General features: G+C 59.3%; 52 protein-coding genes and 1 tRNA gene (2 of these 53 only partly in view). 30 read left to right on the plus strand and 23 right to left on the minus strand.

The features are described from left to right. Positions 1 to 401: the 3' portion of a rhodanese-like domain-containing protein gene (locus KUV51_RS12995; protein ID WP_315898830.1), read on the plus strand. Its footprint begins 67 nt before the window's first position; the window shows 401 of its 468 coding nt (coding positions 68-468); its start codon lies beyond the left edge, outside the window; the stop codon is at positions 399 to 401. Positions 402 to 472: 71 nt separating this feature from the next. Here the strand turns inward: KUV51_RS12995 and mdoH are convergent, their stop codons facing one another. From mdoH to KUV51_RS13025, 6 genes are all read right to left on the minus strand, one after another. Next, a complete protein-coding gene (gene mdoH, locus KUV51_RS13000; RefSeq protein WP_222522074.1) occupies positions 473 to 2320 on the minus strand; it encodes a glucans biosynthesis glucosyltransferase MdoH in 1848 nt (615 codons plus the stop codon). Continuing rightward, positions 2317 to 3843 (minus strand): glucan biosynthesis protein, encoded by a 1527-nt coding sequence (locus tag KUV51_RS13005; protein ID WP_222522075.1) that lies wholly within the window; start codon positions 3841 to 3843, stop codon positions 2317 to 2319. The genes mdoH and KUV51_RS13005 overlap by 4 nt, the downstream gene beginning before the upstream one ends. Beyond that, entirely contained in the window at positions 3843 to 5111 is a 1269-nt protein-coding gene (locus tag KUV51_RS13010) for an OpgC family protein (RefSeq protein ID WP_222522076.1), read from the minus strand. Before KUV51_RS13010 ends, KUV51_RS13005 begins: the two co-directional genes overlap by 1 nt. Before the next feature lie 45 nt (positions 5112 to 5156). Beyond that, positions 5157 to 6503: a tetratricopeptide repeat protein gene (locus KUV51_RS13015; RefSeq protein WP_222522077.1), complete on the minus strand. Its 1347-nt coding sequence runs from the start codon at positions 6501 to 6503 to the stop codon at positions 5157 to 5159. Positions 6504 to 6676: 173 nt separating this feature from the next. Then, positions 6677 to 7894, minus strand: coding sequence for a CaiB/BaiF CoA transferase family protein (locus KUV51_RS13020; protein WP_222522078.1), 1218 nt, complete (start codon positions 7892 to 7894; stop codon positions 6677 to 6679). Then, complete coding sequence (locus tag KUV51_RS13025) at positions 7878 to 9527, minus strand: thiamine pyrophosphate-binding protein (protein ID WP_222522079.1); 1650 nt, start codon at positions 9525 to 9527, stop codon at positions 7878 to 7880. The genes KUV51_RS13020 and KUV51_RS13025 overlap by 17 nt, the downstream gene beginning before the upstream one ends. Positions 9528 to 9659: 132 nt before the next feature. Here KUV51_RS13025 and KUV51_RS13030 point away from each other — a divergent pair, with 132 nt between their 5' ends. Continuing rightward, a complete protein-coding gene (locus KUV51_RS13030) occupies positions 9660 to 12053 on the plus strand; it encodes a heavy metal translocating P-type ATPase (RefSeq protein ID WP_222522080.1) in 2394 nt (797 codons plus the stop codon). Positions 12054 to 12209: 156 nt separating this feature from the next. Here the strand turns inward: KUV51_RS13030 and KUV51_RS13035 are convergent, their stop codons facing one another. Further along, positions 12210 to 12785, minus strand: coding sequence for a GcrA family cell cycle regulator (locus KUV51_RS13035; protein WP_222522081.1), 576 nt, complete (start codon positions 12783 to 12785; stop codon positions 12210 to 12212). A gap of 94 nt (positions 12786 to 12879) precedes the next feature. Further along, on the minus strand, positions 12880 to 13785 hold the full coding sequence (locus tag KUV51_RS13040; protein ID WP_222522082.1) for a DMT family transporter: 906 nt from the start codon (positions 13783 to 13785) through the stop codon (positions 12880 to 12882). Positions 13786 to 14034: 249 nt separating this feature from the next. On the opposite strand from KUV51_RS13040, the gene KUV51_RS13045 reads away from it, so the two are divergent. The 3 genes from KUV51_RS13045 to KUV51_RS13055 all read left to right on the plus strand — a co-directional run bounded on the left by KUV51_RS13045 (position 14035) and on the right by KUV51_RS13055 (position 17177). After that, positions 14035 to 15207 (plus strand): aspartate aminotransferase family protein, encoded by a 1173-nt coding sequence (locus tag KUV51_RS13045; RefSeq protein WP_222522083.1) that lies wholly within the window; start codon positions 14035 to 14037, stop codon positions 15205 to 15207. A gap of 76 nt (positions 15208 to 15283) precedes the next feature. After that, positions 15284 to 16189, plus strand: a complete 906-nt coding sequence (gene argF / locus KUV51_RS13050) for an ornithine carbamoyltransferase (protein WP_222522084.1) — start codon at positions 15284 to 15286, stop codon at positions 16187 to 16189. A 4-nt stretch (positions 16190 to 16193) separates the two neighbouring features. After that, positions 16194 to 17177 carry a 2-dehydropantoate 2-reductase gene (locus tag KUV51_RS13055; RefSeq protein ID WP_261385842.1) on the plus strand — a complete coding sequence of 328 codons (984 nt, stop codon included), beginning with the start codon at positions 16194 to 16196 and terminating at the stop codon, positions 17175 to 17177. Positions 17178 to 17180: 3 nt separating this feature from the next. Here KUV51_RS13055 and hrpB read toward each other — a convergent pair whose 3' ends face one another. Beyond that, entirely contained in the window at positions 17181 to 19580 is a 2400-nt protein-coding gene (hrpB, locus tag KUV51_RS13060; protein WP_222522086.1) for an ATP-dependent helicase HrpB, read from the minus strand. Between the two features lie 73 nt (positions 19581 to 19653). On the opposite strand from hrpB, the gene meaB reads away from it, so the two are divergent. The 3 genes from meaB to KUV51_RS13075 all read left to right on the plus strand — a co-directional run bounded on the left by meaB (position 19654) and on the right by KUV51_RS13075 (position 22063). Continuing rightward, positions 19654 to 20667, plus strand: a complete 1014-nt coding sequence (meaB, locus tag KUV51_RS13065; RefSeq protein ID WP_222522409.1) for a methylmalonyl Co-A mutase-associated GTPase MeaB — start codon at positions 19654 to 19656, stop codon at positions 20665 to 20667. 106 nt (positions 20668 to 20773) lie between these two features. Further along, positions 20774 to 21064, plus strand: coding sequence for a 50S ribosomal protein L28 (gene rpmB / locus KUV51_RS13070; protein ID WP_222522087.1), 291 nt, complete (start codon positions 20774 to 20776; stop codon positions 21062 to 21064). A 525-nt stretch (positions 21065 to 21589) separates the two neighbouring features. Continuing rightward, the gene (locus KUV51_RS13075) at positions 21590 to 22063 is read left to right on the plus strand and encodes a copper chaperone PCu(A)C (protein WP_222522088.1); all 474 of its coding nucleotides are present in this window, start codon (positions 21590 to 21592) and stop codon (positions 22061 to 22063) included. 37 nt (positions 22064 to 22100) lie between these two features. On the opposite strand, the gene KUV51_RS13080 is transcribed toward KUV51_RS13075, so the two are convergent. Together KUV51_RS13080 and KUV51_RS13085 are read right to left on the minus strand one after the other, a co-directional pair. After that, positions 22101 to 22799, minus strand: a complete 699-nt coding sequence (locus KUV51_RS13080; protein WP_222522089.1) for an NAD-dependent deacylase — start codon at positions 22797 to 22799, stop codon at positions 22101 to 22103. A 24-nt stretch (positions 22800 to 22823) separates the two neighbouring features. Then, the gene (locus tag KUV51_RS13085) at positions 22824 to 23786 is read right to left on the minus strand and encodes a LysR family transcriptional regulator (protein WP_222522410.1); all 963 of its coding nucleotides are present in this window, start codon (positions 23784 to 23786) and stop codon (positions 22824 to 22826) included. A 149-nt stretch (positions 23787 to 23935) separates the two neighbouring features. On the opposite strand from KUV51_RS13085, the gene KUV51_RS13090 reads away from it, so the two are divergent. From KUV51_RS13090 to KUV51_RS13140, 11 genes are all read left to right on the plus strand, one after another. After that, entirely contained in the window at positions 23936 to 24826 is an 891-nt protein-coding gene (locus KUV51_RS13090; RefSeq protein WP_222522090.1) for a carbon-nitrogen hydrolase family protein, read from the plus strand. Positions 24827 to 24907: 81 nt separating this feature from the next. Beyond that, the gene (gene infA, locus KUV51_RS13095) at positions 24908 to 25126 is read left to right on the plus strand and encodes a translation initiation factor IF-1 (RefSeq protein ID WP_005978431.1); all 219 of its coding nucleotides are present in this window, start codon (positions 24908 to 24910) and stop codon (positions 25124 to 25126) included. A 9-nt stretch (positions 25127 to 25135) separates the two neighbouring features. Further along, positions 25136 to 25705 carry a Maf family protein gene (locus KUV51_RS13100; protein WP_222522091.1) on the plus strand — a complete coding sequence of 190 codons (570 nt, stop codon included), beginning with the start codon at positions 25136 to 25138 and terminating at the stop codon, positions 25703 to 25705. Next, positions 25702 to 26724 carry a ribonuclease E/G gene (locus KUV51_RS13105; RefSeq protein ID WP_222522092.1) on the plus strand — a complete coding sequence of 341 codons (1023 nt, stop codon included), beginning with the start codon at positions 25702 to 25704 and terminating at the stop codon, positions 26722 to 26724. Before KUV51_RS13100 ends, KUV51_RS13105 begins: the two co-directional genes overlap by 4 nt. After that, entirely contained in the window at positions 26721 to 26891 is a 171-nt protein-coding gene (locus KUV51_RS13110; protein ID WP_222522093.1) for a DNA gyrase inhibitor YacG, read from the plus strand. The genes KUV51_RS13105 and KUV51_RS13110 overlap by 4 nt, the downstream gene beginning before the upstream one ends. 81 nt (positions 26892 to 26972) lie before the next feature. Next, positions 26973 to 27047: transfer RNA gene (locus KUV51_RS13115), tRNA-Phe, on the plus strand. 934 nt (positions 27048 to 27981) lie between these two features. Beyond that, entirely contained in the window at positions 27982 to 30504 is a 2523-nt protein-coding gene (locus tag KUV51_RS13120) for an HWE histidine kinase domain-containing protein (protein WP_222522094.1), read from the plus strand. After that, on the plus strand, positions 30501 to 31070 hold the full coding sequence (locus KUV51_RS13125) for a biliverdin-producing heme oxygenase (protein WP_222522095.1): 570 nt from the start codon (positions 30501 to 30503) through the stop codon (positions 31068 to 31070). The genes KUV51_RS13120 and KUV51_RS13125 overlap by 4 nt, the downstream gene beginning before the upstream one ends. A 330-nt stretch (positions 31071 to 31400) precedes the next feature. Continuing rightward, entirely contained in the window at positions 31401 to 32399 is a 999-nt protein-coding gene (locus tag KUV51_RS13130; protein WP_222522096.1) for a YHYH protein, read from the plus strand. Positions 32400 to 32401: 2 nt separating this feature from the next. Beyond that, positions 32402 to 33691 (plus strand): sulfatase-like hydrolase/transferase, encoded by a 1290-nt coding sequence (locus tag KUV51_RS13135; RefSeq protein WP_222522097.1) that lies wholly within the window; start codon positions 32402 to 32404, stop codon positions 33689 to 33691. A gap of 204 nt (positions 33692 to 33895) precedes the next feature. After that, positions 33896 to 34087 carry a hypothetical protein gene (locus KUV51_RS13140; RefSeq protein WP_222522098.1) on the plus strand — a complete coding sequence of 64 codons (192 nt, stop codon included), beginning with the start codon at positions 33896 to 33898 and terminating at the stop codon, positions 34085 to 34087. Between the two features lie 141 nt (positions 34088 to 34228). Here KUV51_RS13140 and yghX read toward each other — a convergent pair whose 3' ends face one another. The 4 genes from yghX to KUV51_RS13160 all read right to left on the minus strand — a co-directional run bounded on the left by yghX (position 34229) and on the right by KUV51_RS13160 (position 37336). After that, positions 34229 to 35140, minus strand: a complete 912-nt coding sequence (yghX, locus tag KUV51_RS13145; protein WP_222522099.1) for a YghX family hydrolase — start codon at positions 35138 to 35140, stop codon at positions 34229 to 34231. Between the two features lie 74 nt (positions 35141 to 35214). Then, the gene (locus tag KUV51_RS13150; protein WP_222522100.1) at positions 35215 to 35736 is read right to left on the minus strand and encodes a ricin-type beta-trefoil lectin domain protein; all 522 of its coding nucleotides are present in this window, start codon (positions 35734 to 35736) and stop codon (positions 35215 to 35217) included. A gap of 50 nt (positions 35737 to 35786) precedes the next feature. Next, entirely contained in the window at positions 35787 to 36323 is a 537-nt protein-coding gene (locus KUV51_RS13155; protein WP_222522101.1) for a cytochrome b, read from the minus strand. Positions 36324 to 36337: 14 nt separating this feature from the next. Beyond that, complete coding sequence (locus KUV51_RS13160) at positions 36338 to 37336, minus strand: YHYH protein (RefSeq protein WP_222522102.1); 999 nt, start codon at positions 37334 to 37336, stop codon at positions 36338 to 36340. A gap of 64 nt (positions 37337 to 37400) precedes the next feature. On the opposite strand from KUV51_RS13160, the gene KUV51_RS13165 reads away from it, so the two are divergent. The 3 genes from KUV51_RS13165 to KUV51_RS13175 all read left to right on the plus strand — a co-directional run bounded on the left by KUV51_RS13165 (position 37401) and on the right by KUV51_RS13175 (position 42421). After that, complete coding sequence (locus tag KUV51_RS13165; RefSeq protein ID WP_261385843.1) at positions 37401 to 37889, plus strand: MarR family winged helix-turn-helix transcriptional regulator; 489 nt, start codon at positions 37401 to 37403, stop codon at positions 37887 to 37889. A gap of 102 nt (positions 37890 to 37991) precedes the next feature. Next, positions 37992 to 39296, plus strand: a complete 1305-nt coding sequence (locus KUV51_RS13170) for an efflux RND transporter periplasmic adaptor subunit (RefSeq protein ID WP_222522104.1) — start codon at positions 37992 to 37994, stop codon at positions 39294 to 39296. Continuing rightward, positions 39293 to 42421 carry an efflux RND transporter permease subunit gene (locus KUV51_RS13175; RefSeq protein WP_222522105.1) on the plus strand — a complete coding sequence of 1043 codons (3129 nt, stop codon included), beginning with the start codon at positions 39293 to 39295 and terminating at the stop codon, positions 42419 to 42421. The genes KUV51_RS13170 and KUV51_RS13175 overlap by 4 nt, the downstream gene beginning before the upstream one ends. A 261-nt stretch (positions 42422 to 42682) precedes the next feature. On the opposite strand, the gene KUV51_RS13180 is transcribed toward KUV51_RS13175, so the two are convergent. The 7 genes from KUV51_RS13180 to KUV51_RS13210 all read right to left on the minus strand — a co-directional run bounded on the left by KUV51_RS13180 (position 42683) and on the right by KUV51_RS13210 (position 49304). Beyond that, on the minus strand, positions 42683 to 44419 hold the full coding sequence (locus tag KUV51_RS13180; protein ID WP_222522411.1) for a SulP family inorganic anion transporter: 1737 nt from the start codon (positions 44417 to 44419) through the stop codon (positions 42683 to 42685). Between the two features lie 103 nt (positions 44420 to 44522). Next, entirely contained in the window at positions 44523 to 46202 is a 1680-nt protein-coding gene (locus tag KUV51_RS13185) for a bifunctional protein tyrosine phosphatase family protein/NAD(P)/FAD-dependent oxidoreductase (RefSeq protein WP_222522106.1), read from the minus strand. Between the two features lie 10 nt (positions 46203 to 46212). Beyond that, positions 46213 to 47094, minus strand: coding sequence for an MBL fold metallo-hydrolase (locus tag KUV51_RS13190; protein ID WP_222522107.1), 882 nt, complete (start codon positions 47092 to 47094; stop codon positions 46213 to 46215). 26 nt (positions 47095 to 47120) lie between these two features. Then, positions 47121 to 47549, minus strand: coding sequence for a DUF6691 family protein (locus KUV51_RS13195; protein WP_222522108.1), 429 nt, complete (start codon positions 47547 to 47549; stop codon positions 47121 to 47123). 1 nt (position 47550) lies between these two features. Then, a complete protein-coding gene (locus KUV51_RS13200) occupies positions 47551 to 47982 on the minus strand; it encodes a YeeE/YedE family protein (RefSeq protein ID WP_222522109.1) in 432 nt (143 codons plus the stop codon). Positions 47983 to 48174: 192 nt separating this feature from the next. Next, positions 48175 to 48837 (minus strand): Crp/Fnr family transcriptional regulator, encoded by a 663-nt coding sequence (locus tag KUV51_RS13205; protein WP_222522110.1) that lies wholly within the window; start codon positions 48835 to 48837, stop codon positions 48175 to 48177. Further along, a complete protein-coding gene (locus tag KUV51_RS13210; RefSeq protein ID WP_222522111.1) occupies positions 48834 to 49304 on the minus strand; it encodes an Rrf2 family transcriptional regulator in 471 nt (156 codons plus the stop codon). Before KUV51_RS13210 ends, KUV51_RS13205 begins: the two co-directional genes overlap by 4 nt. A gap of 120 nt (positions 49305 to 49424) precedes the next feature. Between KUV51_RS13210 and KUV51_RS13215 the strand changes: the two genes are divergently transcribed. Together KUV51_RS13215 and KUV51_RS13220 are read left to right on the plus strand one after the other, a co-directional pair. Further along, entirely contained in the window at positions 49425 to 50063 is a 639-nt protein-coding gene (locus KUV51_RS13215) for a peroxiredoxin (RefSeq protein WP_222522112.1), read from the plus strand. A gap of 50 nt (positions 50064 to 50113) precedes the next feature. Beyond that, positions 50114 to 50545 (plus strand): hypothetical protein, encoded by a 432-nt coding sequence (locus tag KUV51_RS13220; RefSeq protein WP_222522412.1) that lies wholly within the window; start codon positions 50114 to 50116, stop codon positions 50543 to 50545. 3 nt (positions 50546 to 50548) lie between these two features. Here KUV51_RS13220 and KUV51_RS13225 read toward each other — a convergent pair whose 3' ends face one another. Next, entirely contained in the window at positions 50549 to 51457 is a 909-nt protein-coding gene (locus KUV51_RS13225; RefSeq protein ID WP_222522113.1) for a LysR family transcriptional regulator, read from the minus strand. A 115-nt stretch (positions 51458 to 51572) separates the two neighbouring features. Here KUV51_RS13225 and KUV51_RS13230 point away from each other — a divergent pair, with 115 nt between their 5' ends. The 6 genes in view from KUV51_RS13230 to KUV51_RS13255 are tightly spaced (at most 48 nt apart) and all read left to right on the plus strand, a layout consistent with a single transcriptional unit that may run on beyond the window. Then, positions 51573 to 52634, plus strand: coding sequence for a dipeptidase (locus KUV51_RS13230; RefSeq protein WP_222522413.1), 1062 nt, complete (start codon positions 51573 to 51575; stop codon positions 52632 to 52634). Positions 52635 to 52682: 48 nt separating this feature from the next. Further along, complete coding sequence (locus KUV51_RS13235; protein ID WP_222522114.1) at positions 52683 to 54278, plus strand: ABC transporter substrate-binding protein; 1596 nt, start codon at positions 52683 to 52685, stop codon at positions 54276 to 54278. Then, the gene (locus KUV51_RS13240) at positions 54279 to 55337 is read left to right on the plus strand and encodes an ABC transporter permease (RefSeq protein WP_222522115.1); all 1059 of its coding nucleotides are present in this window, start codon (positions 54279 to 54281) and stop codon (positions 55335 to 55337) included. After that, complete coding sequence (nikC, locus tag KUV51_RS13245; protein WP_222522116.1) at positions 55337 to 56245, plus strand: nickel transporter permease; 909 nt, start codon at positions 55337 to 55339, stop codon at positions 56243 to 56245. The genes KUV51_RS13240 and nikC overlap by 1 nt, the downstream gene beginning before the upstream one ends. Beyond that, positions 56245 to 57102: an ABC transporter ATP-binding protein gene (locus KUV51_RS13250; protein ID WP_222522117.1), complete on the plus strand. Its 858-nt coding sequence runs from the start codon at positions 56245 to 56247 to the stop codon at positions 57100 to 57102. Before nikC ends, KUV51_RS13250 begins: the two co-directional genes overlap by 1 nt. Continuing rightward, on the plus strand, positions 57099 to 57671 hold the 5' portion of the coding sequence (locus KUV51_RS13255; RefSeq protein ID WP_222522118.1) for an ABC transporter ATP-binding protein. Its footprint extends 168 nt past the window's final position; the window shows 573 of its 741 coding nt (coding positions 1-573); it begins with the start codon at positions 57099 to 57101; its stop codon lies beyond the right edge, outside the window. Before KUV51_RS13250 ends, KUV51_RS13255 begins: the two co-directional genes overlap by 4 nt.

A 57671-nucleotide genomic window follows, 5' to 3' on the forward strand; every position in this document is an offset into this window, starting at 1 on the left:
CGTCGCGTTGGTTCAACATCTCTGCAAAAGCCGGGCTGGACGGGACGCTGAGCACGCCGGAGGCGCATGCGGCGGCGTTGCGTGGCGATGTATTGCTGATCGACATTCGCCGCCCCGACGAATGGCAGCGTACTGGCGTAGGCGAGGGGGCCATACCTATCGACATGCGCCGCGAAGATTTTACAGAGCTGTTGCTCCAACGCACTGGTGGACGCTCCGACACGCCGGTTGCATTGATCTGCGCGCGCGGTGTGCGGTCGCGCGGATTGACCCGGCGCCTGATGGGCGCGGGGTTCAAGGCTATCATTGACGTCCCGGAGGGCATGCTCGGATCCGGTGCCGGGCCTGGTTGGCTAAAGCGTGGCCTTCCAATTGTCGCCTGGGCTTCGGATCAGACGTGACCTGATCAGAAAGCGACGCTCTGATATGATCTCCGCTGGTGATGGGGGTGGGTCGGCAGAATATCCAAGACTTACTCGGCCGCGATTTTTTGTGCTTCGATCCGGGCACGCATCTCCGCGCGTTCCGTGCGTGCGTTGATCACGATGGCCGGTTCGCGCAAGGTCAGCGGGTTGTCGAGGCGCAGACCGGACAGCCCGATCCGGGCCAATGGATAAGCACTGAGACCGGACAGCGGGACGGCGAATGCCAAACTGACGGCGATCGGGATGAGCCACCACGACACCAGTCCCATGCCAAGGCCAATGAAGAGCAGGCCGCCGATCATGGATTCGATCCAGTGGAACTTGATCAGTGTCATCATCGGGTATGCTTGCGCCGTGCGGCTTTGCGGGGTCCAGCCGCCGCGGCCCATCAAGCCGCCGATCACTGCCTTTGTCTGTTGGATCATCATGATCGGGGCATAGGCGACAGACAGAGCCAGTTCAGTCAGAACCGCGCCTGCAAAGACACGCCGACCGCCAAACAACCGCACGGCCTTGCCATTTGCCGCGATGATCAGGGCAGATGTGATCTTGGGCAAAAGCAGCATCGCGTACATCACAACCAGGAAAATTGCACTGTCGATATGGGTCATGGCGGGGGGCCAATTGGGGAACAGCGGGTTCGCCTCATTGAAGTACGAAATCACGTTCGTCTCTGCGTCGCGACCCAACAGGGCCCAAAACACGAGCAGAACGAACCAGGCAGGCGACATCAGATAAGCGGCAGCCCCTTGGAAAAGGTGGAAACGGCTGACGGGATGTAGACCGCGCGTCGTCAGCAGGCGCAAGTGTTGCAGGTTGCCGCGGCACCAGCGCCGGTCGCGGATCACGTAGTCGATGAGCGTGCCAGGGGTTTCTTCGAAACTGCCCGAAATGCGGGGCAGGAAACGCACCCGCCAGCCCGCACGTCGGAGCAAGGATGCTTCGACAAAGTCGTGCGACAGGATAAGATCACTGCGTCCGGACAGGCCACGCAGATAGGGAAGCCCGGCAGATGAAGCAAACGCATGTGTGCGGATGATCGCATTGTGGCCCCAATAATTGCCCTCTGTCCGTGCCCAGTGGGCAAGCCCTTCGGCCAGAAGCCAACCATACGCGATATTCGAGAACTGCTGCATACGTGCAAAGAGCGTGTTCGCACCGATCAGTTGCGGAAAGCTCTGGATCAGCCCTGCCTTTGGATCGGCGGCAAGTTCCGTTGACAGCCTGTCAATGGCGCGCCCTGTCATGAGGCTGTCGGCGTCAAGCACGAGCATGGCTTCGTAGGACGCACCCCAACCAGTGATCCAGTCAACGAGGTTGCCCACCTTCTTGTCCGTATTCTGGGCACGACGGCGATAGTAAACAGGCAGTGGCGCGCGCGCCTTGAGCGCTTGAAACGCATCCCATTCCTGCGCAGCGATCGCCTCATCCGTCGTGTCGCTCAGAATGAAAAGGCTGTATCGGTGTCCACCCTTTTGCCGCATCAGATCGTTCAGCATCGCGGTCGCGTTGCCGAATACGTCCCAAGGGGTCTCATTGTAGATCGGAACAAGCAGCGCCACGTCCAGCGGATCGGCGGCCGGTGGTCTGCGGCCTGCATCAAGCCGACCTGCGAGCCCCACGCCCACCGTCGATACCGCGATGGTCACCCAGATGAACGTCAGGCCAATGAGGGTCAGCAGCACATATTCGAAGCCGGTCATGCCCGACATCGCAAAAAACCCATAAAGGCCCCACAGAACACCACCCGTTATGGCGAGCGCGGGCAGGAACACGGCCAGACGCCAGATCGGGTCCTGCCGATCGGTGCCAGCGTCCGCTCCGGCGGGGGCACGGGCGAAGTCCTGTGCCGGCATGGCAAGCGGTGCGCGGGGGGGCATAGCAGCGTGAATCATGTCGTCCACCTATATAGCCAGACTTCACTGAGCGCCTCTCCGTCCAGCCGCAATTGTGCGCGGAATTCGGCCCAAGGGGCGTCGCCTGGCATGAAGGTAAAGGCGAGGCGCGGGCCGCCTGTTTCGGGATTGCGCTGAATTACGCCTTCGGTGACGTCGCCGGCCGTAGATCGGACAAGTCGGTCGATCCTGGAAAGGTCCTTGGGCACGTGCGGCGCGTCCTCGAAATCGATGGTGAAAATGCGTCCGCCTTCGGGTCTGCCACCGGCCGCCGTGTTGAGAACGCGCAGCGGCACTTCTATCGCGGGCGCAGGATCAGCGCCCCAATCGAGACGATAGGTCATGCGGTGCGAACTGCCTGCCGCGATGTCGCCATAGGGGCGCCAGTAGGCCACGATGTTATCGAAGATTTCGCTGTCCGTCGGGATCTCGACCAGCGCGACGGAACCACGTCCCCACCCTTCGCCCGGTGTGACCCAGAGGCCCGGGCGACGATGATAGAGCGCTTCCAGGTCATTGAAATCACTGAATTTCCGGGCCCGCTGCATCAAGCCGAAGCCACGGGGATTGTTGTCGCTGAATGCACTTATTTGCAGGGTGCGCGGGTTGGCCAGCGGGCGCCAGATCACCTCGCCTGCGCCGTTGTGGATCATTAACCCGTCATTGTCGTGAACGGCGGGGCGGAAGTCGTCGAACCGCTGTGTGTCCATGTCGTCGAACATGAACATCGACGTCAGTGGTGCGATGCCCAAATGCGTCAGGGTCTGACGGGCAAAAATCTCTGCCTCGACCTCCATGACAAGGGGCTGTCCCGGCATGATTGCGAAGCGATACGCACCGGTACAGGATGGGCTGTCGAGCAAGGCGTGGACGATGATCTGAGCGGCGCCTGTATCGGGGCGCTCTATCCAAAAATGGGTGAAGTCAGGAAATTCTTCGCCCATGGGATCGCCGGTTTTGAGCGCGAGTCCGCGCGCCGACAATCCGTAGATGTCTCCGGTACCGATTCCCCGGAAGTAGCTGGCGCCCTGAAAGACCGCGTATTCCTGAAAAATGCCCGGCTCGCGCAGCTCGGCACGCAGGCGCAGGCCGGAATAGCCCAACGTGTCATCCACGGGCATATCAGCGGGGAACTTGTCGGTTGTGTCAAAGACATTCAGATCGAATTTGATCGGTCGCGCCTGATCCCCTTCGACCACATAGGTGCGAATGGATTGCGGATAGTAGAGGCCCGGAGCCAGTACGTCGATCCGCTGGGGGCCATCTGTGCCCTCCCAAAGCGCATTGCGTCCATCGAACCAGATCTTGCGATACTGGTCATAGGTCAGGTTTTGCCACGCTTCCGGGACAAAGGGGCGGGGTTCGTAGGCGTGGGTCGCCTTTTGCCGTGCCAGTTCAACCACGTCTTGAGGATTGAACGCGGTCGCATCGCCCAATTGCAAACCGGGCTCCTCCTGCGACCAGGAGGCGCTGGGGGCGGCGGCCAGTGCGGCCAGGGATGCGAGAAACTCGCGTCGGAGCATCAGCGGGTCACCTTTGGTTTCCATGGGGTCGATTTGAACCATCCCGCAAGATAGGCGGTCAGGATCAGAACCCCGCAGCCAAACGCATTGACGGCAAGCACAGTTCCCGTGTCGCGACCCAGCACATCCATGGCAAAGCCGTTGAAACGGGCGACAAAGATCGAGACGACAAACACCGCAAGCGATTGTTGGCCGACCTTCAAAATCAAAGTGAGGATCTTCTCCCATGCGCGGGCAAATGCATGGGTTGCAGTGACCCGAAGACGGTTGCCTTTGTCCCCGGCCAAAACCCAAGCCAAGTAGGCCAGGGCAAGGAATTGAATATAACGCAAAATACCAAAGTCGGATTTCGAGATCCATTGCCGGTTCTCGCTCCGCCACTCGCGTGCCCAGTCGAGCCCGAGGCCGCCATTTTCGCGCACGCCGATGCTGGAGAAGGGGATATTGGCCAGCACGATGAAGGTCGCGATGCCAATCAGCAGCGCATTTACAGGCGGTTTCGGCAACCAACCGCGCATGAAGGCAAAGCCCGTGAAAAAGACCAGTTGCCACGCGAAGGGGTTCAAGAACCAGCGGCGTTGCCAGTCGTCATTGCCAACCCAAGGTTCCGCGGTGAAGTTCAGGTAAGGCAGGCCTGCCGCCTCCATGAACCGGCGCTGGCCGAGCACCCACATGGCAATGCAAAGTGCCGCTACCAACCCGAGGTGGACGCGCGCGAGTGCGATGACCAGAGGCATCATGGCCAGGATCACCATGTACATTGGCAGAATGTCGAACAGGTTTGGCACCCATTGCAGGGTCATGAAGCTGAACAGGATATTGGGGTTTTCCCAATGCTCGCTTTCGACGAACAGCATCCAGAGGTTCATCTGGCCCCAGTAATTGCGATCCGTGATTCCAAGGTCAGTGACGTAAACAAGCAGGGCGGCGGTGGCAAAGAAGAGGCCGACATGCGCCCAGTAGACTTGCCAGATGCGGTAACCGACCCGCGCGGTGCCAAGTGCAAAGCCAGCACGGTCGAATGTGGCGCCGAATGCGATGGCAGAGGCCATGCCAGAGCAGAACACAAACATCTCGGTCGCGTCCGAAAATCCCCAGCGGGCCGGGATCCAGCGCGTCAGGAAGTTGCCCGGCGTGTGGGCAAACAGGATGATGAACATCGCGATGCCGCGGAAGAAATCCAAGCGGATGTCGCGCACCCGGACCGGGTTGGCGCTGGCCGATACGGACGGAGCCGCGGCAGTGTTCGTGGGGTCGGCAAAAGTCATGGCCGCTGTCTACTTAACCTTACAAATCCGCGCCATACCCGCGTGCTATTGCGCGGGGATACGCCGGGCATCCTGAATCGACGCGAGCCGTGTGGCAGAGAACCGGTCGATCGCGCCTGCGCGCCGGGCAATCCGGTCTTCCAGCAGAGCCTCGGTCGCGTCGTACATTCCCGAGCGCAATCCCGCGTCGATCGTCATCCGCTCAAACACGTCGCGCTGGGCGTGGCTGCCACCGATGGTCTGCATCGTGGGCCGTGCTGCAGCAAGACCGCGGAACGCGGCGTCATAGCGTCCTTCGGCAAAGGCGTTGAGCCCGGCCAGTGCGGCTTTGCCCGGATCGGCGACGCGGGCGGGCATTTCGCCCTGGCGTGCGGCATCGATCGCAAAGCGGGCCGTCATCGCGGCCTGTGCGTCGTCGCGGCCTGCAGCCCCTAGTGCCAGCTGGTAGTGCAGGTCGGCAAACACGAGGCAGCCGTCATCGGTACGGTTTTGCGCAAAGTCGGCCAGTTCGTCCCAGCGGCTGCCCACTTGCGTGCCCTCAAGCTCAAGCCGCATCAGCAGCGAAGTCGCGTTGGCGATGTCGCGGTAGTCGTCGGTCTTGTCCGCTCGGATCTGCTGGTCATAGAGCGCCAGAACAATGTCATTTTCACCGCGGTCGAGGTGCAGAAGCGCCTTGTGCCACCAGACGTGGTAACGGAAGTTGTTGCAGTGATCCCAAGCTGAGACGTTGTTTTCGATCAGGGAGATACCGACATCAGGTCTGGCCGTCATGTCATAGACGTGGGCAACGGCGTGCAAGCCCCATGCGTCATCGGTGGCCAATTCCAGCCCTTTGAGCCCCGCCGCTTCGGCTGCTGCGTAGTCGCCGGTTTCCTCAAGCGTGAAGGCGTGACAGCCGTGTACATACCCCTCGAGGGCGTGCCCCCGGTGCGCATCCAGCACATTTTCGATCGATGTGCGCATACCCACGCCATCCCCGAGGATGAAACGGATGGCGTGGCTGACCTTGGCGGACAGCGTGTCGGTCGGGTATTCGGTCAGCACGCGCTCCATCGCAGCGATGGCGCCCGAGGGGCGGCCATCCAGCCATTCGCCAAGCGCGCGGACCCAAAGGCGTTCGCGTGCGCTTCCGCCGGAGACGGCCAGTGCAGCGACCGCATCCTTGCCCGCCTGATGTGCGACGTCCCACAATTCCTTGCGGCCCATCATGAGCGAGAACAGCCCCTTGGCTGCAAATCCCATGGCGAAGTGGGGCGCACCGGACAGCACGGTACTCAGATGCGTTGGGGTGGCTGTGCCATGTGCCATAAAGGCGCGGATCATGCCGTTCCACTCTTCAACGAGAGCGGGGTCGTCCAGGCTGACCGGCGCTTGGCAAATATCGTGCATCATTGGGGCGCTACCTCTTACCGAATGCGTTGTTGTTTTTGGTGTAGACCATCTATGGGCCTTTGACATGTCATGAGGTCTAGACACACGTAACCGTGAAACTCCGTAGGCGGTTCCGTGAGCAAAATGTCAGCACATTCGTGAAAAGCAGGCGAAAACCGGCCAAAGCGCAGGGCTCAGTCAGGATTTTCTTGCGTGTTTTGAGGGCCTAATGTTGCAAGAACCGCTTCCGTATCCTGCCCAAATCGCGGCGGCGCGTGCCGGTATGTTACGGGCGTTGCAGAGAACTTGAGCGGATTCGCCAAGAGCCGGACGTATCCGTCCGCCACGTCATCCCGTTCGACCGCAACAACCGTGCCCCGGGCCTGCGCTTGATCGGAGGTCAGCGCCTCTGCAACATCGTGGATTGGCCCGCCCGGCACCTTCACCGCATGCATTTTCTCAAGCAGTTGATCCTTCGTCATTTTCGCCAGGATTGGCGTCAGCGAGGCGGTCAGTGTCACGCGATTTTCAATGCGGTTTAGATTGGTCGTATAGCGTGGATCGGAGCCGAGTTCCGGGGCGCCGATGGCGTCGCAGAAGCGGGCGAACTGGCTATCGTTGCCCACGGCCACCAATACGTGGCCGTCCGATGTCGCAAAGGCATCGTATGGCACGATGTTCGGGTGCGCATTGCCGCGCCGTTCAGGCACGTTGCCGGAAACGAGGTAGTTGCACCCTTCATTGATCAGCCACGCCATCTGCGCATCCACGAGACTGAGGTCGATATGTTGCCCTTCACCCGTCTGGTCGCGGTGGCGCAGTGCCGCCAGAATGCCGATGGTTGCATACATCCCGCACATGACATCTGCGATGCCTACGCCGACCTTGGTCGGTGTGCCATTCGGGTCGCCGGTGAGCGACATGATCCCGCCATAACCCTGCGCCATCAGGTCGTAGCCCGGCTTGTCCCGGTTTGGTCCGGTCTGACCGAAGCCTGAAATGGAGCAATAGACCAGACCCGGATGCGCCTTGAGCAGCGTATCGTGGTCCAGGCCATATTTGACCAGTCCGCCGGGTTTGTAATTTTCGATCACCACGTCGGCGCGGGCGGCCAATTGGCGGACGATGGCCTGCCCATCCTCGGTCGACAGGTCGACGGCCACCGACTGCTTGTTGCGGTTTGCGGCCATGAAATAGGCCGACAGATCTGTCGGACTACCGTCGCGGTCGCGGGCGTAGTTCGGACCCCAGCTGCGTGTGTCATCACCGCCGGTTTTGGGGTTTTCGATCTTGATGACTGTGGCACCCATATCGCCCATAAGCTGCGTGGCGGTAGGCCCAGCAAGGATACGCGACAGGTCGAGAACAAACAGACCGTCGAGCGCGCCCGGTGTCTCAGATGCGGCCATCATAGGCTCCTCTGTCGATGACGGCGGCAATGACTGTAAAGGTGTCGGCGGACTGTGCGACGGCCAGCGCGTCCTGCAGTTCAACGCGCGAGGTCACGGTGTGACCCGCGCCACCAAAGGCGCGGCCCATGGCGGCGAAGTCATGCTTCGCAAAGTCGACGCCCGCGTTGCGCAACTGCCGCTGCCGCTGTTTCAACTCGATCAGGGCGAGGGATGCATCGACAAAGACGACGAAGATGGATTTCAGTCCCAGTTCGGCGGCTGTCGACAACTCGCCTGCAACCATCAAGAAACCGGCATCACCCGAAAAACTGACGACGGTCCGGTCTGGGTCCGCAACCTGCGCGCCCATGGCCAGTGGAATGGCGCAACCCATCGTGCAGAGGGCCGACGATTGCATGAGCCCGCGCGGCTCGTAGCATTCCCACATCTGGCTGAGCAGGATGCGGTGTGCGCCGCTGTCGGCGGTTGCAAGTGCGTTGCGCGGAAGGGCATGGCGGCAGGTGTCGATGACGGCGGCTGGCCCCCAATCGTCGTCGGTCGGAAACGCCTTTGCCAGATCGGCCTTGGCTGTCGCGATCTCGTCTGCGGCCCAGGTCGCGCGGGGTGTCACGCCATCGGCCATCGCAGCAAGGGTTGCGCCGCAATCACCCACCACGTTCATCGTGGCCTGATGCATGTAGTGATGGTTCGGCTCGGCCGTGATGTCGATCATGGTCTGGATGCCGGGGTAGTAGAAGTCGCGCCAGCCGGTCCGCATCTCGATCGGGTCATAGCCCAATCCAATGATCAGATCGGCGCGCTGCACGAGCGGCAATAGGATCTTGTCAGCTTTGGGCGACAGGCCCGCACCACCCAAGGCAAGCGGGTGATCTTCGGGCAGCAGACCCTTGGCCTTGTACGTCGTGATGACGGGCACGTTGAAAGTATCGACAAAGGTCTGAAGCGCCGACGATATGTCCTGACGGCGCGTGTCGAAGCCCTCGTTCAAGGCATCAACGCCAACAATCAGAACGGGGCGGTCGGCGCGCGCGAGAGTTGCCCGCATCTGATCCATCGTTGCGGGCGCAGGGACCACAGGCTCTGCCGTAGTGCGTCGGGCTGGTATTTCAGGTGTAACCGGGGTGACCGCAACGGTGATCGGAACATCGATGTGAACGGGTCCGGGCCGGCCCTCGAGTGCGATGCCCACTGCCTTGTCCGCGATCACGTGCGCCGCACCGGTGTTCAAGGTAAACGTCGCCTTTGTGATGGGGCGGAACACCTGGGTCTGATCAAGAACCTGGTGGGTGTAAGTCTGCGCCTCATCCGCATCGACGCAGCCTGCCAGAACGATCAGCGGCACGCGGTCCTGATGGGCGTTCGCGACCGCATTCACCCCGTTCAAAGCGCCGGGGCCGACCGTAGCAACAAGGATGCCTGGTGCGCCTGTCCGGTGCCAAGCACCTTCGGCCATGAAGGCGGCGGCGTTTTCGTGCTTGCACAGAATGAACCTGATGCCTGCGCGTTCCAGCGCGTCGACAATTGTCAGAACTTCACCGCCCGGCATGCCAAAGGCAAAGCGGCAACCGGCATCGAAAAGCCGGGTTGCCAGAACGTCCGCTGCGCGGGGAGAGGAGGGAGGGATGTCTTTCATCGGTCGTCTTCCAGAGTTCGGCACCGCGTCTTCCTGTCATGGTCACGCCTGACGCACAACTCACACCTCCGCCATGGTTTGTTTCACTCGAGGTCTTGACCTTCCAGTGACTGGAAGCCCTATGTGGATCGCATGAGCGATGTTTTGACCTTTGAAGTGTCTGGCCTGAACTGTGCGTCCTGCGTCGGCCGCGCAGAAGCAGCACTGATCGCGATGCCGGGTGCGCGAGATGTCCGTGTGAACTTGGCTGACCACAGTGCTCGCGTGTCCGGTGTTTCAGCAGTGGACGTAGTTCAAGCCATGGAGCGTGCCGGCTATCCGGCCGAGCTTCGCAGGGTCGAGGTCCGTGTTTCTGGCATGTCCTGCGCCTCATGCGTCGGACGGATTGAAGCTGCTATACGCGCTGCTCCGGGGGTTGTACGCGCAGACGCGCGACTGCCGACGAAATCGGTGGTGTTTGAAACTCTTGGAAACGATACGGAGGTATATGTCGCCCTGCGTGATGCAGGATATCCGGCGGACAATCCGAAACAGACATTCAAGGCGGACACAATGGACGAAGTGTCAGCCCTCTTCCGCCGATTTATTTTTGCCGGTGTTCTGACGCTGCCTGTGTTTCTCATTGAAATGGGCGGACACGCCTTTCCACCGTTTCATCACTGGGTGATGCGCAACATTGGTGCCACGAACAGTCATTTGTTCCAGCTGGTTTTGACCGCAATCGTTCTTGCCGGACCTGGGAACAGTTTCTTTCGCCGAGGTTTCCCAGGCCTGGTCCAGGCGCGCCCGGACATGGATGCGCTTGTGGCCTTGGGTGCCGGTGCCGCCTTTGCATTCTCTGCGTTTTCAGTCCTCGCCCCGGGTATCCTTCCTCCTTCGGGTGTATATTTCGAGGCGGCGGCCGTCATCGTCACTTTGATCCTCATGGGCCGTTGGCTCGAAGCGCGTGCAAAGGGACGAACGGGCGACGCGGTGCGTCGGTTGCTCTCGCTCCGTCCCGAGACTGCGGAACGCGTCTCGCAGGGCAGCACCGAACACATATCTCTGTCGCAAGTCGTGACTGGTGATCTGCTGCGTCTGAGACCGGGAGGGCGTGTGCCCGTCGATGGAGTGGTCGAAAGCGGTCATAGCCACATCGATGAAAGCATGCTGACTGGCGAGCCGATACCTGTTCTGAAGCAGGCTGGTGATCTGATTACCGCTGGTACGGTTGCAACCACTGGAAGCCTGGACTTGCGCGCGACCCATGTGGGCGATGACACAGTGCTGGCGCGCATCACTGCACTGACCCGTGACGCACAAGCCGCGCGCCTGCCGGTCGAGGCTTTGGTCAACCGGATCACCGCCCGCTTCGTGCCCGCTGTCTTGCTGATTGCGTCAATCACATTTGTCACTTGGTGGATGCTCGCCGGTCTCGCACCGGCCGTTGTGTCGGCGGTATCCGTTCTGATCATTGCGTGCCCTTGCGCCATGGGTCTGGCCACGCCGATGTCTGTGATGGTGGGCACAGGGCGAGCGGCGGAACTTGGGGTCCTTTTTCACAAGGGGGATGCGTTGCAGCGCTTGCAGGACGCGAAAGTCGTGGCCTTTGACAAGACGGGCACGTTGACCCACGGCAAGCCGGTGTTGCATGACATCGCCGTTGTCGATGGTTGGAATGCGGATAACGTTCTGGCTCTTGCTGCTGGGCTCGAAACTCTGTCTGAACACCCCGTCGCGAAGGCCATCGTAGATGCTGCACTGGAAAAAGCCGCGGACGTCACGCGGTTCGAGGCGGTTTTGGGCAATGGCGCCATGGCAGATGTCGATCAGCACCGTGTGGTCGTGGGCAACGTTGAAATGTTGACGAATACCGGGTGTGCCGTTGAACCTGCACTCAATGACAATGCAAAACAGTGGGCAAAAACCGGGGCAACGGTCGTACATGTTGCCATTGATGGCAAACATGCCGCAGTCTTCGAGATACGTGATACTGTGCGCGGCGGTGCTGCATCCGCAATTGCATCGTTGAAGGCGGAGGGACGCGTCGTCGCCATGATATCGGGCGACACGGTGGCGGCAGCCAATCATGTTGGACAGGAACTGGATATCGACACAGTGGTGGCCGGCGTCAAACCTGATCAGAAGGTACAGACGCTGCAAGATCTTCGCGCGGCGCACGGTGCAATCGCCTATGTCGGGGACGGCTTGAACGATGCACCGGCCCTAGCATCGGCGGATGTTGGACTTGCCGTAAATGGAGCCACCGATGCTGCCATCGAGGCAGCAGACGTTGTGCTGATGTCACCTGAACCGGGGGCGGTGTTGCGTGCGTTGCGTATCAGCGCCGCGACATTGCGCAACATCTGGCAGAACCTCGGCTGGGCCTTTTTCTACAACACGGCACTAATCCCTGTGGCCGCCGGTGTTCTCGTCCCATTTGGCGGTCCGCAACTGTCTCCGGCGCTTGCGGCGCTGGCCATGGCTCTGTCGTCGGTTTTCGTAGTGAGCAATGCATTGCGCTTGCGCGACAAAGCGAAAGGATGAGTTTCTCGCAGATCGCTGGCGCCCAGGCCGGTAACACGACGAACCGGCAAGATATTGAAGAGCCTATTTTCTTCTGGCCGAAAATACTTCGGGGGTGGCCGAAGGCCGGGGCAGAGCCCCCTGAAATGATGGTTTCGCCGTTAGGCGGCCCTATGATCAGCGACGACGATCGCGGCGCGAGGACATCGGCTGGAAGGCCACCCCAACATGCGCTTCGCAGTAGGGTTTGCCCTGTTGAACCGGTAGGCCGCAGAACCAGAAGTTATCTGTTGCAGGGTCACCCACGGGCCATTTACAAGTCCGTTCGGTCAGTTCCATGAGGCTGATTTTCTTTGCCTTCTTTTCAACCTCGTTCACCTTCGCCAGTGCCTCTGGGCTGATTTCGTTGGCCGAAGGTTGCGGAGGAAGCGGTTGGCCTGCCGGAATGATCTGCTTGCGGGCGGGCACGACAGCCTTTGCTTCAGGAGCGGGTGCCGGTTTGACCGCTGGCTCCGTTTTGGGCTGCGGTTTCGGCTCCGCCTTGGCCTTGGGGGCCGCCTTCGGCTTCGCGTCCGCCTTGGCCGTTGTTGCGCTTGATCCGCCACCTGCACGGTTCGAAAGGCCCAGGCGGTGCACCTTGCCGATCACTGCGTTGCGCGTAACGCCGCCAAGCTCTTTGGCGATCTGGCTGGCCGACTGGCCCTCGCCCCACATTTTCTTCAAGAGTTCAACGCGTTCGTCGGTCCAGGACATCAGCAGGCTTTCCGATTTAAAAAGCGGCCTCTCGCGGGGCCGCCTTTGTGTCTCATTGAGTGTCAGCGCCCTATTCTAATCACACGCGTCAAAGTTACAAGGGACGACCTGTGGTCTTCGATTTGACCTGGCGCCCTTCGCGCAGCGCCAGAAGCAACGCACCCGCGATAATGATTCCCGCACCCAGTAGGGTGATGCCGTCCGGGATCACGCCGTAAAAAGCAATGTCATAGAGCGCCGCGAAGATGAGTGTGGCGTAGCTGAAGGGCGCAACGAAGCTGGCGTCAGCCCGCGCCATGCCGTTGACGAAACACGCTTGTGCCGCCGCCATGGCACATCCGACGCCAGCCATCAGCACCCATTGCGTTCCGCTCGGAGATATCCAGACAAAAGACACGGCAATGCCCGCGATGCAAAGCCCGATGGCATTGTTGACCAAGAGGATCGAAAAAGGTCCCTCGCGCCCGGTCAGCTTCTTGATGAAGCTCAACTCAAGACCGAGCGCCATGGCCGCGCCGAGGGCCAGCAACGCTGCGGGTTGGAAGCTCTCCGGAGTGGGACGCAGCAGGATCATCGCGCCGACCAGAGCAATGGCGGCCGCCAGCCAACGCCATTTGCCCACCCGCTCACCCAAAAGCGGGATTGCCAGGATCATCCCGAAGACCGGGTTCAGAAAGGAAATCGCCGTGGCGTCGGCCAGCGGAATGTAAGCCACGGATGCGAACATGAGGGTGACGCCAGCCCATCCACTTGTTGTCCGCGCAAGGTGCAAGCCGAGATGAGGACGTTGCAGTGTCGGTCTTACTACCAGCGCAACTGTGCTGAGCGTCAGGAAGGCGAACAGGAAGCGTCCGAAGCTGATTTGGAACGGGTGCAGCGGTGTGCCGAATTGGTCAGTGCCCAATGCCTTGGCAAACAGTGTTGTCGCCGCGATGAAGGCGCAGGCGCAGGTGATCAGCAGCGCCGCGAGCGCTGGGTTTTGAGCCTTTGGCGCGAACATGGTGGATGCGTGCGCCTCTGCGGCGGTGAGTGCAAGCGTGATTTTACTGGCATGTTCTGGATTTCTCGCCTAGACGCGTCGCATGATCAGTCTGCACACCCTCCGACGAGCCGTGCGACGCAGCCAACGCTGCGACTGATTCCTCGTGCCGCAATGGCACTCCCCAACTCTCAAAATTGTTGACCCCGCCTATTGCCTCATGCACCAACGTGCTTTGACGCATTGGCTTTCTAAAAAAGGATGATCCGCATGATCACGTCCGTTCTGCCAACCTACAACCGCGCTCCTTTGACTTTTGTCAAAGGCGAAGGCGCCTGGCTGATCGAGGCGGATGGCCGACGTTTCCTGGATCTCGGGGCCGGTATTGCCGTAAACGCCTTGGGTCATGCACACCCGGCCCTGACACAGGCATTGACTGAGCAGGCGAACGCGTTGTGGCATACGTCGAACCTGTATCACATCCCGCAACAAAAGACCCTCGCGGACAAGCTGGTCGATGCAACCTTTGCCGACACCGTGTTCTTCACCAACTCGGGCACTGAAGCCTGTGAGCTGGCCGTGAAGATGGCGCGCAAGTACTGGTATGACAAAGGGCATCCGGAAAAGGTCGACATCATCACCTTTTCCGGCAGTTTCCATGGTCGGTCGTCGGCTGGGATCGCGGCAGCCGGGTCCGAAAAGATGACCAAAGGCTTTGGCCCGCTCTTGCCCGGTTTCACGCATCTTGAGTTCGGCGACCATGACGCACTGGCACCTGCGATCACCGAGAAAACAGCTGCCATCTTGATCGAACCGGTGCAGGGTGAAGGCGGGATCATTCCCGTGCCCGATCAGTGCCTGAAAGGCTTGCGCGACCTTTGCGATGAAAAGGGAATCCTGCTGATCCTCGATGAAGTGCAGTGCGGTGTTGGGCGGACGGGAAAACTCTTTGCCCATGAATGGGCAGGGATCGAACCTGACATCATGATGGTGGCCAAGGGCATTGGAGGAGGTTTTCCGCTTGGAGCCGTGCTTGCGACCGAGGACGCCGCAAGTGGCATGACAGCCGGAACGCATGGGTCAACCTATGGCGGCAACCCGTTGGGCTGTGCCGTCGGCTCCGCCGTGCTCGATATCGTGGGCGATCCGGCATTTCTCAATGATGTGAATCGCAAGGCCGGGCTTTTGCGCCAAAAGCTCGAGGGTTTGGCGGCTGCGCACCCGGATGTGTTTGACATGGTGCGTGGATCGGGCCTCATGCTTGGCATCAAATGCAAGCTTCCGTGCGCAGACGTCGTTTCGGCCGGATATGCGCAAGAGGTGATTACAGTGCCCGCTGCTGACAACACGATCCGCCTTTTGCCGCCGCTCACGGTCACAGACGCCGAGATTGCCGAGGCCGTCAGCCGCTTGGACGCAGCCGCAAAGGCGATGGCCGCCTGATCCTTCTCTGTTCCAAAAAATCCTCGGGGGTCCGGGGGCAGACAGCCCCCGGATCTCTCCACCGAAGAGAACGTATATGACACATTTCCTTGATATTCACACAACCGAACAGCCCGAGCTGCGCAAGATCATCGACAACGCTCATGCCATGAAAGCAGCGCGGGCCGGACGTCCAAAAGGTGCGCCGGACGATGAACAGCCGCTTGCCGGTCACATGGTCGCCCTGATTTTCGAAAAGCCGTCGACGCGGACCCGCGTGTCGTTTGACGTGGGCGTGCGCCAGATGGGCGGGCAGACTATGGTGCTGTCGGGCAGCGACATGCAGTTGGGTCACGGCGAGACGATCGCGGACACTGCCCGTGTCCTTAGCAGATATGTGGACCTGATCATGATCCGCACGTTTGAGGAAGCAACACTGCTGGAGATGGCCGAATACGCCTCTGTCCCGGTGATCAACGGGCTGACCAACCGCACGCATCCCTGTCAGATCATGGCCGACGTCATGACTTTCGAAGAGCACCGCGGGCCGATCAAGGGCAGGAAAGTGGTGTGGTCCGGGGATGGCAACAATGTCTTTGCCAGCTTTGCTCATGCTGCCAAGCAATTTGAATTCGATCTCACATTTACCGGACCTGAACCGCTTGATCCGGAACCGGCCCTGGCCGGTCTGTACAAGACCGAGCGTGACCCTGATGTCGCTGTACAGGATGCCGATCTTGTGGTGACCGACACGTGGGTCAGCATGCACGATCCGCAGTCTGCACGTGAGCGGCGGCACAACCAGTTGCGCGGGTATCAGGTCAATGCCGACCTCATGGGCAAAGCCAAGAGCGAAAGCCTGTTCATGCACTGCCTCCCTGCCCACCGGGACGATGAGGCAACATCCGAAGTGATGGACGGCGCGCATTCCGTGATCTTCGATGAGGCAGAAAACCGTTTGCACGCCCAAAAGGCGATCATGCGGTGGTGTTTGGGCGCCTGACGCTTTGGCGGGTCCACGCATAGCAGTCGCCGGGGCTGGCAGCATTGGCTGTTACGTTGGCGGCCTGTTGGCTGCTGCCGGACACGATGTCCGCTTCCTTGCACGCCCGCGTGTCGCAAAGGCCTGTGCCGAACATGGGCTGCAGTTGACCGACTACGCTGGCAGCGCAGAAGACGTGATGGCTCCACGAATGTCAGACATGGCAGAGGGTGCAATTGCCGGGGCCGATGTGGTGTTGGTTTGCGTGAAATCAGGCGATACTGCCGACATGGCGCGCGAAATTGCGGTACATGCGCCCGAAGCACAGGTGATCAGCCTGCAAAACGGAGTCGAAAACGCAGCCATTCTCCGTGCGGCTTTGCCAGCGGCCGATGTGCGCGCAGCGATGGTTCCGTTCAACGTCGTTGCTGAAGGAGCCACGCACTACCACCGTGCAACGTCGGGTGACATTCTGATCGAAGCGGGGCCATTGCCAGACCTGTCCACGCCGGCGTTGAACTGGCGTCAGGTGGGCAACATCGAAGCGGTGCAATGGGGTAAACTTCTCATCAACCTAGGGAACGCGATCAATGCGTTGTCCGATCTGCCCTTGCTAACACAACTGCAAGACCGGGTGTGGCGTCGTCTGATGGCGGATCAGATGGCCGAAGCCCTTCGCATCTTGACTGCCGCCGGGATTTCCCCGGCCAAAACCACCGCAGCGCCGCCGCGCCTGATCCCTCATATCCTGCGCCTGCCGACGCCGATCTTTCGCCGCATCGCGGCACAAATGCTGACCATCGATGCTCATGCCCGGTCTTCCATGTGGGATGACCTGAAGCGTGATCGGCGCACCGAGATAGACGCCCTGCAAGGCGCCATCATCTCGCTGGCGGACCGTCATGGGCGGCAGGCACCTCTCAATGCGAGGATGCGCTATCTGATCAGGAAAGCGGAAGCCGCCGGAAAGGGACCGCCCGGCCTCACTCCGGAGCAGATCCGGGGTTAGGCTTCATCGCTTTGGCTTGGCGCGCAATGTGGGGTCAGCTTCCGTCGGGTCTTCTGGCCAGGGATGCTTTGGATATCGCCCACGCATATCCTTGCGCACATCCGCATACGAGGTGGCCCAGAAACCCGCCAGGTCCGAGGTCACCTGCACGGGCCGCTGAGCCGGTGACAGCAGGGTGATCTGCAGCGGCACCTGTCCCACCATCGGATGCCGGGTCACACCGAACATTTCCTGCAGACGCACGGAGATACCGGGGGTGGTCTCGTCATAGTCGATGGGTACTCTTCGGCCCAACGGTGTCTCGAAATGACCGGGCACTTCGCGGTCCAGACGTTGCATGTTGTCCCAGCCAAGGTGGGTTTGCAGCGCCGGCAAGATGTCGAACCCTTTCCAATCTGCCGCGGTCCGCAGCCCTGTAACATGCGGTAGCAACCAGTCTTCCAGTGTCTCCAATAGCGTCTCGGAACTGAGGTCGGGAAAGCCATCATCCATAAGCGCGGCACGGGCCAGCAATCGTTTGGCACCCTTCGATGGCTGCAGTCCGAGCTGTTTTACTCCATCCAGCATGGCGCGGCCGATAACCTCATCCGGTGCATCATGCCAAGCACGATCCTCAAGGATGAGCGCGCCGAACCGTCTCTGGGTTCGGGCCAGAACGGCGCCATCCCGTTTTGACCACGTGCAGATGTCGTGCCATGCGATCTGATCGGAAAACAGGTCTTCGAGTTCTGACAGCGATAGCGTCGCGGCTTGCCTGATCCTTGCTTCGCGTGGGTTTCCGTCCAGGTCTGTTGCCACGATCAGTGTTTGCCCTGCCAAGGCATCCCCGTCCGGCATCACGGCCCCTTTGCCGCCGGACAGGACATAGCGCGGCGCGTCGCCGGGTCGCCGTTTGCCGACGCGGTCGGGGTAGGCGAGGGCAGCCATCGCGGCAGGGCCGAGGGTCGGCCTGCGCTCTTGCCCCGCAGCCAGCCGTTTCGCCTCATCCCGAATTCGTTCGATGGCGCCACGATGTGCAGCATCTCCGAAGTCTTGCGGTGATTTCAGCGCGCGCAGGCGCAGCGCCAGATCCACACCTTGCCCGCGCAGCGGATCGCGGTCAGCCAGAAGGGCGGCAAGCGGCGCGGCATCTTTGCCTGCCTGCACAAGCATATGGGCGAGGCGAGGGTGCAGCGGTTGACGTGCCAGTTGCCGACCATGCGGGGTGATGCGGTTTTGAGCATCAAGCGCACCCAACATGCGTAGAACACCACGGGCTTCGTCCAAGCGGCCCTGATGAGGAGGCGTGACAAAGCGCAGGTCGGCCTCGCCCGCGCCCCACATCGCCAGTTCCAACGCAAAACTCGCCAAGTCGCCTGCGGTGATTTCCGGCGGTGGGAACGCGGCGAGGGCACCATCCTCCCCTCGGGTCCAAAGTTTGTAAGCAACGCCAGGATTCACTCGCCCGGCGCGGCCCGCCCTTTGGGTTGCTTCGGCGCGGGTTACGCGTTCGGTGATCAACCGCGACATGCCCGAGGATGGATCAAATTGCGCGCGCCGGGCTCGCCCACCATCGACGACAATTCGAATGTCGGGGATAGTTAGCGATGTTTCCGCAATCGACGTGGCCAGAACGATCTTTCGCGTGTCAGAGGGGGTGACGGCAGCGCGTTGCGCCTTGAAGTCCATTGCACCGAACAGAGGCTGCACATTCGGCAGATCGGTCAGCATCGCAGCCGTCCGCCTGATTTCGCCTTCGCCCGGCAGAAAGGCGAGTAGCCCACCCGGCGCCTTGTGATATGCCGTGCGGATCAGGTCGGCCATCGCGGCTTCGAACCTCACCCCCTTTTGCAGGGGAGTATCCAACCAATGCGGTGTCACCGGAAAACTGCGCCCCTCGGACGTCAGGATTGGAGCGTGCATCACATCCCCAACCGGCTCTGCATCCAGCGTCGCCGACATGGCCAGCAGGATCAGGTCATCTCGCAAGGCGTCGGCGACTTCCAGGCAAAGCGCGAGGCCCAGATCCGCGTTGAGCGAGCGTTCGTGGAATTCGTCGAAGATGACGGCCCCCACGCCCGGCAGATCGGGGGCGTCCTGCAACATGCGCGTCAGGATGCCTTCGGTCACCACTTCGATCCGGGTGCCATTGCCCGTGGCACTGTGGCCGCGGATGCGGTAGCCGACCGTTTGCCCGGCCTTTTCTCCCAGTGTCTGGGCCATGCGCTCGGCCGCGTTTCGGGCGGCCAAGCGGCGCGGCTCAAGCATCAGAATACGTCCCGCCGTAAGGTTTGCTTCGAGTATCGCAAGCGGGACGCGCGTCGTCTTTCCCGCGCCCGGCGGCGCTTGCAGCACAGCGCGGCCTTCCACGCGCAGCGTGTCGATCAGTTCGGGCAGGATATCGTCAATGGGCAGGCGGCTCATGACTGCCTTATGGCCGAAGGCGCTGGGGGCGCCAACACTGGACATTTGGGGGATGCGCCCGCAGAAAGCGGCCATGGATATTCAGGATCTGTCCCAACGCATTGCAAACGGTGAGCGCCGGGCGTTGGCGCGTGGGATCACGCTGGTCGAAAGTGGGCGCGCGGATCATCGTGCGCAGGCGGCAAAGGTGCTGGCGGCGTTGCCCAGGGATCGCCAGGCGCTGCGCATTGGATTGTCGGGCACGCCGGGTGTCGGCAAATCCACCTTTATCGAAGCCTTTGGCATGACGCTTGTCCAGGCAGGTTTGCGCGTGGCCGTGCTGGCCGTCGATCCGTCCTCGGCTCGTTCCGGTGGATCAATCCTCGGGGACAAGACGCGGATGGACCGTTTGAGCCGGGAACCCGGCGCGTTCATCCGCCCGTCACCCAGCCAGACGCATCTGGGTGGAGTTGCCCGGCGCACGCGCGAGGCTGTTGCCCTGTGCGAAGGGGCGGGTTTCGACGTGGTCCTGATCGAAACGGTGGGTGTCGGCCAGTCTGAAACCGTTGTGGCCCAGATGTCCGACCTGTTTCTGTTGCTGCTTGCTCCCGCTGGCGGGGATGAATTGCAGGGCGTCAAGCGGGGGATAATGGAGATGGCAGACATGATCCTGATCAACAAGGCGGATGGTGACCTGAAACCTGCTGCAACCCGGACATGTGCCGACTATGCGGGCGCCCTGCGGCTTCTGCGCAAACGACCACAGGACCCGGACGGATATCCCAAGGCGATGATGGTATCGGCGCTTGCCGAAGAGGGTTTGGACTCTGCGTGGGCTGATATGCAGGCGCTTGTTGAGTGGCGGCGGGATGCGGGGTTTTTCGACGCAACCCGCGCAGCGCAGGCGCGCTACTGGTTTGAGGAAGACGTGAGATCGGCCCTGTTGTCCAAGCTGGATGGCGTGTCTGCCAGACAGGCGATGGAACAGCTTGGCACACAGGTCGCGAAAGGTGCACTTGCGCCATCGGTCGCCGCAGAGCGGATGCTGGAAGTGTTGGATGCCAAATTCACCGCGCCCCGGGTTGACCCGGTCCCCGATTCCCCCTAAAGCCACCGAACGAAATTCGAGGGCGCCGCTCTACCTGCGCGGTGCCTATGTCGTTTCGGACCCCGCAACACGGACCAGACGGCACAGCGGAGAAGAGGATAAACCCATGTCGCGCGTATGCGAACTGACCGGTAAAGGCCCGATGACTGGCAACAATGTCAGCCACGCCAACAACAAGACCCGTCGGCGTTTCCTGCCGAACCTGAACGACGTGACCCTGCAGTCCGAAACGCTGGGCCGCGGCATCAAGCTGCGCATCTCAGCGGCCGCGCTGCGCTCGGTCGATCATCGCGGTGGTCTGGACGCCTTCTTGGCGAAGGCCAAGGATGTCGAATTGTCCGACCGCGCGCTGAAGGTCAAGAAAGAGATTGCGAAAGCCCAAGCCGCAACGGCCTGAGCCTGACGTACTTACGCAAAAACCCCGTCTGCGACGCAGGCGGGGTTTTTATTGTTTGCAAGAGGCGTGTTGGCGTTGCGCCGTGCATGCGATTGTGCCGCAGTTGAGCAGGCATCTCGACGGCTTTAGATATACTGTCATGCAGCGAACCTTTCATGCCATCCTCCTGAGCCTTCTGTTGGCGGTGACGAGCCACAGTGCAGCCATTGCACGTGGCGCAGCTACCGCAGTGGATCAGATGGTGATCTGCTCGGGCACGACGGTCGTGACAGTGTTCGTGGATGCAGACGGGGAACCGACTGCAGCACCCCATCTTTGCCCGGACTGCGCCTTGCATTTGCTGGCAGCGGTCGTTCCATTCTCTGCCGCTGCGCTGCCCTTATCGCTCGGATCAACACGCGTAGATTGGGAAACGCATATAGTCCCCGAGGGGACGGCAGTTGAAGACCCGTCTGCGCGTGGACCTCCTGCTTGGGTCTGATCCCACTCAAACTGACACGACCCTTTTGCATACAGGAGGACAGCATGTCCTTTCGCACGACCTTTGCTGCCGCTTTTGCAGCAGCCCTGCTTTCTTTTCCCGCCTTTGCCGAAGGCATCACGGTACTGGATCCTTACGCCCGCGCCGCGAGCCCTGCTGCAAAGTCAGGCGCCGCTTTCATGATGATCCGCAATGAAACCGATCAGGATGATACACTGATCGCTGCGCGCACCGATGCGGCTGCACGCGTTGAATTGCATACCCATATAGAGGTCAGCGATGGCGTCCTGCAAATGACCGAAATCGACGGTGGGATCGACTTGCCCGCCGGTGGTACGCACCACATGTTGCGTGGTGGTGATCACGTGATGCTGATGGGCCTGACGGCCCCTCTCGAGCAAGATGCCACGATTGATGTCACGCTTGTCTTCGAAAAGGCGGGTGAAGTCGTCGTCACCATCCCGATTGACAATGAACGCAAGCCCGAAGCGGGCGCCCACGGCGAACACTCCCACTAAGCTCACCAAAAAATCGTAAGGCGGACCTTGATCCGCCTTACCCCGCCAGCATCTCTTCCACCCAGATGGGGACTGTTTCGGATGCTTTTCCGGGTCGGGCATCATCAAAGAGATTGATGTTCTCACCTGGCTCGAGGTTCATTTCCAGCGTTTCTGCGCCCACATGGCGGGCCATCTGAACAAACCCTGCCGCTGGGTAGACATTGCCGGATGTCCCTATGGCAACGAAGATGTCCGCCCGCGCCAGGGCTTTCTCGATCCGTTCCATATGGTAGGGGATTTCGCCGAACCAGACGATGTCTGGACGCGCAGCAGGCGCGTTGCATTTCGGGCAATCCTGGCCAACGCTCATTTTCAGCGATGCAGGCCAGCGATGCTCACAGTGTGCGCATAGCGCTGAATTCAACGCACCATGCATGTGAATAACATCCTGGCTGCCCGCCTTCTCGTGCAAGTCATCCACGTTCTGAGTAACAAGCGTGATTGCGCCACCGTGTCTTGTCTGCAGTAGGGCGATTGCTCTGTGCGCTGCATTGGGTGTTGCCTTCGCCGCTTGCGCACGCCGTGCATTGTAAAAGTCCGTGACGAGTTGGGGGTTGCGTGAAAACCCCTCGGGAGTTGCGACATCCTCAATGCGGTGTTGGGCCCAGAGGCCGCCTTCGTCACGGAACGTGCCAAGCCCGCTTTCGGCGGAGATGCCCGCTCCAGTCAGGATTACGATTGAGGGCGCTGGCATGTCGTATTTCCTCGATTACTTCGGTCAGGCATCCAAAAGCCGCAGTTCTCCTGCAAGCCAGGGCAGTTGTGCCAGGGCTGGGTCTATCATGTGTGTCTTTATCAGTCTGCGCATGGTATCGGCGACATCCGTCGGAACCTCGCCCGCCCAGTCGGCACTCGCGTAAAGCGATATCGTTCGTGAGAAGGGCTTGAAAGGCAGAGGGAACGCTTCGACCTGATCGTGGAACCGTCCAGCGCGCATGTATCCCAATGGTGTCGTCACCGTCCATCCGATCCGACGCGCAACCATGGCCATAAGGGCCAAATGACTGCCGATCTCGAACCGATCTGCGAAGCTGAGCTTCTGGCGCGCCAGGTGAGCTTCGATCTGGCGTGATATGAGTTGCTCGCGCTCATACCTCAAAAATGGCAGGTCAGGCAGGATGGCCATCGGTTCATTGTTTCGGACGACGCCGCGGGGGGCCACAAGGATGAAAGGATCGCGGGCAAGCGGGTATTCAAGCACGCCATCACGCATTGTGCCGTCGCTGGCGGAGATCGCGATATGGAGGCTCTTGTCCGCAATGGCTTGCAGGATTTCGTGGCTGGGCGCTGTTGCAAGGGTGAATTTGCACCGTGTGAGGCTGTCTGCCAGAATCGTCACCAAACGGGGCGTCAGGTCATTTTCGAAGTCGTCAATGACGCCGATGGAAAGCGCAGACAGATGCGCGAGGTCCATCACCGTTAACTCCGACTGTGCCAGCCGCAACTGGGACAACGCTGCTTCTGCCCGTGCCAAGAAACTTGTGCCGGCAGGTGTCAGCCGCATGGGACGCTTGCCGTGATCGACCAGGTCGGTTGCCAGTGCAGTTTCCAGATTTCGCAGTTGCTGGCTGACCGCCGGCTGACTCAGTCCAGTGATAGTGGCAGCCTGGGCGACGGAGCCTGTCGCCGCCAAAGCCTCGAAAACTTCGAGCCCGCGCAGTGTTACGCCCTTGCTCAGCATGTATCGCCCCATGTCAGTTTCATGATCTTTGAATGTTGTGTTGCTTGAACCGTCAAGAAAAATCGGGTTTTGAAGTGCAGTAGGTTTCGAAATTTGGAAAGCATCGCAGACTTCTTGTGTTTGGCGCACTGTGCAGGGCACAACAGAGCATGAAAATCGCGACCGCCTCGTACCCTCTGGATGTTTTGCCCAACTGGTCCGCATATGAGGACAAGCTGACGGCTTGGGTTGCCGAGGCGGCAGGTGCAGGTGCCCAGTTGCTGGTGTTTCCCGAATATGGCGCGATGGAGTTGGCGACGCTTGCGGGTCCTGACGTTGCAGGTGATCTTGAAGCGTCGCTGTTTGCGGTAGCGGATCGTCTGGAAGACGCAGATGCGCTCCACGCACATCTTGCTGCCCAGTTTGGCGTGCACATCCTGGCGGCTTCCGGGCCCGCCACTTCCTTTTTGCCAGAAGGCGTGACCCGACCTGTAAATCGTGCGCGCTTGTTCGTGCCCGGCGGTGCGGTTGGCCGACAGGACAAACAGATCATGACCCGTTTCGAGGCTGAAACTTGGCACGTCGCACCGGGCGGCCCCCTACAGATGTTCGATACGGAACTGGGAAAGATTGGTGTCCTGATCTGCTATGATTGTGAATTTCCATTGTTTGGACGGGCTTTGATGGAAGCAGATATTCTTCTTGTTCCTTCCGTGACCGAGGCTCTTTCGGGCTATTCCCGCGTTCGCATCGGTGCGCAAGCCCGCGCGTTGGAAAACCAGTGCGTAACGGTGATGTCCTCGATCATCGGGGATGCGCCGTGGTCGGAAGCGGTTGACACGTCAGTGGGCGCAGGCGGTATTTTCGGCCCGCCTGACAAGGGCTTTCCCGATACTGGTGTAATCGCTCAGGGCAAAATCAATCAGCCAGGCTGGATTTACGGAGAGGTCGATTTGTCCGCCATTGCCGCTGTGCGTGCCGATGGTGTTGTGCTCAACCGTCGGGATTGGATGCTGCAGGATGGTCGTGCCGATCCGGTCACAGTCGTGACACTGACCTGATTAGCCCTTGAATTATGGGGCGCGGAGGCGCATTTAGTGGCGCGTCCGCAACTTGGCGGGCCGTGTAACGAAGGAGAGACCATGGCCAAGGAAGATACGCTCGAATTTCCCGGTGTCGTGAAGGAACTCCTGCCCAATGCGACGTTTCGGGTCGAGCTTGAAAATGGCCATGAGATCATCGCACACACGGCAGGAAAAATGCGCAAGAACCGTATCCGTGTTCTGGCTGGCGACAAGGTACAAGTTGAGATGACGCCGTATGATTTGACCAAGGGTCGGATCAACTACCGCTTCAAATAAGCCAATCGCATGGCCTTCATTCTGGGATCCGGAAGCCCGAGACGGTTGGAACTGCTCGGCCAATTGGGCATCGTGCCGGATGACGTCCGACCCCCGGACATCGATGAGAGCCCGTGCAAGAGCGAACTGCCGCGCCAGTACTGTGTGAGAATTTCACGCGAAAAGGTTGCAGCGGTCGCCGCTGCCAATGAGGATGTGGTGCTGTGCGCAGATACGACCGTCGCGCTGGGGCGGCGTATCCTTGGAAAACCCGCGGATGAGGCTGAAGCGCGTGAATTTCTGACCATGCTGTCGGGCCGTCGCCATCGGGTCATCACCGCCGTTGCGATCCGCAAAGGTGACCGGGTGTGGGAGCGCGATGTGGTAAGCACCGTTCGCGTCAAGACGCTCTCATCGGATGACATTGGCGGCTACCTTGCGACAGGTGACTGGAAAGGCAAGGCAGGAGGCTATGCCATTCAGGGGCCTGCTGGCGCGCTAATCCCTTGGATATCGGGCTCCTTTACCGGGATTGTGGGGCTTCCACTTGCTGAGACGGCGGGGCTGTTGCAGGCCGCTGGTATGAAGGTTTGGGCATGAGAGGCCGTGAAATCCTGCTGGACCACTTCAATGGCCGCGAAGCGGCCGCATTGATGGTGGATGGCCACCTCGAAGACTTGCTTGTCGACGCCGATGCACCGCGCCCCGGCACCGTGTACCGCGCCGTGACGGACAGACCCGTCAAGGGGCAGGGCGGCGTCTTCCTAAAGACACCTGACGGGTCTGCCTACCTGCGTGGCGTCAAGGGGATAGGCCAAGGTGAAGTGCTGCATGTGCAGGTCACGGGATACGCTGAACCGGGCAAGGCAATTCCGGTGACCCACAAGATCCTGTTCAAGAGCAGGTATGCTATTGTGACGCCTGAAGCCCCGGGCTTGAACCTGTCACGCAGCATCCGCGACGACGATGTCCGTGACGCATTGCTCGCACTTGCCCACCAGGGGATGGATGGAAGCAGCATGGGGCTCATTCTGCGATCTGCTGCCGCAGATGCGAACGATGACGAAGTGCTGGATGACATTGCAGCGATGCGGGACCTCGCGGAGGCGGTCCTGGATGATACCGGTTCCGAGCCCGAGACGCTGTCGGAGGGGGATGGCCCCCATGTTCTTGCCTGGCGCGACTGGGTTGATCCGGCACAGGTCGTGACTGATGCCGGTTGTTTCGAGGCACATGGCGTTGCCGACGCGATTGATGCAGCTTGCTCGGCCCAGATACCTTTGAGTGGAGAGGCCAGCATGTATGTTGAAGCGACCCGCGCACTGGTTGCGGTTGATGTGAACACAGGTGCCGACGGCTCCTTCGCCGCAGGGGTGCGCGCCAACTTGGCCTGTGCGCGGGCGCTGCCGTCTGCGCTGCGGGTCCGTGGCTTGGGAGGCCAGATTACGATTGATCTGGCGCCCATGCCCAAGAAAGAGCGAAAGACGTTCGAGGCCACCCTGCGCGCCGCCTTGCGCAAGGACGACATCGACACGGTAATGGCCGGTTGGACGCCCCTCGGCCATTTCGAGTTGCAACGCAAACGGGCGCGACTGCCCTTGTCCGAGGTGCTGGCGTGAGCTGCCCGATCTGCGATGGTGACACGGTCCAGAAATACCGCCCGTTTTGTTCGCGACGTTGTGCGGATATTGATCTCGCACGCTGGATGAACGGCAATTATGCGGTGGCTTCGCGACGTGAGGACAGTGACGATCTTCCTGATGATGAAGGTCCTGTCACACATTGAGAGTTTGGTGCGAATTTCCTATGGACAGTGCCCGATGATACGCTTATCACGCGCCCACCCGAAGCCGCAGGCTTCTCCCGTGCCCGGGTAGCTCAGGGGTAGAGCAGTGGATTGAAAATCCTCGTGTCGGTGGTTCGATTCCGCCCCCGGGCACCACTTAACTTGCTGCATAGCACATGTTTATATGTTGAACCTAGGTAAGGGATTGCCGGGTCTCGGTTTGGTCCACCTTTTCTAGGGTGAAGCTATGTTTCGCAACAGACCCTTGTGAAGCAGTGAGCGCCGAACGACCGGCAGTCTGGTCATGCTCGCACTCCTTGAACTCTCTGTGGAGAGTTGGTCCTATCGGCAGATCTCTTGCTGGCCATCTCGCCGGCAAAGCTTCGACCGGAACTTTACCAATCGCGCGAGCAGTTCTGCGCTCTCTTGCGGCTGACGTCGGTCTGTCCGTGATGTGTTGGGAAAAACCCTTGCAGTGGAAGAGGGCGGGTGTGTGGACTTGGACCCCGCGAACGTTCCACCAACCGTTTTGGCGTCACCGAATGTGTGTGTGTGAGGTTGACCAGAATGATTGGAACAAGCTCATCAAATCCTCCGACCCTTATTCGCGTAGCACAGCGGATCGCTTGGTGGTTGATGACACCTGCACTTTGGCACGCTCGATGCCGGTCGAGCATCAGCCATCCTCCCGATCGGCTATGGGTCGGATCCTCATCCGAGCGGTGCGTGTCCTCTGAGGGACCGCTTCGCCCTCTCGCGAACCTTCGGCGATAGTTCCTCTGCAAATTTGACGAGCAAACCGACCATTGATGTTTGCGGCGAATTTGTCAGAGCGCGGTGTGGTGCTTCGGCGAAGGCGCGAACGGCGGGGCAACTCCGGCATGTGCACTCCTGGCTAGGGCAATCTAGGCGGCGGCGTGCAATGTGGAAGGCTTATGCTCCCCCGGTTCTGCAGCAATAATACCTCAACTCAGAGGCGAATTGACGCTCCAAATGATCGGGACGTTAACTGCATGTGAACTATGTTTAACTATTCGTTATCGTTCGCTGTTCAGAAAGGGCCTCAACCGAAATGGAACCGAAAAATGTCATGGGAGACATCGAACGTGCGCTGGAACAGTGTGCGTCAGAACCAGTGCACATCCCAGGCTCCATCCAAGGCCATGGCGCCCTGATTGCTTTCGACAACGAGAGTTTGCGCCTGACCCACGCGAGCAAAAACCTCGAGGCCGTAGCTGGGTTGGCTTGCGAGGAGGTTTTGGGCCAAAGCATCAATGAAGTTTTTCCCTCCGGCGTCCGGCATGACATGGTCAATAGCCTGCTCCCAAGTTTCTTGAAGCAAGATACGCGCTTGCTGGATCCCGTTACGCTCGGCCAAACAATCCTGCTCGCATCAACGGCTGCTGCGGGATCGGCAACAATTTTTGAATTCGAAACCGCCGAAAACCGCGCTTCCATGTCGGGCGATGCGCTCAAACAACTCGCCTTCTCGACTGCGCGGCTTCAGAACGTTGACGATTTTGACTCGCTGTTCAAGCTGGCCGTACAGCTCCTGCAGGTGCTCACCGGCTACCAGCGGGTCATGGTCTATGAGTTTGACGGGGAAGGCAATGGAACGATCAGGGCGGAGGCGCTTTCCGGAGGTTTGGACTCTCTTCTGGGGTTGAACTTCCCTGCCTGGGACATACCGGCTCAGGCACGCGCAATCATGGCCCGTGTTCCGTTTCGCTACATTGCCGATGTAAATGCTCCGAATGTGCCGGTCCTGGCTGCAGATGATCGCATTCCTCCACTAGACATGACGCAATCGCACCTTCGCGGTGTGTCTTCGGTGCATATGGAATACCTCAGAAACATGGGTACCGAGGCGACGTTTACTTTGAATGTCGTTGTCAACGATGAACTCTGGGGCATGATTGCGCTTCACCACCCACGTCCACGCGTACCTGAGCAGTCAGTGCGTGAAGTGTGTCGGAACTTTGTCCGTTTCTTCGGACTGAAACTCGCCACGATGCTTCAACAGGACCGCCTGGACCGTTTGCGTCAGGCGAACGTGCTAAGGGCCGAACTGACAAATGTTGCGGCCTCTGGCGACGCTGACATTCGGTTCAGCACGCAACTGCTCGAACAGTTGGCGAACGCAATGCAGGCAGATGGAGCCCTCATTGTGAAGGATGGGTTCGTGCAGTCCCATGGTGTGGTGCCGCCAAGCACGGCGGTGCGAGAATTGATGACGTTTTCCAACGCACAGGTCGAACCCATTTCGACTGCCGGGCTGAACAAAGACTACCCTGAATTGGTCTTTGCATTCGGGGCAGGAATCTCAGGCATGCATCTCACGCCCATACGGAAAGACAATCTGGTGGCCTTTTTCCGCCGCGATAGGGAGCAGATGACAACATGGGCCGGGGTCCCAGAAAAGCAGGTTGTCGGAACCGGCGCGGATGCCCGGTTGCGGCCTCGCGGTTCATTTGCCGCTTACAAAGAAACGGTTCGCGGCACGTCGGCGGCATGGACGCAGGAACAGGATCGCATCGCAAGCGATGTCTGGTCGATTTTGATCAATTCCGAGCACAAAGCCCTTATCGAGAAAACGGCGCGCCAACAGAAAATGCTCATCAACGAGCTGAATCACCGCGTCCGTAACCTGCTGACACTCATCAGGTCTTTGTCCAGGCAATCACGCGCTACGTCCCATTCCATTGACGACTACGTCGACACGCTCGAAGCGCGGATTGAAGCGGTCGCGAACGCACATTCACTTGCGGTTGAAGAGCCTGAAGCGCTTGTGAGTGTGCAGAGCATTTTGCGGCAAGAAGCGAGCGCACATAGTGGCCAATCCGATCGTGTCCGAATAGCTGGACCGAAGGTTGGCCTCCAGCCAGAGGTGACCCCTATCTTTGCATTGGTCATTCACGAACTGATGACAAACGCAACCAAGTACGGCTCCTTGTCGGTGCCTGGCGGTTCGCTCGACATAGAGATCGTGCTGCACAAGGGCCGTGTGAAGCTGCACTGGACCGAGCACGGCGGGCCAGCTGTCACCCCGCCCACCCGGACGGGATTTGGGTCAACTCTACTAGACAATGCCGTCCCAAAAGACTTGCGCGGCACTATTCAACGCGACTACGCCAAAGACGGTTTCCAATGCGTTCTGGAACTCCCAAGTGCATTGATCACCGACACCGTGTATCCGTCGGAGGTTCCGCACGATATCGTCTCAAAAGGCGCTGACTGGTCGGATACCCTCGGGGATCGTGCCAAGGCATCGTGTCTTCTGGTCGAGGACAATTTCGTTGTCTCAATGGACACGTTGGCGACCCTAAACAGCGTCGGTTTCGAAAACGTACAGACTGCAAGCTCCAGCCGTGATGCGCTGCAAGCCATCAAGCAAATGGTTCCCGACTTCGTCGTTCTCGACGTGAATCTGTCCGGGGGTGACAGTTCACTTTCCATTGCGGAAGAACTGCAAGCCTTGGGTGCGCGGTTCGTTTTTGTCACGGGGTACGGTGTTGAAGGGGTTCCAAGAGATCAGTTTCCCAATACGCCCGTACTCCAAAAACCCATGCGGAAGTCTGCGCTCAATGACGCGCTAACAGAGTTGCGACTGTGACCCTCTCCACGTTTGGTCCTGTGCGCGGTGAGTTGATTCACGCGACGCGAAAGATCCATGATGCGTTGCATGGTGATCCATTGCTTGCTTGCCTGACGCGCTCGAACCTTACGGCGCACGCGTATGAGCGCGCATTGAGCGTCTTCGCCCAGTTTTACTTTGCGATGGAAACCGCGCGAGACGACACTGATCTGTTTCCAGAGTTCGGCCTGAAGGCAGAATGCCTCGCGTTGAAGCGAGACGTTCCTTCCGCAACACTTCGAGTGCACCGCTTCAGCGTTCAAGGTCGCCCGGAGCTTATGGGTGCGCTCTATGTTGCGCATGGCGCCGCGTTTGGCCGCAACAGCATGCGGGCCAACGTCGTTTCTATGCTCCCGAATGCGCCGCATCACTTTCTTCGTTGTCCTACACCATCACACCGGTGGAGTACGCTAACATCGAGGCTCGAACAGATCGGGCACGATGCGTGTGCACGAAAACGTATGATACGCGGTGCCGACCAAGCGTTCTCTTTCATCGCTGAAATCAGTAAGCTGGAACAGTCTCGCCTTGAATGTGAGAGCTGATGGAGAAGCAACCTTTGATTGGCATGTCATGAGTTGGTCGGCATGCAGTGAGGCATGCGCGACGATAGCAAATTGACGCTGCCGAACGGGACCTGGACATGGAAGGGGGCCAACGTCCCACATGGCGCTTTTACTATATGGCTAAAGCGAAGGAACGATCCTTGTTCCGGCAAAATTGCGGACGTCGGTGATTGGGTTTGATACGGCCCTTACCTGACCTGCGTCATTGTCTTCGCGTGCTGCCGTGTTTCACCGTATCGCTATCGACGGAAAGGGCCGCCTGCGCCGTTGAACAAGGGACAACATAGCGTAACCTGGAAAGGACCGCACATGTCCCGAATGACTTCTACTTCGCTGATCGGTATTGCTCTTTTACTGTCATCTACATCTGTGCTGGCTGAGAGCGCTAGGGACATCACCAACCTGGTTCTCGCGGATAGGACTGCGGAATGCGCTGACTACGTTGGCGACTACCACTCGCATGTAACGGATCTCGGGCAAGAACTGGCCTTCGAAGGACGGGTGAACCTTTCGGCCGATGACGAAACCTGCACGCTTACGGTCAACCAGATACCAAATCACGATTTTGGAAGCGCCAATATCCGCTGGCCCGCAGATGCCGCCGAGGTGTCTGATGAGATCCGCGTCCCGCGCAATCCAAAACCCGCACCAGAACCTACATCCATTGGACTGACACCGGCGGCCATTCTTCTCAATGGTGTCAAATGGGAAACCAACCCTGCCGCTTGCTTCGGTGAAGGGCCGCAACGCCCTGGGCGGGAGCGGGTCGGCTGTGGGCACCGCTTTGTCGACCATCCCTGGCGATACAATGTCGGCTCGCCTCTGAACGAATTTCAGTTCGATAGCTATCACGCTCATGTCCAGCGTGGGGGGATGTATCACTACCACGCCACCCCGCGCGTGCTCTACTCCACCGACGCACAAACCTTCGACGATGCCGCCTGCGCCCAGGCAGGGCCCTCTCCCGTAATTGGGTTCGCGCTGGATGGTTTTCCACTCTTTGGACCCTGCATCACGGCCGACGACGGTTCTGTTCGCGCGGCCCGCAGCAGCTATGTTTTGCGCTCCGGTGAGCGTCAGGAGGTTGATGGATACGAAACCCCATACGTGACGGGGCTGGTCAAGACCTCAACCTACAACGGTCAATTTACCGGGGATTTCGAATACATGGACGGCGCCGGGGACTTGGACGTTTGCAATGGAATGACGGTCGATGGGCAATACGGTTACTACGTGACCGATGACTTTCCCTATGCGATCCGCTGTTTCACCGGCACGCCGATCGAAACCTTCCAGCCCAGGCAATGAGCATGTTGAAACGGACCCTGACCGCATGGCTTGTCTGCACGTTATCTCTTGGCGCGACGACCGCAACCGCGCAGCAGCCCAACGTGCTGCTCGTGATCGCCGATGACATGGGGCTCGACGCCAGTGCCTGCTACACGGTTGGAAACCAGCAGGCAGCCATGCCGACGCTTGAGCGGCTCTGTAGCGAAGGGTTGGTGTTCGAAAATGCCTACGCTTACCCCACGTGCTCTCCGACAAGAGCGGCGCTGATGACAGGACGCTACGCGGCGCACACCGGGATCGGTGGCGTGGTGGTTTGGAACAGAGCGTCACCCGGGTTGTCGACCGACGAAGTAAGCCTGTTCGACATCGTGACAAATGCCGGCTATGCCGCCGCTCTTTTCGGCAAATGGCACATCGGTACGCGGGTCGATGGGTTTGACCATCCTGCCGCGCTCGGGGTGCCGGAATACTTCGGGCCTTACACCGGCGCCCTGAAGGATTACGGAAGTTGGACCGCGATCGAGAACGGGGAAGAAGTTGAGGTCACTGACTACGCCACCTCTGCCCTCACGGACCGGGCGATTGACTGGATTGGCGGGCAAGATAACCCGTGGTTCCTATGGCTTGCGTACAACGCGCCGCACGCTCCGTTTCACGTACCGCCTGCAGAGCTACTCGGATCGGCAGCAGGGGTCGAAATGGCAACAAACCTGTCAAAGTACCAGGCCATGCTGACGGCAATGGACACCGAATTCGGGCGACTTCTCGACAGTCTAGATGCCGAAACACGTGCAAATACGGTCGTGATCTTCATAGGCGACAACGGTTCGCCCAATCAGGTCGCGCGCGACCTATATGCCCCAAACGGCGCCAAGGGGTCGCTTTATGAAGGCGGTATTCACGTTCCGATGATTGTCAGCGGCCCGGGCATCACCCCCGGGCGCACCGATGCGCTGGTTCAAGTTAACGACATTCATGCGACCATCGCAGCGATGGCGGGCGGCAAAAGCATCACGGCCGATGCTTTCGACATCTCGTCCGTACTCGGAGGCGGAGAAGGACCGCGCGATACGATTTTTGTCGAACACTTCTCCGATGCACCGCCCCGCGGCTCCAACACTTACGGTTGGATCATTCGCAGCGGTAACGACAAGCTGGTCATGATCGATGGGCAGGACCCCCAACTTTTCGACCTGTCTAGCGATCCTCTGGAATTGAAGGACCGTCTGACCGATGGCACTTCGCAGGAGGAGGCCGCGCGCATCGCGGAACTGACAGCCAAGGCCGAGGCGGCGCGATCAGGGGATTAAGTTAGGGCTGAAAAACGTACGCTTGAACCAAAACTTACCTTGCCAGCCTCGGTTCGCGGAAGAGGCTTTGTTTGTCGCCCAACCAATCTCCGGCGAAGTCCATCCAGCCGTCTTTGTCATGCTCTGGGGGGAATGTTTGACGACACGACGGAAACCTGATGCTGCAACGTTGAACACGGAAACAACAGGACAGAGGATCGAAGGATGAAGACCACGATTGCTTGCGTCACTCTGCACACCTTGTTCATGACCCCGGCCACTGCGGACACGCTGATCTCTGATGCCCAGGCCGATGGCCGTTTCGAAATGCAGAGCATCTACACGCACGTTGCCGACGACGGTCTACAGGTCACGGCTGACAGATCCTTGGCTTGGATGTCGTCGCATTTGGGGTGAGGCAGGCCATTGTCATTGGCTCCATGGTAAAGACTACCGCGAAAATGACCCTGCACGAAAAATCTGCTCGGGGCGCTACTGGTAGCGAAATGACCCGGTGCTCTGAATGCGTGTCGCAGACAATGCACCGGGCCCGCGCTATCACGCCAGGTATGTCCTGAACCACGCCACCATGCGCTCCTCGGCAAGGGCAGCCGCAGCTTCGTCGTAGCGCGGCGTCGTGTCGTTGTGGAAGCCGTGATTCACACCCGGATAGATATGGGCCTCGTAGCGCTTGTCGTTTTCCTCCAGCGCCTTCTGATAATCGGGCCACATCGCATTGATCCGTTGATCCAGCGCGGCCAGTTGGATCATCAAGGGCGCCTCGATCTGCGGAACCTGCGTGCTGTCAGGCGACGCACCGTAGAACGGGACGCCCGCACCCATCTCCGGGTAGGCAACAGCAAGCTTGTTCACCACGCCACCGCCATAACAGAAGCCAGTTGCGCCTACTTTGCCATTGGTTCCGTCAAGCCCCTGAAGATACTCGAATCCAGCAAAGAAATCGTTGAGCAACGCCTCCTGATCAAGTGTTCTTTGCATCTCGCGCCCTTCGTCGTCGCTACCAGGATATCCACCCAATGAGGACAGCCCATCCGGACCCATCGCGACAAAACCTGCTTTCCCAAGACGACGCACGACGTCTCGGATATACGGGTTCAAACCCCGGTTCTCGTGCACCACCAGCACGGCGGCAGGGGGGCGATCCGGATCAATCTCAGCTGGGCGCACGAGATAGGCGCTGATGTCACCCGTCCCGTTCGGGCTGGGATAGACAATGTCTTCGCCCGCGATGTCTGGGTCATCCTCTGCAACCTGCTGCGCCAACGCATAGTTCGGGGCGAGCGTTCCGAGAATGGCAGCGGCTGTCAGGCCGCCGACAGCCCACTTTCCTGCGCGGTCAAGAAACTCGCGCTTGGTGATCTTGCCATGCGCGTAGTAGTCATAGAGATCCAGCAGCTCCTGATCAAAATCTGCCGCAGTCAGTCGTTCGGGCGGGGTTTGGTCGTTCATCATCTTTCTCCCTGTGGTTTGAATGTGCGGCGTCGCGATCGGGACTGGCCCGTGCGGATTTGAACGCGAGGGCTTCAGTTTCGGATCACCCATCGTTTGAGTGATGCATCGACGGTGGCGCATGGTTTCACGGTCAAATCGCGCGACATGAATGGGCCCGCTGTCCGGCTGTCCTCGGCGACAACAACGCATTGCGACGGATCCGTGGTGAGGCGAAATTCCTTTGACAAGGCGTCGTACTCAAAGGATTGGCTGTCCGTGCCAGGTTCACAATCAAGCAGTCCAAACGGGACGGTGTCACTTTCCGGCGCACTGAGTGTCATGCACTTGCCATCGAATTCGACGGACTGCAGGGCACCGGTGTCGGTGTCATATCGGAATTGCGTGTCACCCCCCTGCGGCTTGCAGGAATGCGCCTGAATTTGCTCCGAGAACCCTCGTCCCAAGGTATCAATGCACCAGCCCAGGCCGTCTACTTCGTCCAGGTTGTCGGCCAAGTATATGATAGGCGAAGGCGATTGAACCTGTGGCTCCTCCGCGACCGCTGGGATGGCCAGAAATGTTGCCGACATAGCGGCTGCAAAGGTCGTTTTCATCTTCGGGTGGTCCCTATCTGGGGTGCACGTGCGGCAGAGGTGTGCGGAGATCATTTTCCGGATGTCATTCGGCGCAGTGTCAGGTCGCGATCAACGAAGTGGTGTTTGAGAGCAGCCGCGATGTGCAAGACCACGATAAATGCCAAGGCGTGACCCAAATAGGTGTGAACAAAGGATGCCGAGGAAACAATCCAAGGTATCTCCGCCTGCGCCGGAATCTCGAACCAGCCAAACACCGAAAGCGCATTGCCGCGAAACACGGTAAAGGCAACGCCTGATGCGGGCATCAGCAGTATGCCCGCCAAAAGCACCCAGTGCGCGGTTCTTGCTGCACGTTCCTGCCAGGCAGGCATGTTTCCGACTGCGCCTGGAAAGCCGCGGAACAGGCGCCACCCGACGCGCCAAAGACCCAGGATGAGGACCAGAACGCCAAGAGATCGATGGATGCCCACCAGGGGGCGTTTCTCTTCACGTGGCAGTCCGCTGTATTCAAGGTACAGGCCAAACCCAAGCATTCCGATCATGGCCAGGGCGAGAACCCAATGGTTCAAGCGCGACATGGCGCCATAGTTGTTGGTTTCGGACATTGCGATCCCTTCCTTTATGGCCGCCGACGCGGTGGCGCGCTTGCGTCACACACTCCGTCTGGATCTGTGAGTACGCAGCCTGCTTCGGCGCTCAAGCACGGTAGGATGGCATTCGAACCCGCATCATTGGCGTGATAATGGTATGCGGCCGATGCGTCGGTATGCCCACGGCAGGCGTCAAGGCCGACAGGCTCCGAGCCATCCGGCAACAGCCTTTCGAAGATAGGATAACCATCCATTGCGATTCCGATCTGGGCTCCATGATCGGCATCAGTTGGCGTCGCAATTTCGGACAGGCAGTCGGTGACAGCGTGATAGTGATACCCGACATGCGGGTTCACATGTCCGCCGCAATCATCAAAGGGTGCAATTGTATAGGCTCCAAGGATTGCCTCGACTGGCGCTGGGGCGTCCAAGCGCACGCCATTCAGCGCTATCCCGCTGCCAGAGATGTCGGTCGGTGCCTGATCCGTCGGCTCCGTCGGTGTCAGTGGAATGACAAAAGTCAGCGTTGCGTCATCCGGCATGTATTCCGGCAAGCACTCGACACAGTGGTTCTGGTAGGCTGGGTCGACATTTGGCCGCGCCGCTGCTTCGCAGGCTTCCAGCGTGCCGGTAAAACGCACATCACCTGTCTCAGGATCAAAGAGTTGCCAATTCGTGTCGCCGTAAAGCTCCGCCAGCTTGGTGACGAAGGCCCCGTCCACGTCATGCACTACGCCGTTTTCGAGCCAGATGCCGCCCTGCGCCGCGGTATCGTTGATGGATCGAGGGCACCACGGACCGGGTGTGTAGCTTTGAGGCTCCGGTATCACGGTCACGCTGAAGCATGTCGCTGTCGTGCCGCCGGCAAGGGTGCAGTCAACTTCTGACGGGCCAGACACAATTTGTGCACCAGACAGGAAGGTCTCGATCTGGTGCAGTTTTTCATGGGCGCCAGCGGTGGTCGCAACGCCGACCACAAAACAGCAGAGCAGCGCCAACTGCGGACGCCAGACCTTGGAAAACATCATTCGCAAGCCCTCCGATACGTGAAACGATTGCGTTCGAATCAAAGTTAGGATACGAACTGTTTGTATGTTACGTAAAGGCCATAAACTGCACGCATTGCTGCATTCTGCCGACCTCATCGAGCAGCATTTGCGGATCGAGCTTGAACCATTGGGTCTCAGGCCTCGGCAAGCGCGCGTTTTGAATGCACTGGGTCGGGTGGGCACCTGCAGTCAGGTTGAGCTCGCGCGCGCGTTCAACGTGTCTCCGGCCAGCATGAGCACCATGACGCAACGGCTGGTGCAGGGCGGCTACATCCTGCGCGAGGTCGACCCGGACGAACGGCGTACCAATACGCTTCGCCTGACAGAAAAGGGTAAGGCGCTCCTATCGGATGTTCACGCAGCATGGCGCAACGTCGACAAGATCATTGAGAACGCGATTGGCTCAGACAATGCGGATCAGTTGGCCGATCTTGCATTTGATTTGCGCGATGCGTTGGGGGGACAGCCACCGGCCAAGGCGCTTGCGGGGGGCAACTCTCAACGTGCCGACAGCTCTGATCGGCACCGTTAAAAGGCCGAAATCGCGCGGCGACCTGAAAAATGCAAAAAAGAGCGACGGAATTCGCCTGCGCCGTCGTGCAACTACAAAGATATGCACTGGGTTTAGGCGGCTATGAAAACGACGATCACCCTCATTCTTGCTTTTGGCATTATCGGTGGAACCTATGTGGCGACTTTTGGCGCGCCAGCAGCCATTCTTTCGCTGATGCCACAAGAGCAGTCGGAACAACCCGGCGGCGAAAGCACCGAGCGGCAGCAGGTGCGGACCGCGCCGGAGGGTCGGCCCCGCCGCGAAGGGCGACCAGGGCGCTCAAGCGCAACCATCGTCGCAATGCAAGAACTGGAAACCTCCGTCTACGAACACAATTTGCGCGCCATAGGCAGTACTGTCGCAGCCCGCAGTGTAGATGTGACAGCGGACGTGTCGGGGACAATCACCAAGGTGAGCGCCATCCCCAATGACCGGGTAGAGGTCGGTGACATCCTGTTTCAGCTCGATGACAGGACGGAACAACTGAATGTCGAAATCGCGCAGGCTGAACTGGATCAGGCGTCACAGGCATTGCAGCGCTATCGCAGTCTGGCAAACAGCTCTGCGGTGTCCGCGGTCGATATCGCCGATGCTGAAATTGCCGTCCGTCTTGCAGAAGGGGCGCTGAACCTTGCGCGTGTTGCTCTGGATGAGCGCGCGGTGCGGGCCGCCATTGCAGGGCAGGTGGGGCTCAGCACGCTGGATATTGGCGACCGGGTCAACGAAGGTGACGTGCTTGTCAGCATCGACGCCCTCGATGAGTTGCTCATCGAGTTTGAATTGCCGGAGCGTGCCATCGGTTTGCTGGAGGTGGGACGCGCAATACGTGCAAGCACTCCGGCTTATGTGGGTGAGGTCTTTGACGGCCAGATTGTTGCATACGACAGTCGCCTCGACAGTGTCACGCGCAGTGTCACGGTGCAGGCGTTGATCGGCAACAGCGACCGCAGGCTCTGGCCTGGCATGACGTTTTCAATTCGCTTGGAGGATCGGACCGATCCCCTGCCCACCGTCCCGGTGACCGCCATCACGTGGACCCGGGATGGCGCCGGGATCTGGAGCGTGCAGAACGGAACGGCGTCGCGCGTACCGGTCACCATTCTCTACCGGCAGGGCGACAATGTCTGGCTTGATACCGATCTTGCGGCAGGTGCCCGGATCGTAACCGAGGGCGCGCAAAAGCTGCGTGATGGCGCAACCGTACGCGCGACAGACGGCCCTGGATCGCCGCCGACACGTGCAGCGGACCCCAGGGATGAGGCACCATCTGCCAGTGTGCGGCAGCGCCCGGCGGATGCGCCTGAACCGCAGGCTGAGACCAGAACTGCGGACCAGGCAGCGCAAGAGACTCCAAATGAGAACCGGCGCGAAGAGGACCCGGCATGAGCGACAGCAGGTTGCACCGGATCGGCCGAAAGGGAATTGCAGATCTGTTTGTCTCGCGGCCCATCTTGGGCATTGTCCTGAACCTTCTGATCCTGATTGCTGGCTTGGCGGCTCTCTTCAACGTTGATGTGCGCGAGATGCCTGATGTGGACCAGCCAGTGCTCTCCGTGCGCACCGAGCTTGAAGGCGCTGTGCCCTCTACCGTCGATACGGAGATCACACAGGTCCTGGAGGACGCGCTGAGTGCACTTGATGGCGTCGCGTATATCGAGGCCAGTTCATCTGCTGGGGTAAGCCGCATCACACTCGATTTGTCCGATGGCACAAACATCGACATTGCTGCAAGCGAAGCCCGAGAGATCGTCTCGGATACCGTGCGCCAATTGCCCGATGATATCGAGGATCCAGTGGTGTCAAAAAGCGATACCACGTCGGACGCGATTATCAGGCTGGCGCTTCAGGGCGATGCGACGCTCGACGAATTGACCCAACTCGCCGAGGGGCAGATCTATGACCGTTTGTCATTGATCGACGGCATCGCCGAGGTGACGCTACGTGGCGACCGGGCCGACGAATTTCGGATCACACTAAACGTTCCATCTCTTCTGAGCCGCGGCCTGACTGTCTTTGACGTGGCTGATGCGCTGGGGAACCTGCGCGATGACACGCCGCTGGGATCTTTGGACGCCGAAAACCAGACCCTCGCGCTGCGGGTTGGCAATCCGGAGGTGACGGTCGACGCCATCGCCAACATCCCTGTCAATGACACCACGCGCGTGGCGGATGTCGCCTTTGTCCAAAAGACCGCGGAGGACAGCGATGTATTTGTCCGCGTGAATGGACAAACCGGTGTCGGGCTCGAAATCACACGTCAGTCGGAGGGCAACACTCTGACCATATCGCGCGACGTACGCGCCGCGGTCGAAGAATTGCGTGCCGGCCTGCCGGAAGGGGTCTCGCTGTTCATCACGACCGATGACGGGGTTTTCATCGAAGGGTCGATGACCGAAGTAACCAAGTCGATCTTGCTGGCAACGCTCATCGTGATTGCCGTGATTTTTGCATTTCTGCGTTCGCCCCGTGCCACTCTGATCCCGGCAGTGACGATCCCGTTCGCGCTTGTTGGCGCAGTCGGTGCCATATGGCTGGTCGGGTTTTCGGTCAATACGATCAGCCTGCTGGCCTTCGTGTTGGCAACCGGCATGGTGGTCGATGATGCTATCGTGGTGGTCGAGAATATCGTGCGCAAGCGTAAATCCGGAATGGGCCGGGCAGCGGCTGCAGCAGCAGGCACAAATGAGGTGTTCTTTGCCGTTGTGTCCACCACGGCCACGCTCGCCGCCGTGTTCATTCCCATCTCTTTCCTGCCGGGGCAGGCGGGCGGTGTGTTTTCAGAATTCGGCTTTGTGCTGGCCTTTTGCGTGACACTATCCTCCATTACGGCGTTGACCCTGGCACCCGTTCTTGCGTCCATTTTCGATCCCGGCAAAACGAAAGCGTTCGAGGAAGCAGGCACATCTGCTTCAACGCGGCCGGGCCCGCTAGCACGCACCTTTGATTCGGTAATTGACTGGTCGCTTCGCACACCTGTGATTGTTTTGGCAGTGGCCACCGGCTTTGCCATCATCGCTGCGGGGGCGGCCGGGACACTGACCTCGGAAATCACGCCAACCGAGGATCGCGGCGTGTTCCTGATCCAGGCAAGGGGCGCCAGCGACACGTCGACGGAGTACCTTGAAACTCAGGTGATTCAGATCGAGGACATACTCACTCCCTACCGCGAAGCGGGCGACATCACCAATGTTCTCAGCATCGTTGGCGTTGGTGGTGGAACGAATGCATTCATCATTGCCCGACTGCCTGACTGGGCTGACCGCCAACACACGCAACAGGACATTTCTGCCGAGGTCAGCGAAGCATTTGCGGCCGTGCCAGGTGTGCAGGTGTCGACCCGCTCGCCCAACAGTCTGAACATACGCGGCGCAGGACGCGGGCTCACCTTTGCTGTCACCGGGCGGAACCTGGCGGACATCACCACCGCCGCCGATCAGTTGATCGCCGCGATGGAAGAGGAGCCTGCTTTCGTCAATCCGCAACTCAGCAACGTATCCGTGCAAGCCCAACTCGAACTGCGGGTCGATGACGATATGGCAGCTCTGTTCGGGCTCAGTGAGGCTGACATCACCGAGACCATAAGCGCCTTCGTGCAAGGCGAGGTTGCGGTCAGTGTGTTCCAGAACGACTCCGAAACCGACGTCACACTGTACCCCGGCGGACCACCCATCGACGATCCATCGGACCTCGAGGCGTTGTTCATGCGCATGGATGATGGCCAATATGTGCCTCTCTCTGCTCTTGCCACGCTTGAACACATCGTCAGCCCGTCCGAGATCGAACGCCAGGGCGGTGCATTGTCCGTTTCGGTGCAGGCAAATCTCGGTGATGGCGTTGATCTTGGCGCTGCGATGACTGTGCTTGAAGGGATTGCAGCCGACACGCTGCCAGATGGATACTCGATCGTTTATACCGGCGAGGCGGCAACACTCATAGAGAGCCAGTCAACCATCTACCTGATCTTTGCCACCGCCTTGCTGGTCGTGTTTCTGGTGTTGTCCGCGCAGTTTGAGAGTTTTGTAAGTGCCGTTGTCATCCTTTTGACCGTGCCATTCGGTCTGGCAGCAGCTTTGCTGGCGATGTCTCTGACGGGGGGCTCTTTGAACTACTACAGTCAGATCGGGTTGGTCATGTTGATTGGCGTGATGTCGAAAAATGGCATCCTGATCGTCGAGTTTGCCAACCAACTGCGCGCGGCGGGGCAGGATATTGACAGCGCCATCCGCGATGCGTTGCGGCTGCGTATCCGCCCGGTCATGATGACAATGGTTTCGACGGTGTTTGGCGGGTTGCCTTTGATCCTGACGTCAGGTGCGGGTGCCGAGGCGCGCATTGCCGTCGGATGGGTGATCATTGGCGGGCTGGGCTTTGCAACCGTGTTTACACTGTTCCTGACACCGATCTTCTATCGCTACGTTGCTGGCCTGGGCTACGAACCGGGCATGGCAGCGCAGCGTTTGAGGCAAGAACGCAAGCAATCAACGGTCAAGCCCACCCCGCGCGCCGCCTAGTTCAGCGGTCGCGGGTGAGATACGCGCGCCAAAAGAATGAAGTACGATCGCACACCTTGGGCAGGAGCAAGCAGGATTGAGGTGGCAACAAAGGGTTTCAATCGCACGAGGTGTTTCGGCAGATCAGTGACGGGGCATTGCGAGCCATGAATGTCATCGGTCTTGATGCAAGGCGGTAGCCACCGCCCTAGGTTATCGCGATTGTACCCGCGGGCGCCGCGTGAACCGGTTCATTTTGTTCCTGCGAAATCGAACGTCTGTCTATTTGGTACCATGCCCATCTGGCGACCTTGAAAGCTGCGTCCAGGCGTCGAACTGAGACAGGAAGACCCGTCCGTTTAGGTTCGTGATGAAATGTGACCGTTTGAGGCGATCCATAACCGGGCCTTTGACCTCAGACAAATGCAAGCCCACGCGCATGTCCTTTAGACGATGGTTGATGGCTTCGAAGCATTCCAGTGCCGAATAGTCGATTTCGTTTATCGCCGAACACATCAAGACAACGTTTCTGACCTCGGACCCTTCGGTGACACGTGTCTGGATCAGATCCTCCAGAAAACGGGCGTTCACGAAAAACAGGCTCTCATCCACACGCAAGCTGACCAACGCCGGATCGGTTTCAACTGAGTGACGATGTATGTTCCGAAAGTGTTCGGTGCCGGGCACCCGACCGACCTCGGCCACATGAGGGCGCGACGTCTTGTGGAGGTGCAGCAGCACGGATATCGCCACGCCGGAGGCAACACCCACTTCTACGCCAAGGCCCAGCGTCAACAGGATTGTGGCGGTCACCGCAATGAAGTCCGCGCGACTGTATGCCCAAGTCCTTCTGAGGATCGAAACATCCACAAGCGACAGCACCGCCACGATGATCGTCGCCGCCAGCGTGGCGGTTGGGAGGTAGTACACCAATGGCGTCAAAGCTACGGCTGCCACAGCCAAGCCGATAGCGGTATACGCACCGGCAGCCGGTGTTTCGGCCCCTGCGTCAGAATTGACGACCGAACGCGCAAAACCGCCGGTGACCGGATAGCCACCCGTAAAGGCGGCGCCGAGGTTGGCCGCACCGAGCCCGATCAGTTCCTGATCCGGGTCGATGCGCTGACGTTTTTTGGCAGCAAGCGTTTGCGCAACGGACACGGATTCCACGAACCCGATGATCGAGATCAGGAGTGCCGGCATCAATAGCGCGCTGACCAGTTCAAGTTCAAAGTTGGGCAGGGTCAGTGGTGGCAGGCTCCTTGGAACCGTCCCCACGATCTTGACGCCTTGATCGGCAAGGTCAAACGCCCACACGCCAACTGTGGTCGCCACAACTGCAGCCACCGGCCCAACCTTGATGGCGACATCTGCAACTTTTGGGCGGATGCCTAAACGCATCAGCGTTTGCCGCAAGCCGTTGCGCACCCAAAGGAGAAAAGAAGTTGCGGCCAAGCCTATGGCAAGGGTGATCAAGTTTGTATCGCTCAGGTGTAAAAATAGCGACGCCAGCATTTCAGGCAGGGTGTGTCCGTGCGCTGGCACACCCAGAATGTGCTTCAGTTGGCTTGTGGCGATCAGAATGCCCGACGCAGCGACAAAGCCCGCGATGACAGGGTGGCTGAGGAAATTGGCCAGGAAACCCAACCGGAAGACGCCCATCAGCAATAGAATGGCGCCCGACAAAGAGGCCAGTGTCAGGGCAGCAGCGGCATAGCCCGCTGTTCCTTGTTCCGCGACCTGTCCGATTGCGGACGCGGTCAAAAGTGACACCACGGCCACCGGGCCAACCGCGAGTGCGCGGCTCGTTCCGAAAATCGCATAGAGCAGGATCGGTGCAATTGACGCGTAAAGGCCCGCTTCGGGCGGAAGGCCGGCCAACATGGCATAGGCAAGACTTTGCGGGATCAGCATGATCGTCACGATCACGGCTGCGATCATGTCACTGGAAAACGCTTCACGGTTGTAGGTTCGGCCCCAATCAAGCACGGGCATGTAGCGGCGCAGGCTGTCAATCATCATCTATTCCGAACAAAAAAGGACGGGCTCTCCTGTTCGTTCTTGCGCCCGTCCGATCGCAAGGCGTGAAAAAACAGTGCCATGCACATTATTGATAAGCGGTCTATTCAGCCGCGACCTTCAGTTTTTCCGGTTTGGCCATCCATTCCTTCCCCTTGAGCATTGCTTTCCAATAGATCGGCGGCAGCATACGCTCCTTGAGAAACCACGCGAGGCGCGTGGGCTTGGTGCCATCCAGCATCGCCGCCGGGAAACTCGGCTTCAGAACACCACCATAGCCAAATTCGGCCAGAACGATCTTGCCGCGCTCCACGGTCAGGGGACACGAACCATAGCCGTCATAGGCTGCGGTGGGTGAGCGGCCGGAGATGTCGGCTACGATGTTCTCGGCCACCGTTGGTGCCTGTTTGCGCGCGGCCGCTGCGGTCTTGGCGTTGGGCGCGTTCATGACGTCGCCAAGGCTCCAGATGTTGTCATGGCTTGCATGGCGCAGCGTTGCCTGATCCACATCGACCCAGCCGGCGGCATCGGCCAGGGGAGAGACCCGGATGAAATCCGGAGCAACCTGCGGTGGGCAGACATGCAGCATGTCGAAGTCGACGGTTGTGCTCTCAGGTTCTGTGTCCGGCTTGGCGATCCTGAACGTCGCTGTTTTCGCAACGCCATCCACCGAGACCAGGTTGTGAAAGAAGTTGAGCGTCGCGTCGTACTTGTCGACGTATCGTTCAAGCGCAGGCACGTAATCCTTTACGCCGAACAACACGCCACCCGCATTCATGAACTGTATGTCGATGTCCTTCAGGCGACCGTTGCGGACCCACGCATCACCAGACAGGTACATCGCTTTTTGCGGCGCGCCTGCGCATTTGATCGGCATCGGCGGCTGGGTGAAGATCGCACGACCTTCCTTCAGCTCTTGCACGAGCTGCCAGGTATAGGGGGCAAGGTCGTATCGGTAGTTCGACGTCACGCCATTGCGGCCCAGCGTGTCTTCCAGACCTTCAACCGCTTCCCAATCCAGTTTTAGACCGGGGCAGACGACCAGCCGGTCGTACTTCACCACACGGCACCCATCCAGGATCACCGCATTGTCTGCAGGCTCGAACGCAGCCACGGCAGCTTGGATCCACCTCACCCCGCGCGGAATGAGGGACCCCATTGTCTTGGCGGTTTGACTGGCTTCAAAGATACCGCCGCCGACCATCGTCCAACCGGGTTGATAGTAGTGGATGTCAGCCGGGTCGATGATCGCGATCGACACGTTCGATGTTCGAGCCTGCAGACTGGCGGCAACGGCCACGCCTCCGGCCCCGCCGCCAACGATCACGACGTCGTACTTTGCATCGCCCATGTCCGTCGGAGTTTTGCCGCCATTGGCAATCCGCCTGGCAACACCGTTCATATCATATCCGGCGGCTTTCGTGGCGGCGAGAATCTCGGGTATCGGGCGCTTCTTGCTCTCGTGAAAGGACCACAAGGTGGCAGAGCGTGTACCGGTCCGACAATAGGCGAGCACTGGGCGCGGCACGTCGTCAAGTGCGGCGCCAAAAGCAGCGACATCCGCATCCTTCACCATGCCGGTTTGCACCGGTACGTAGGCCGTCTTGATGTCCATGGCCTGCGCAGCCGCATCAATCTCTTCAAAGCTGGGCTGATCAGCGCCTTCGCCATCCGGGCGGTTGCATATGATGGCTCGAAATCCGGCTTCCCTGATCGCTGGCAGATCCTGCGCCGTGATCTGAGGGCTGACGGACGTCTTTTCTGTAATTCTCCTGATATCCATCTGCCCGACCTCAAAGACCGTTTACGGGCACTTTGAGCATTGGCTTGCCGTCCTTGTCGGTCGGCACCTCGCCTGCGCGCATGTTCACCTGCAAAGAAGGAATGATCAGTTTGGGCATCGCCAATTGGGCGTCCCGCTCGGTTCGGAACTTGACGAAGTCGTCCTTTGACTTGCCGCCGCCCACATGGATGTTGTGTGCCTTCTCCTCGCCAACGGTCGTCTCCCAGGCAATGTCGCGGCCGTTCGGTCCGTAGTCGTGGCACATGAACAGGCGCATATCGTCGGGCAAGCTCAGAACCTTCTGGATGCTGTCGTAAAGAACACCGGCATCACCGCCCGGGAAATCGGCCCGGGCAGAACCGCCATCGGGCATAAACAGGGTGTCGCCGGTGAATGCCGCGTTGCCCATGACATGGACCATGCAGGCGGGGGTATGTCCCGGCGTATACATGGCAAAAGCCTGCATATTGCCGATTGTGTAGGTGTCACCATCCTCGAAAAGCGCATCGAACTGAGAGCCGTCGCGCTGGAATTCGGTGCCTTCGTTGAAGACTTTTCCGAACGTGTCCTGCACCACCATGATCTTCGATCCGATGCCGATCTGACCGCCCAGCTTTTGCTGAATGTATGGGGCCGCGCTCAGGTGGTCGGCATGGACATGGGTTTCGATGATCCATTCCAGCGTCAAACCCCGGGTTTCGATCTGTTGGATCAAGGTATCGGCATGTTCGTATGTGATCCGCCCGGCGGCGTAATCTATGTCCATCACGCTATCAACGATGGCACAAGCACTCGATGTCGGATCTTTGACGATGTAGCTGATCGTATTCGTGGTCTCGTCAAAGAACGCTTGCACGTCAGGTTTGACGGACATGTTGACGGGGTAAGTCATGGCTTTTCTCCTCCAAGGTACTCGGATCAGGATGTGGCCTTTGCCGGGTCGCCATGCCAAAGGCGACGCAGGTAGAAACCGCCCGTGACGGACACCAAAAACAGGGCAACTTCCCACCGGCCGGTGCCAAGCGCCGGGATGGCCGCGCCCGGGCAGAAGCCTGCGATGCCCCAACCGACACCGAACAGGGCCGAGCCTCCGACCAGTCTGGCGTCAATATTGCTTGTGGTAGGGACCTGAAATCGCGCTTCGAACAACGGCGCCTTTCGGCGCCACACCAGCCGGTATCCGATGAAAGTGACGATCAAGGCACCACCCATGACGAACGCCAAGCTGGGGTCCCAGGTACCGGCCAAGTCAAAGAAGTTCAGCACTTTGGCCGGGTCCATCATCCCGGACAGGGCAATGCCTGTGCCAAACACCAAACCGGTCAGAAGGGCAAATAGATGCTTCATATCAGGCTCCCAGGGCGTGGCGGATCACGAAGACGGTGATCGCGGCTGTCAGCATGAAGGTGGGCACGGCAACAAGCGAACGGACCGACAGGCGCGAAAGGCCACAAACCCCATGGCCGGATGTGCAGCCGGACCCCAGGCTCGCACCGAATCCGACGATAACGCCACCAACGACAATCATGGCCGGGCTTACGGGAACGGTGAGCGCTGGCATCGCTCCGGTCACAGCAAAGATCAGGATGGGAGAGAGCACCATGCCAAGGACGACGGCCAGCCGCCATGACATCTCCTCCCGGGCTTCTGCGAAAATCGTGCCTGACAGAATGCCCGTCGCCCCGAAGATGCGCCCGAGGCCAAGCATCAGGAGAACGGCGCCAAGACCGATCATCAGACCGCCACCAAACGAGGCAAAGGGTGTGAACTCTGTTTCCATCACCCTACTCCTTGCCGTTTTCACGGTCTGAGATCGTGTACGTCACGAAGGCCATCACGGCGCAATGAGTGCAATCACGGGTTCCGGCATTGGCAGCCATCTTGTTCTCCCATCCAATGACTTGGAGAACAGATATAACTTTGGTCCCACGCCTTCAGTGACATTGTCACCCAACATGCAAAAACTTGAATGCTAATCGGCCGCGGCAATATCGCGGAGCGCGGGTTTGTCGAGCAGGGCTATGCGGCCGCGGGACTGCGCGATCAACTCCCGTTTCTGGAAGTCCTGCAAAATGCGGCTGACGACTTCACGTGCGGTGCCAAGCTCACTTGCCAGATGCTGGTGCGTTGCGGAGACCTCTTTGAAGTCACCGGCGAGCGCAAGAAGACGCGCCGCCAGCCGCACATCCATCTGTCCAAAAGCAACATCATCAACGACGCGCAGCAGATCAATCAAACGCCGGGAATATGCAGCAAAGACAAACGCGCGAAATGCATCTTCTTCGGCCACGAGACGATCAAACGCTGCTTTAGGCAGCGCTATCGCGGTGATGTCCGTCTCTGCTATGCCCTCGGCGTTGTATGCTTCTTCCGCCAGCATGCAAGCTGTTGTGAGAACGCAGCTTTCGCCTGCATCCACACGATAGAGTACAATGTCTCGCCCGACGTCAGAGCGTTGAACGACGCGGATACGTCCTTCGTATAGAAAGAAAAGGCTGTCCGGCACATTCAGTGGGCCAAAGACCTGCGTCCCTTCTGCCATGTGAGTTATGCGGGCAACCTTGAGCAACCTGTCGCGGACCGCGCGGGGCAGCTGGGCAGTGCCCTGGAAACGTTCTGTCCAGTCCCCGATCATCGTGCTTTGCGTACCGGTGCGACAATACCCTCTTCCAATGGTGCGATACGCGCCAACAGATCGCTTCGGTTGGAAGCTATGTCGGCCAGTGTAAGGTCGTCGAGCACCGCCATGAATGCCTGTGTCGCCTCTCGAAGGGCTCGGGACAACTTGCATATGCCGATGAGGGGGCAGGTGTTGCTGTCCGGGTTGAAACATTCGACAACGGTCAGCGGCCCCTCGGTCAAGCGGACAACATCGCCGATAATGATGTCTTCGGCAGGCCTTGCCAGGCGAAAACCGCCATGTCGGCCACGATGGGTGACCACATATCCTGCCAAACCCAGTTCATGCACGATCTTCACGATATGAGGGCGCGCAAGACCATGCACCCGTACAACGTCGTCAACACGGATCAGATCCGGGGTTTTCAGCGCCGCCAGTTGCAAGGATCGCAGAGCGAAATTCGTATAGGATTTCAGTTTCAAATGACGACCCGGATTTAAAATTACATGCTGAATATATCTTTTTTGAGGTTGGGTGACAATGTCACTGAACTGCCCACGGGATCATCTTAGCTGAAGTTGGCACATCCGAAGGAGAGCTGCATGACACTTCTGCTTGGCGACACCGTTCCCGACTTCAAGGCGGACACCACGACCGGTCCGATTTCCTTTCACGACTGGATTGGCACGGATTGGGTATTCTTCTTCAGTCATCCGGCTGATTTCACCCCTGTTTGCACAACCGAGATGGGCCGGACCGCGCAGTTGGCGGAAGACTTCGTGCAACGCGGTATGAAGCCGATTGGCCTGAGCACAGATGGTGTTGAAGAACACCTGAAGTGGATCGAAGACGTCAACGACACCCAGAATACGACACTTCGGTTTCCCATTGTCGCTGATCCGGAGTTCAGGATCGCAAAGCTCTACGAGATGATCCACCCCGGAGAGGCGCAAAATGCGGCCGTTCGCTCCGTATTCATCATCGACCCTGACAAGAAGCTTCGCCTGTCGATGACCTATCCGATGAGCGTCGGGCGCAACTTTGATGAAGTGCTGCGTGTCATTGATGCCTTGCAGACGGGGGATGCCAAGGGCGTGGCCCTGCCAGCCGATTGGCGTCCGGGTGACCGCGCAATCATTCCGCCGTCACTGTCGGACGAAGAGGCCTTGGTGAAGTTTCCTCAGGGTTTTGAGACCACCCGATCCTACCTGCGCACCGTGGATCTGGGGGGCGAGCAGTGAAACGAGATACTCCAAGCCCGCGCAAGACCACCACTCAGGAGAAGAAACTGATGAAAAAGGCCGTGTTTGCATTTGCCTCTGCACTTGGGCTGGCTGCGCCAGCACTTGCCGAAGATGTGCCGACCCTCGTTACCATTCTATCGTCGGACGAACCGCAGACCCAACTGATGAGCATGGTATTGACCATGCAGTCGATCCAGCAGGGATCTAACGCACATGTATTGCTGTGCGGCCCTGCCGGTGATCTTGCCCTTAAGGAAGCGCCCGCTTCGGCAACCGCGCCGCAAGAGCCGCGCGGCGTGAGCCCGCAGGGACTGATGCAAAACATCATGGAAAGCGGCGCCAAGGTCGAAGTCTGTGCACTCTACCTACCGAACAAAGGTGTGGGTGCAGACGCGCTGCTGGACGGGGTCACAGCAGCCAAGCCAAATGAAATGGCGGCCCGCATGCTGGCTCCGAACACGCGGATCATGTCGCAATAGGTTTCAGGTAGGTTCCGTGAAAGGCGTCCGCGTCGTGTGAAGTCTGAGATGCCGAATAAACGCGCGCGCTATGGCTGGTGTCGGCTTGTGATCGGAGGTGACAAAATAGGTTCGGTATTCGATAGGAGAGGCAAATCTTCGAAACTCCACGTCCCCGGCGCGGTATTGTGCAACGGGAAACGGGTTGATCACAGTGACGCCAAGCCCTGTCTGTGCAAGGTCGACCGCCGCAAATGACGTAGAGGCCTCGGCCACGATCCTCGGAATGCTCCGGCTGGTTGTCAGCACCTTTTCAAGTTGCGCGCGTCTGGAATGCCGACGGCTGAGCGCAATCAAGGGCTGGTCATGCAAATCCTTGGGCTCAATTGTTTCCAATTGCGTCAACGGATGTCCCTTGGGCATCGCGCACGCGGCTTCAGAGTGTCGGTATGGTGTCAGCTTTATCCCTTCACGGGTCAGGTCGATGCCCGACACGCCAAGATCCGACCTGTCATCCTGAATACGCCTGATGACATCTTCAGATGATGTGACTTCCAAGCTTACGAAGAAATGTGGGTTTGCTTGCAGAAAGGTTGCCACGTGACCGACCAAGAACCGATGCGCATATGTTGGCGGCGCAGTCAGCCGCAGGGTTTCCTGGGTTGGTTCTATTGGCCCATCGATACGATCCAATGCTTCGAACAAGGGATCGAGTCTTCGGTTGAGCTGTGTCGCCTCGAATGTCGGGCGCAAACGTCCTCCGTCACGCTCAAAGAGTATGCGTCCAAGCCGCGCTTCCAATGACGAAATGGACCGGCTGATGGCCGATTGTGACAGTCCCAATCGAAGCGCCGCCTTTGACGTGGTGCCGCTTTCCATCAGCGCCCGGAGCGCCTCGTACTCGGGCAAACTGTGCCAGGTCCGTCCAGCCATCAAAGTCTCTGCAATAAGGTCATCAGTCTATGAAGTATTATCATATACATAATCATAGCCCATGAGAATTTATGACGTACAGTGGACAGGCTTCCGCTATTTTCAGGACAACTTCATGGGGCTTTCGACCCAGCCAGCCATTTTCGACGGTCACAACGACGTTTTGCTGAAGCTCTTCCGGGCAGGGCGATCATCCGTTTCCGACGGCTTTCTGACCGGCGGTGACGGCGCGATTACCTTGCCCTCGGCCCAGGTTGGCGGCTTTGGCGGCGGCTTTTTTGCGGTCTTCGTACCGTCTCCGATGGATGTCGACGACAAGTTCGAGGAGATGACCAGGGACAAGTATGATTTGCCGTTGCCTGACCCCATCGCTTGGGAAGATGCTTTTCCAGTTGTGATGTCGCAGGCCGCCATCTTGTTCGAACTGGAGGAACAGGGCGCGCTGACAGTCTGCCGCTCTGCCGCGGACATTCGCGCTTGCCTTGCCTCGGGAAAAATCGCTGCGATCTTTCATATTGAAGGAGCGGAAGCGATTGATCCCGAGCTCGATACGCTTGACGTTCTGTATCAGGCTGGCCTTCGCTCGATCGGCCCGGTCTGGAGCCGCCCCACTATATTTGGACATGGCGTGCCTTTCCGCTTTCCGAGCACGCCTGACACGGGTCCGGGTCTGACGGATCACGGCCTGCGATTGATCCGGCGATGCAATCAGTTGGGCATCATGGTCGATCTTTCGCATTTGAACGAAGCTGGCTTCTGGGATGTGGCAAGGCATTCGGACAAGCCGCTTGTGGCTACCCACTCCAATGTACACGCCATTTGCCCCCATTCGCGGAACCTGACGGACAAGCAGCTTGCGGCGATTGCCGAAAGTGGTGGTATGGTGGGGTTGAACTTTGCCGTGGCGTTCCTGCGCACGGACGGCAAGATGCTCCCCGACGTCCCGTTGGAGCAGATGGTCCGTCATCTGGACCACTTGATCGAGACGCTCGGTGAGGATTGCGTCGGTTTTGGCTCGGACTACGACGGCGCGATTGTGCCTGAACCGCTTACTTCCAGTGCCGGGCTGCCAAAATTGCGGGCGACCATGCGCCAGCACGGCTATGACGACGCACTTATGACGAAACTCTGCCAGGGAAACTGGCTTAGGGTCTTGGAAAAAACCTGGGGTGGATAACCCGGGCATAAAACCAACTATTTTTTGACAACAGAGGAACAGACCAAAATGAATACCTTTGCACGATTGCTGTCTGGCGCCGCTATCGGCCTTGCCGTCAGCATGACATCCTTTGCCGCTGTGGCAGAGACACCGGCGAACATGCTGGTGATCGCACATCGGATCGACGACATCACAACAATTGACCCGGCCGAGAGCTTTGAATTTGCTGGTTCAGACATCAGCCGCAACGTCTATGGCCGTCTGGTCAGCCTTGATCCCAACGATCTGGCCGCCGGATACAAACCTGACCTCGCCACAAGCTGGGAAGTCTCCGAGGACGGTAAGACCATCACCTTCACCATGCGCGAGGGGGTGACGTTCCACTCGGGCAATCCGGTGACAGCTGAAGACGCTGCATTCTCGCTGCAACGCGCGGTGATCCTGAACAAGACGCCTGCCTTCATCCTGACCCAGTTCGGTTTCACAGCCGAAAACGCGACCGAGACGATCCGCGCCGAAGGCGGCAAACTGATGATCACGACTGACAAGCGCTATGCGACGTCCTTTGTGCTCAACTGTCTGACGGCGACCATCGGCGCCATTGTCGACAAGGAAACCGTCATGGCCAATGAGGTCGATGGCGACATGGGCAACGAGTGGCTCAAGACCAACTCGGCGGGTTCAGGCCCCTACAAGTTGGACAGCTGGAAGCCAAATGAAAGCGTTACGCTGTCGTCCAACCCTGACTACTATGGCGGTGCGCCCGCGATGGAGCGCGTTATCGTGCGCCACGTCATCGAAAGCGCTTCGCAGCGGCTGTTGCTGGAGCGCGGTGATGTCGACATCGCACGCAACCTCAACCCCGAGGATATCGCGGGTGCATCGCAAGCCGAGGGTGTGAAGATCGAGGACGAGCTCAAGGGCCGTCTGATGTACATCGCCCTGAACCAGAAGCACCCCGAACTGTCCAAACCCGAAGTGCGGCAGGCCTTCAAATACCTGATCGATTACGAGGGTATGCGCGACAGCTTCCTGAAGGGGCAGTACACGATCCACCAGAACTTCCTGCCTGCGACCTATCTGGGCGCGTCCGAGGAAAACCCGTTCTCCTACAATATTGAGAAGGCCAAGGAACTGCTGGCGGCCGCGGGTGTCGAAGACCTCGAGATTGAAATCGGGGTGCGCGAAGCCCAGGAGCGGATCGAGATCGGCCAGAGCTTTCAGAATGCAGCCGCCCAGGCCGGGATCAAGGTCAACATAACGGTCGGCACAGCCAAGCAGATCCTTGCGCGTTACCGTGCGCGCGAGCTCGATGTCTATCTCGGTGCCTGGGGCCCGGACTATCCTGATCCGCAAACGAATGCAGGCACGTTTGCTTATAACCCCGACAACTCCGACGCAGCCAACGCCACCGGTCTTCTGGCCTGGCGCAACAGCTGGGACACGGGTGGTTTGACGGAAAAGGTTGACGCCGCGGTGGTCGAGAATGACCGCGATATGCGCATCCAGATGTATCAAGACATACAGGCAGAGTTCCGCGAAACCTCGCCATTTGTCATCATGTTCCAGCAAATCGAACAATCGGCTCTGCGGGACAACGTGATCGACTGGTCGACCGGTCAGGCCGTTACTTCTGCCGCGTACTGGCAGGTCACAAAGTAAATGGCCCTTACCGAAGGCAGTGGGAAGGGGCGCGAACGCGCGTCCCTTCCTCCCTGGATTAAGACGACCGCCCTGACCATCGGCTCTATTGCGATGACGATGTTGGGGCTTTTGTTCGTGACGTTCATCATCGGTCGCGTGATGCCGATTGACCCCGTCCTTGCCATCGTGGGCGAGCGTGCATCGCAATCGACCTACGATGCGGTGTTTCTGGAACTGGGGCTCGACAAACCGCTGGTCGTCCAATTCGGCTACTACATCTGGGACGTGCTGCACCTCGATTTCGGCACATCGCTGTTGAACGCCAGGCCTGTGTCCGAAGACATTGCGCGCGTTTTCCCTGCAACGCTCGAGCTTGCAACTTTGGGCATTGTTATCGGGATCGTGATCGGCGTGCCGCTTGGCGTGATTGCCGCTGCGCGCAAGGGATCATGGATAGACCAGGTTGCCCGCGTGTTGGCGCTGGTCGGATATTCCATGCCGATTTTCTGGTTGGGCCTGATGGGTTTGCTCATTTTCTACGGCATCCTCGGTTGGGTCGGCGGGCCTGGTCGCGTTGGCATATTCTATGTCGATGTGGTGCCCAGCGTGACTGGAATGATCCTTGTGGATGCAGCGCTGGACGGCAATTGGGACGTTTTCAAGAACGCCTTCAGTCACATCATCCTGCCTGCGTCCTTGCTGGGGTATTTCTCGCTCGCTTACATCAGCCGGATGACGCGGTCGTTCATGCTGGAGCAGCTGAGTGCGGAATACATCACCACGGCGCGGGTCAAGGGCATGTCCGAATGGGATGTGATCTGGAAACACGCGTTTAAGAATATCCGCGTGCAATTGATTACCGTCATTGCGCTCAGCTACGCCAACCTGCTGGAAGGATCGGTGCTGACCGAGATCATCTTTTCCTGGCCGGGCATCGGAAGCTACATCACCACCGCGCTTCTTAGCGCTGACATGAACGCCGTCCTCGGTGGCACGGTCGTTGTCGGGCTGATCTTTATCCTGCTCAACATCCTATCCGACCTGCTCTACAAGGTCTTTGACCCGAGGGCGAAGTGATGGCGGAACGGACCCTTCGGCAGTGGCTGCTGACCGACACACCCACATCACGCCGACACGCCAAACTGTCGGCGCTCTATCAGGGCTGGCTTGCGTTCCGATCCAACACGATGGCGATGGTAGGCTTGTGCATCCTGTTGGCCCTCGTGTTGATCGCCATGGCTGCACCGCTGCTGGCGCCGCACGATCCGTTCGTGCAGAACCTCGGCAACCGGTTGGCCCCGCTTGGGTCAGAGGGGCACCTTCTTGGCACAGATAGCCTGGGCCGCGATATCCTCTCTCGCCTGATCTATGGCGCGCGGATCACGCTTTACATAGTGGCGCTTGTGGCCCTGATTGCCCCGGTGGTTGGCCTTCTGGTCGGGACCGTTTCGGGATATGTCGGCGGTTGGGTCGACATCGTGCTGATGCGGATCACGGACATCTTCCTTGCCTTCCCGCGCCTTGTGCTGGCACTGGCCTTTGTCGCAGCACTGGGGGCCGGCATCGAAAATGCCGTCATCGCCATCTCGCTGACCGCCTGGCCCCCTTACGCCCGTATCGCGCGGGCGGAGACGCTGACGATCCGGTCATCAGACTACATCTCTGCCATCAAGCTGCAGGGGGCAGGGGGGTTGAGGATCATCACCAAGCATATCTGGCCTCTCTGTATCTCGTCTTTGATCGTTCGCGTCACTCTCGACATGGCCGGGATCATCCTCGCTGCCGCGGGTCTCGGCTTCCTCGGCCTTGGTGCACAACCGCCGAGCCCTGAGTGGGGTGCCATGATCTCCGAAGGGCGCCGTTTCATCCTCGACCACTGGTGGGTCGCCACCATGCCCGGTCTTGCGATTTTCATAGTGTCGCTTGCCTTCAACCTTCTGGGCGATGGCCTGCGCGACGTGCTCGACCCCAAGGCAGGTGAGTGATGGATACGCTTCTCGATATCGAAAACCTATGGGTCAAGTTCCCGACCCGGCAGGGTATCTTTGATGCTGTGCGTGGTGTCTCGTTCACACTGGGACGCGAACGGCTTGGCATTGTTGGCGAAAGCGGGTCTGGCAAGTCGATGACCGGGCGCGCCATCTTGCGCCTGATCCGTCCCCCCGGCATGGTCGAGGCAGATCATATCAATCTGGACGGCGTGGACCTGCTGCAAAAGTCCGAAAAGGCGATGCGCGAGGTGCGGGGCGAACGCATCTCGATGGTCATGCAGGACCCCAAGTTCTCGCTCAACCCGGTGATGACGATCGGGGACCAGATCATCGAGGCGTACCGGCTGCACAGCACCGCTTCCAAATCCGAAGCGCGGACCAAGGCGCTCGAGATGCTCGAGGCCGTGTCCATCCGCAATCCAGAGCGCGTCATGCGCGCGTATCCACACGAGATGTCGGGGGGCATGGGGCAACGGATCATGATCGCGATGATGCTGATCCCGAACCCCGAAATCCTGATCGCGGACGAACCGACCTCTGCTCTCGACGTGTCTGTACAGCGCCAGGTGCTCGACATCATGGACAAGCTGGTCAAGGAGCGCGGCATGGGACTGATCTTCATCAGCCATGACCTCAACCTTGTAGCGGACTTTTGCGACCGGGTCCTGATCATGTATGCGGGCCGGATTGTCGAAGTCTGCGACGCGGACAAGCTGCATGATGCGCAGCACCCCTATACGCGCGGATTGCTGAACTCCCTGCCACGGCTCGACACGCCGCGCGACCGTTTGGACGTCCTGACCCGCGACCCGGCCTGGTCCGACACGCCCAGTGTGAGTGGCCGCTTATGACCATGCTGAGCATTGAAAAACTGAACGTGTGGTTCGGCACGGGAAGGGACCGCGTGGACGCGGTCAAAGCGGCCTCCTTCGATGTCGGGGCCGGAGAGAGCTTTGGTCTTGTCGGCGAAAGCGGGTCCGGAAAGTCGACCATTCTCCGTGCGATCACAGGTCTTGCTCCGACCTGGTCGGGTCGGATCACTGTCGACGGTCGTGCTATCGAAAGGACGCGCCCGCGTGCCTTCTACAAGCAAGTGCAGATGGTGTTTCAGGACCCCTATGCATCCCTCCATCCGCGCCATTCCGTCGATGCGGTGCTGGGGGAGACACTGCAATTGCATGGGTTCAAAGACATTGACGCCCGCGTGGTGCGCCTCTTGGACGATGTCGGATTGGGGCAGAAGTTTCGCTTTCGCTATCCGCATCAATTGTCGGGCGGGCAGCGCCAGCGGGTGGCAATCGCACGCGCATTGGCGCCGGAACCGCAGCTTCTGCTGCTGGACGAACCGACCTCGGCACTGGATGTTTCCGTGCAGGCTGAGATTCTCAACCTGCTTGCCGATCTGCGACAGGAACATGGT

Source organism: Tateyamaria omphalii, from assembly GCF_019802125.1.
In the GTDB taxonomy this organism is placed as follows: domain Bacteria; phylum Pseudomonadota; class Alphaproteobacteria; order Rhodobacterales; family Rhodobacteraceae; genus Tateyamaria; species Tateyamaria omphalii_B.

Excerpts from the sequence above, each read along its gene's own strand:
- KUV51_RS13120 (WP_222522094.1), top strand. The coding sequence starts at position 27,982 with ATGGGAGACATCGAACGTGCGCTGGAACAGTGTGCGTCAGAACCAGTG.
- KUV51_RS13195 (WP_222522108.1), bottom strand. The coding sequence starts at position 47,549 with ATGAAGCATCTATTTGCCCTTCTGACCGGTTTGGTGTTTGGCACAGGC.
- KUV51_RS13140 (WP_222522098.1), top strand. The coding sequence starts at position 33,896 with ATGAAGACCACGATTGCTTGCGTCACTCTGCACACCTTGTTCATGACC.
- infA (WP_005978431.1), top strand. The coding sequence starts at position 24,908 with ATGGCCAAGGAAGATACGCTCGAATTTCCCGGTGTCGTGAAGGAACTC.
- KUV51_RS13175 (WP_222522105.1), top strand. The coding sequence starts at position 39,293 with ATGAGCGACAGCAGGTTGCACCGGATCGGCCGAAAGGGAATTGCAGAT.
- hrpB (WP_222522086.1), bottom strand. The coding sequence starts at position 19,580 with ATGAGCCGCCTGCCCATTGACGATATCCTGCCCGAACTGATCGACACG.
- KUV51_RS13180 (WP_222522411.1), bottom strand. The coding sequence starts at position 44,419 with ATGATTGACAGCCTGCGCCGCTACATGCCCGTGCTTGATTGGGGCCGA.
- KUV51_RS13135 (WP_222522097.1), top strand. The coding sequence starts at position 32,402 with ATGTTGAAACGGACCCTGACCGCATGGCTTGTCTGCACGTTATCTCTT.
- KUV51_RS13130 (WP_222522096.1), top strand. The coding sequence starts at position 31,401 with ATGTCCCGAATGACTTCTACTTCGCTGATCGGTATTGCTCTTTTACTG.
- KUV51_RS13220 (WP_222522412.1), top strand. The coding sequence starts at position 50,114 with ATGAAAAAGGCCGTGTTTGCATTTGCCTCTGCACTTGGGCTGGCTGCG.
- KUV51_RS13035 (WP_222522081.1), bottom strand. The coding sequence starts at position 12,785 with ATGTCCTGGACCGACGAACGCGTTGAACTCTTGAAGAAAATGTGGGGC.
- KUV51_RS13160 (WP_222522102.1), bottom strand. The coding sequence starts at position 37,336 with ATGATGTTTTCCAAGGTCTGGCGTCCGCAGTTGGCGCTGCTCTGCTGT.
- KUV51_RS13105 (WP_222522092.1), top strand. The coding sequence starts at position 25,702 with ATGAGAGGCCGTGAAATCCTGCTGGACCACTTCAATGGCCGCGAAGCG.
- KUV51_RS13040 (WP_222522082.1), bottom strand. The coding sequence starts at position 13,785 with ATGTTCGCGCCAAAGGCTCAAAACCCAGCGCTCGCGGCGCTGCTGATC.
- KUV51_RS13010 (WP_222522076.1), bottom strand. The coding sequence starts at position 5,111 with ATGACTTTTGCCGACCCCACGAACACTGCCGCGGCTCCGTCCGTATCG.
- meaB (WP_222522409.1), top strand. The coding sequence starts at position 19,654 with ATGGATATTCAGGATCTGTCCCAACGCATTGCAAACGGTGAGCGCCGG.
- KUV51_RS13030 (WP_222522080.1), top strand. The coding sequence starts at position 9,660 with ATGAGCGATGTTTTGACCTTTGAAGTGTCTGGCCTGAACTGTGCGTCC.
- KUV51_RS13225 (WP_222522113.1), bottom strand. The coding sequence starts at position 51,457 with ATGGCTGGACGGACCTGGCACAGTTTGCCCGAGTACGAGGCGCTCCGG.
- KUV51_RS13235 (WP_222522114.1), top strand. The coding sequence starts at position 52,683 with ATGAATACCTTTGCACGATTGCTGTCTGGCGCCGCTATCGGCCTTGCC.
- KUV51_RS13080 (WP_222522089.1), bottom strand. The coding sequence starts at position 22,799 with ATGCCAGCGCCCTCAATCGTAATCCTGACTGGAGCGGGCATCTCCGCC.
- KUV51_RS13215 (WP_222522112.1), top strand. The coding sequence starts at position 49,425 with ATGACACTTCTGCTTGGCGACACCGTTCCCGACTTCAAGGCGGACACC.
- KUV51_RS13190 (WP_222522107.1), bottom strand. The coding sequence starts at position 47,094 with ATGACTTACCCCGTCAACATGTCCGTCAAACCTGACGTGCAAGCGTTC.
- KUV51_RS13100 (WP_222522091.1), top strand. The coding sequence starts at position 25,136 with ATGGCCTTCATTCTGGGATCCGGAAGCCCGAGACGGTTGGAACTGCTC.
- KUV51_RS13015 (WP_222522077.1), bottom strand. The coding sequence starts at position 6,503 with ATGATGCACGATATTTGCCAAGCGCCGGTCAGCCTGGACGACCCCGCT.
- nikC (WP_222522116.1), top strand. The coding sequence starts at position 55,337 with ATGGCGGAACGGACCCTTCGGCAGTGGCTGCTGACCGACACACCCACA.
- KUV51_RS13090 (WP_222522090.1), top strand. The coding sequence starts at position 23,936 with ATGAAAATCGCGACCGCCTCGTACCCTCTGGATGTTTTGCCCAACTGG.
- KUV51_RS13025 (WP_222522079.1), bottom strand. The coding sequence starts at position 9,527 with ATGAAAGACATCCCTCCCTCCTCTCCCCGCGCAGCGGACGTTCTGGCA.
- KUV51_RS13250 (WP_222522117.1), top strand. The coding sequence starts at position 56,245 with ATGGATACGCTTCTCGATATCGAAAACCTATGGGTCAAGTTCCCGACC.
- KUV51_RS13165 (WP_261385843.1), top strand. The coding sequence starts at position 37,401 with ATGTTACGTAAAGGCCATAAACTGCACGCATTGCTGCATTCTGCCGAC.
- rpmB (WP_222522087.1), top strand. The coding sequence starts at position 20,774 with ATGTCGCGCGTATGCGAACTGACCGGTAAAGGCCCGATGACTGGCAAC.
- KUV51_RS13240 (WP_222522115.1), top strand. The coding sequence starts at position 54,279 with ATGGCCCTTACCGAAGGCAGTGGGAAGGGGCGCGAACGCGCGTCCCTT.
- KUV51_RS13020 (WP_222522078.1), bottom strand. The coding sequence starts at position 7,894 with ATGATGGCCGCATCTGAGACACCGGGCGCGCTCGACGGTCTGTTTGTT.
- KUV51_RS13085 (WP_222522410.1), bottom strand. The coding sequence starts at position 23,786 with ATGCTGAGCAAGGGCGTAACACTGCGCGGGCTCGAAGTTTTCGAGGCT.
- yghX (WP_222522099.1), bottom strand. The coding sequence starts at position 35,140 with ATGAACGACCAAACCCCGCCCGAACGACTGACTGCGGCAGATTTTGAT.
- argF (WP_222522084.1), top strand. The coding sequence starts at position 15,284 with ATGACACATTTCCTTGATATTCACACAACCGAACAGCCCGAGCTGCGC.
- KUV51_RS13170 (WP_222522104.1), top strand. The coding sequence starts at position 37,992 with ATGAAAACGACGATCACCCTCATTCTTGCTTTTGGCATTATCGGTGGA.
- KUV51_RS13045 (WP_222522083.1), top strand. The coding sequence starts at position 14,035 with ATGATCACGTCCGTTCTGCCAACCTACAACCGCGCTCCTTTGACTTTT.
- mdoH (WP_222522074.1), bottom strand. The coding sequence starts at position 2,320 with ATGATTCACGCTGCTATGCCCCCCCGCGCACCGCTTGCCATGCCGGCA.
- KUV51_RS13205 (WP_222522110.1), bottom strand. The coding sequence starts at position 48,837 with ATGATCGGGGACTGGACAGAACGTTTCCAGGGCACTGCCCAGCTGCCC.
- KUV51_RS13075 (WP_222522088.1), top strand. The coding sequence starts at position 21,590 with ATGTCCTTTCGCACGACCTTTGCTGCCGCTTTTGCAGCAGCCCTGCTT.
- KUV51_RS13005 (WP_222522075.1), bottom strand. The coding sequence starts at position 3,843 with ATGCTCCGACGCGAGTTTCTCGCATCCCTGGCCGCACTGGCCGCCGCC.
- KUV51_RS13200 (WP_222522109.1), bottom strand. The coding sequence starts at position 47,982 with ATGGAAACAGAGTTCACACCCTTTGCCTCGTTTGGTGGCGGTCTGATG.
- KUV51_RS13185 (WP_222522106.1), bottom strand. The coding sequence starts at position 46,202 with ATGGATATCAGGAGAATTACAGAAAAGACGTCCGTCAGCCCTCAGATC.
- KUV51_RS13230 (WP_222522413.1), top strand. The coding sequence starts at position 51,573 with ATGGGGCTTTCGACCCAGCCAGCCATTTTCGACGGTCACAACGACGTT.
- KUV51_RS13150 (WP_222522100.1), bottom strand. The coding sequence starts at position 35,736 with ATGAAAACGACCTTTGCAGCCGCTATGTCGGCAACATTTCTGGCCATC.
- KUV51_RS13155 (WP_222522101.1), bottom strand. The coding sequence starts at position 36,323 with ATGTCCGAAACCAACAACTATGGCGCCATGTCGCGCTTGAACCATTGG.